The following is a 57,671-nucleotide window of genomic DNA, read 5'->3' as shown; positions in this document are numbered from 1 at the left end:
TCTTCCTCTCAGTCAGTCAATCTCTACAGACACAGTTCAACTGTATTGTGCGGGTTCAGTTAACTGTTTAGAGAGACTGTTTTGTTCGTTATTGGGGCAACTGTATCGGTAAGCACCTTTGTGGTGCAAATTGTGCGCTATTTGGGTGAAAAGCTGCTTTTCACCCCCAAAAACTACCAGTACAGAAGTACAGTTTTTCGGCTTGCAACACTGCTTGTTCGCTACGAGGCAGAAAATTGTATCGCTGCCTCGCAACTGTTTACCTCAAACCGGCAACATGCTTCCCGTCTCATCCAGCCTGATGTGCCAACTCAGTGCCTCACGGAGGACGTGTGGCGTGTGTCCACCCTTGGCGCACGCAGCGGCAAAGTAGGTATTCAATGCATCTTGATAAGCAGGGTGCACACAGTTGTCGATAATGACTCGAGCGCGCTCTCGTGGTGCCAGGCCGCGCAGATCCGCAAGCCCCTGCTCAGTCACCAGAATGTCCACATCGTGCTCTGTGTGGTCCACGTGGCTGACCATCGGCACCACGCTGGAAATCGCGCCACCTTTGGCGATGGACTTGGTGACGAAGATGGCCAGGTGAGCATTGCGGGAAAAGTCTCCCGAGCCGCCAATGCCATTCATCATGCGCGTGCCGCACACGTGAGTGGAGTTGACGTTGCCGTACAGGTCGAACTCAAGCGCGGTGTTGATACCGATGATGCCCAGACGGCGGATGATTTCCGGGTGATTGGAAATCTCCTGTGGGCGCAGCACCAGGCGCGATTTATAGCGGCTGAAGTCGGCAAAGACTTCAGCATGTTTGCTGGCCGATAGGGTCATGGAGCTGCCGGAAGCGAAGCTCAGCTTGCCAGCATCGAACAGCTCGAAGGTCGAGTCCTGCAACACTTCGGAATACATCGTCATGTCGTGGAACGGCGAGTCCACCAGCCCGTGCATCACGGCGTTGGCGATGGTGCCAATCCCGGCCTGCAAGGGCATGAGCTTGTTGGTCAGCCGGTCTTCGCGCACTTCCTTCTTGAAGAACTCCACCAGATGATTGGCGATGGCCTGGGTGTCCATATCGGGCGGCAGCACGGTTGACGGCGAATCTGCCTGATTGCTGATGACGATACCGACGATCTTGGCGGGATCAATCTGTACCGCCGGGTTGCCGATGCGGGTGTCGGCTTGCAGCACCGGAATGGGCAGCCGGGTTGGGCGATAGCTCGGGATATAGATGTCATGCAGACCTTCCAGCTCCAGCGGCTGAGCCAGGTTGATCTCGACGATCACCTGTTTGGCGAGGATGGCGAAGCTGGCCGAGTTGCCTACCGAGGTGCTGAGGACCAAATGGCCGTCTTCAGTGATCGCGACGCACTCGATAACTGCCAAGTCCACGGCCTTGATCTGCCGGTTGCGCAGTTGCTCGACCGTGTCGGAAAGGTGGCTGTCGATGAACATCACCGAGCCGTCGTTAATGGCTTTGCGCAAGGTGCTGTCGACCTGAAACGGCGAGCGACGCGACAACACGCCGGCTTCTGTCAGTTGCTTGTCCAGATCGTTGCCCAGGCTGGCGCCGGTCATCAGGCTGATCTTGAGCGGCGACAGTTTGGCTCGTTCGGCCAGTGCGTGGGGCACGGCCTTGGCTTCACCGGCACGGGTGAAACCACTCATGCCGACGGTCATGCCATCTTCAATCAAGGCAGCGGCATCAGCCGCGCTCATTACCTTGCTCATGAGCGAAGGCAAGCGGATACGATCACGGTACATTGGATTCTTATCTCGGGGGTGGAAGCGAAGCCCAAGTCTAGAGATTTGGACGGTGTTCGTCCCGCTACCAAGGTCGCATTGGGAGGCTCTAATTAGCGGGTTTCAGCGCAAAACACTGTTACGCGAAATGTAAAAAGCCCCGGCGTTTTTCACGCCGGGGCCCGGTTTAGACGCGCGGGAAGGCTACGCGTTGTCGACCGCCTTCACCATGTCCTCGATCACCTTTTTGGCGTCGCCGAACACCATCATGGTTTTATCCAGATAGAACAATTCGTTATCCAGGCCGGCATAACCGCTGGCCATGGAGCGCTTGTTGACGATGATGGTCTTGGCTTTGAACGCCTCTAGAATCGGCATGCCGGCAATTGGCGATTTCGGATCGTTTTTCGCCGCCGGGTTGACCACGTCATTAGCGCCCAACACCAGCACCACGTCGGCCTGACCGAATTCAGAGTTGATGTCCTCCATCTCGAACACCTGATCGTAAGGCACTTCCGCCTCAGCGAGCAGTACGTTCATGTGCCCCGGCATGCGCCCGGCAACCGGGTGGATCGCATACTTCACGGTTACGCCATGGTGGGTCAGCTTCTCGGTCAGCTCTTTGAGCGCATGCTGGGCCCGGGCCACTGCCAGACCGTAGCCAGGCACGATGATCACGGTGTCAGCGTTGGTCAGCAGGAAGGTGGCATCGTCGGCGGAGCCGGATTTCACCGGACGCGCCTCTTTGCTGCCAGCCGGGCCAGCTGTATCCGTTGCACCACCAAAGCCGCCGCCAATCACGTTGAAAAACGAGCGGTTCATCGCCTTGCACATGATGTACGACAGAATCGCGCCGGACGAACCCACCAGGGAGCCCGCAATGATCAGCATCGAGTTGTTCAGCGAGAAACCGATACCCGCCGCAGCCCAACCTGAATAGCTATTAAGCATCGAGACCACGACCGGCATGTCGGCACCGCCAATCGGGATGATCAGCAGCACGCCGATCACGAAAGCCAAAGCCAGCATGATGGCGAATGCGGTCAGGTCGCCGGTAAACATGAAGAACAGACCGAACGCGAGTGTCGCCAGGCCGAGCACCAGATTCAGCTTGTGCTGACCGGCGAACTTTACGGGTGCGCCCTGAAAGAGGCGGAACTTGTACTTACCGGACAGCTTGCCGAAAGCGATAACCGAGCCGGAGAACGTGATCGCACCAATCGCAGCGCCCAGAAACAGCTCCAGACGGTTACCCGTTGGGATCGCGTCGCCCAGGTTCTTCACGATGTTCAGCGATTGCGGTTCAACCACGGCGGCAATGGCGATGAATACCGCAGCCAGGCCAATCATGCTGTGCATGAAGGCGACCAGTTCCGGCATCTTGGTCATCTCCACACGCCTGGCCATGATCGAGCCAGCAGTACCACCGACCAGCAGGCCGATGACGATGTAGCCGATGCCCGCCGCGGTGTCGGACAACGCCGCCAGCTTGTAGACCAGACCAATCGTCGTGACGACAGCCAGCCCCATGCCGAGCATGCCAAACAGATTGCCGCGACGCGAAGTGGTCGGGTGAGAAAGGCCCTTAAGTGCCTGGATGAAGCAAACCGCCGACACGAGGTACAGCAAAGTAACCAGATTCATGCTCATTACTTGCGCACCTCTTCTTTCGCTTTAGGCGCTTTTTTCTTGAACATCTCCAGCATGCGCCGGGTCACCAGGAAGCCACCGAATACGTTCACGGCCGCCAGGGCTACCGCCAGGGTGCCCATGGTTTTGCCCAGCGGGGTCACGGTCAGCGCAGCAGCCAGCATGGCGCCGACGATCACGATGGCGGAGATGGCGTTGGTGACGGCCATCAGTGGGGTGTGCAGCGCCGGGGTAACGTTCCAGACCACGTGATAACCGACGTAGATCGCCAACACGAAAATGATCAGGTTGTAGACACCTGGGGAGATCAGCTCTTCCATTGTTCTATCCTCAGCCGTTCTTGCGGATGACTTGGCCGTCGCGGCACATCAGGCACGCGACAACAATGTCGTCTTCGAGATTGATGTGTAGCTGGCCGTCCTTGTCGAACAACAGCTTCATGAAATCCAGCAGGTTGCGGGCATACAGCGCCGAAGCATCAGCGGCGACCAGCGCGGGCAGATTGGTGTGGCCGACGATGGTGACACCGTGCGCGACTACCACTTCATCAGCGACCGTCAGCGGGCAGTTGCCACCCTGAGCCGCCGCCAGATCGATCACCACCGAGCCAGGCTTCATCTCTGCCACGGTCTCGGCACTGAGCAATACCGGCGCCTTGCGGCCAGGGATCAAAGCTGTGGTGATGACAATGTCCGACTGTTTGGCGCGCTCATGCACGGCAACCGCCTGACGATGCATCCAACTGGCAGGCATCGGGCGAGCATAGCCACCGACACCGACGGCGCATTCGCGCTCTTCATCGGTTTCGTACGGCACGTCGATAAACTTGGCACCCAAGGATTCGATCTGCTCTTTTACCGCAGGGCGCACATCGGAGGCTTCGACCACGGCACCCAGACGCTTGGCCGTCGCGATGGCCTGCAAGCCCGCCACACCAGCGCCCAGCACCAGCACGCGTGCGGCCTTCACCGTACCGGCTGCCGTCATCAGCATCGGCATGAAGCGCGGATAGTGATGAGCCCCCAGCAACACCGCCTTGTAGCCGGCAATATTGGCCTGTGAAGACAGCACGTCGAGGCTTTGAGCACGGGAGGTGCGCGGCGCAGCTTCCAGCGCAAAGGCGGTAATGCCCTGCCCCGCCATCTTGGCGATGGTTTCGTTGTTGAAGGGGTTGAGCATCCCCACAACGATGGTGCCGCTCTTGATCTGGGCCAGTTCGCTGTCGTCAGGTGCAGTGACTTTGAGCACCAGATCAGCAGCAAATGCTTCGGTACCGGTGCCGATTGCAGCGCCTGCGTCTGCATAAGCGCTGTCCGGAACGCTGGCGCTGACGCCTGCTCCGCTTTGCACCGTGACCCGATGGCCCTGGCCGATCAGCTTCTTGATGGTTTCAGGGGTTGCAGCAACCCGCTTTTCGCCCGTGTGGGTCTCGAGAGGAACGCCAATGTGCACGTGTAATCTCCTGCGTGATCTTCTTGTTTTCTTCAAATAGGCCAGGGCACTTCAAGCGAGCGCGACTGGGGCTGCCGATCAGCATGATCCCGCCATTTCCGGGCGGGGCGCGGCATTTTGCAGGCGAAGTTTGGTGCCTTCAATGGATTTTGTAACGAGACGATAAATTAACTACAAGTCATACCGTGACCAAATGTCGCAGGCATAGCGTTCCAGCCCTTGATTTCAGGCTGCCAAAGGCAAAGTAGTCGATTTTTCACGAAACGTGGAATTCGTGAGATGGAATATGCATATAACCGGAATAAACGCCTGAAGCACTCGGAAACAGGGGCTCATAAGCCGTATCTATAGTGCGGATATCTAGCTTTCGATATGCGACAAAAACGTACATCTGTAGGTGAATTTGCGACATGACTACATAATTCAGCCACAAAAAACGGGCACCCAATCTTCGTTGGTGTGCCCGCTTGTTCACTGCTCGCCTCCCGCCAAGGCGTCCAGCCAATTTATCTAGGGATTGACGCTGTCTTTCAGGGATTTACCCGGTTTGAAGGCCACGGTGTTGCTCGCCTTGATTTTTACCGGCTCGCCGGTCTGGGGGTTTTTACCGGTGCGGGCGCCGCGGTGGCGTTGCAGGAAGGTACCGAAGCCGACGAGGGTCACGCTGTCTTTGCGGTGCAGGGCACCGGTAATTTCTTCGAGGACGGCGTTGAGGACACGATTGGCTTGTTCTTTGGTGAGGTCCGCCTTTTCAGCAATGGCGGCTGCAAGTTCTGGTTTACGCATATGAAGCCTCTTTCTACGGTTTATTGTTTTTATGTCCCGTGCCGCTCATCCAGAGCAGCGACCGAGTGCCGCGACGGCTCTACGTAGCGGCAGACGGGAATGAGGATGGCATGCCGTTCTGGCCCGCGCCAGTACGTGCGGCACGTTTATGGGATCAATAACGTGGCTTATCCGACAGAACGACCAGTATTTAAGCCAACAGCGCCGGCAGTGCTTTGTTCAAGGCCAGTTTTTCCATCACCGCAGCACCGGTCAGGGCGTAACCCAAAAGGTTGCCGGACGGGTCATGGCACAGCGCTTTGATGTCTGCGCCCTGCCCTTCAACACTCCAGGTGCCTTCGACACCGCGCGGTGGCGGGGAAACCACCAGTGGGCAGACCGGGGTTTTGACGGTGATCGGCATCGGTCCGTACTTGACCGCTGTCGGGGTGCCCGCCAGGGTTTGCGCCAGCGCACGAGCGCAACTCATCAGCGGCATGACATACAGCAGATTCAAACCATCGACCTCGGCGCAATCCCCCAAGGCGTAGATATTGGCGTGAGAGGTTTTAAGCTCGCGGTCGACGATGATACCGCGCCCGATCTGCAGCCCGGCCGCAGCAGCCAGATCAACCCGAGGCCGCAGGCCTATCGCCGAGACGACCACATCACAGGCAATCACCTGACCATCGGACAGATGCGCTTCTAGACCATCAGCGCCGCGCACAAGACGGGTCATCAGCGGCCCGAGATGAAAGCGCGCCCCGAGGCTCTCCAGACCACTGCGCACAGCCGCTGCAGCAGCCGGATGCAACAAGGTCGGCATCACATGCTCACACGGCGCCACCAGATCGACTTCATAGCCGCCGAGTATCAGGTCATTGGCGAATTCGCAGCCGATCAGGCCGACCCCGAGGATAAGCACCCGGCGCTTGCCCGCTGCTGCAGCGCGAAAGCGTGCGTAGTCTTCCAGATCATTGATGGGGAAGATGGCGTCGCTGGCATCACCCTCAACCGGCACGCGGATGGTTTCCGCGCCCCAGGCCAGAATCAGGTCACGGTAGTACACCGCTTCGTCACCGATCCACAGGCGCTTATGGCCAGGATCGATGCCGCTGATTCGGGTATGGGTGCGGACTTCGGCCTTGAGCTGGATGGCCATTGCGCCCGCCTCCGCCATGCTCAAGCCGTCGGCTTCCTTGTTTTTGCCAAAGCCGGTGGAAAGCATCGGCTTGGAATAGGAACGCCCGTCATCGGCGGTGATCAGCAGCAGCGGCGTTTCGCCATCGAGCTTGCGAAATTCCCGGGCCAGGTTGTAGCCCGCCAGGCCAGTGCCAACAATCACAACAGGTGCGTTCATGCGTCACTCCAAGCCAAAGAACTAAACGAGATAAAGCCTGAAAGGCCGTATCAACCGATTTCGATCATTTCGAAATCCATTTTGCCTACGCCGCAATCCGGGCATAGCCAATCTTCAGGGACGTCTTGCCAAAGGGTGCCCGGCGCAATGCCGTCATCAGGCCAACCCATGGCTTCGTCGTAGATCAGGCCACAGACAATGCATTGCCACTTTTTCATTACTCATCTCTCATTTTTCAGGCTATTTCGACGTCATGGAAAAGCTACGCGGTCGTTAACTGCCGCGCTTGCGCCAAACTCAAGGGGTTTGTACTGATCGCGACGCCGACATGCAAGCCCGGCGATCACCACACCCTGTTACCGGCCGTCGGTGCTCGGGGGCAATCATGCTAAGCTCGCGGCCTCGATTGATGCCAAATAATGCTGACCGTGACCGAGCAAAACTCCCCGTTTACCACGCCGCGCTGGCTTGAGCGTGCAGCCCTTGAAGGCGCCGCCGAAGCTCTGGTGCTTGAGTGGCTGTTTCATCAAGATTCACTGACCCGCCGACTGACCGCGCTATCTGCGGGGCACTTCAGTGTCACGCCGCTGTTCGAAGGCTGGCAAGCGCTGCGCGACGATGAGTGTGCGGCACTGGAGCTGCCCGCAGCGAGCATCGGCTGGGTGCGCGAAGTCTACCTGCGCGGCCACGACCAGAAGTGGGTGTTCGCCCGCAGTGTCGCAGCCCGTGACGCGCTGCTGGAAAGCGGGCTGCACATGGAAGAGCTGGGCACACGCTCGCTCGGGGAGTTGCTGTTTTGCGACCCGGCATTCGAGCGCGGTGCGCTGCAGGTCTGCAGTTATCCCGCTGCCTGGTTGCCAACGGCTGATGCCGCAGAAGACTTATGGGGTCGCCGCTCGTGCTTTAGCCGTGGCTCCTTGAAAATACTGGTCGCCGAAGTATTCCTGCCGACGCTCTGGCAGGCGATTCGTACCGCGGAGCAATGTTGATGTACCTGACGCTACTCAAATCCCTGAATCGTCTGAACCCGCGCAGCTGGGATTTCATTCAGCTGATGCGGATCGACAAGCCTATTGGCATTTATCTGCTGTTGTGGCCGACCCTTTGGGCGCTCTGGATCGCGAGTGAAGGCTCGCCATCGCTGCTCAATGTGGTGATTTTCGTGGTCGGTGTCTTTCTGATGCGTGCCGCAGGTTGCGTGATCAACGACTTCGCCGATCGCAAGGTGGACGGCCACGTCAAACGCACTGAACAGCGGCCGCTGGTGAGCGGTAAAGTCAGCTCCGAAGAAGCACTGGTGTTGTTTGCCGTGCTGGTGGTGGCGAGCTTTGGGCTGGTGCTGCTGACCAACCCCACCACGATCTGGTTGTCCTTCGGTGGCCTTGCGCTGGCAGCCTGCTACCCATTCATGAAGCGCTACACCTATTACCCGCAGGTGGTCCTGGGCGCGGCGTTTTCCTGGGGTATGCCCATGGCGTTCACCGCAGAGACCGGACATTTGCCCGCGGCTGCGTGGCTGCTGTACATCGCCAATCTGCTGTGGACGGTGGCCTATGACACGTATTACGCGATGGTCGACCGGGAAGACGATCTGAAGATCGGCGTGAAATCTACCGCTGTGCTGTTTGGCGATGCGGACCGGATCATCATTCTGACCCTGCAATGTCTGGCGCTGGGCTGCTTGGTGCTTGCCGGAGCGCGTTTTGAGTTGGGCGTGTATTTCTACCTTGGCCTGCTGGTGGCTGCGGTGTGCTTTGCCTGGGAGTTCTGGTCAACCCGTGAGCGTGACCGCGATGCCTGCTTCAAGGCATTCCTGCATAACCATTGGGCGGGGCTGGCGATCTTTGTCGGGATTGTTGCGGATTATGCGCTGCGCTGAGGTTCCAGGTTCCAGGTTCCAGGTTCCAGTGGGAGCGAGCTTGCTCGCGAATCGGGCATTGGATCCTGCAAATATCTTGATCAGGAAAACAGCCTTCGCGAGCAAGCTCGCTCCCACAGGTTTACATCCCTACTGAGAGATCAGTGGATTACGGTTTAACCACGTGCCAGGCGCCGCCTTTACCGTCACCGGTCTTGTCGCCCGCCTTCTTGTCATCCTTGTAGCCATACACCGGCTTGCCGTCATACGCCCACTGCATCTTGCCGTCGTCACGCTTGATGGTTGTCCACTTGCCTGATGGCTTGTCGGTCGCTTCAGCGAAAAGCGGCGGCCAGTTAACCGCACACTGGTCGTTACAGGCGGACTTGCCGCCACTGTCCTTGTCGAAGGTGTAAAGCGTGAGGCCGCTGTGCTGGGTCAAAATGCCGTCCTGCGCCATGCCCGGCTCGGCAGCAAAAGCCAGACCCGAAGACGCCAGCGCCGCAGCGGTCAAAAGGGCCTTGAGTGTCGATGAAATCTTGAGCATCGGTTAATCCTCTTCTTTGTTGAAATTGTTATCGGATGAGACTGCACATTAGCCCCTTGAAGCGACGCTACGCCAGCCCTCAGACTAAGCTGTCACACGACTGCAATAATTCCGTTATCTAATGCGCCCCAAGACAGTTAAATGACAAGAGGTTCGAGCATGGTTGGCAGGAGCATTCTGATCGTTGACGACGAAGCGCCTATTCGCGAAATGATCGCCGTTGCGTTGGAAATGGCCGGCTATGACTGCATGGAAGCAGAGAACTCTCAGCAAGCCCACGCAATCATCGTAGACCGTAAACCGGATCTGATCCTGCTCGACTGGATGTTGCCCGGTACATCGGGCATTGAGCTGGCTCGGCGCCTCAAGCGTGATGAGCTGACCGGAGACATTCCGATCATCATGCTCACGGCCAAGGGTGAAGAGGACAACAAGATCCAGGGCCTTGAAGTCGGCGCTGACGATTACATCACCAAGCCGTTTTCACCTCGCGAACTGGTTGCACGCCTCAAGGCAGTGCTGCGTCGCGCTGGCCCGACCGATGGCGAAGCGCCCATTGAAGTCGGCGGTCTGTTGCTCGACCCCATCAGCCACCGCGTAACCATCGACGGCAAGCCTGCTGAAATGGGCCCCACCGAATACCGTCTGCTGCAATTCTTCATGACTCACCAAGAGCGCGCCTACACCCGCGGGCAATTGCTGGATCAGGTCTGGGGAGGCAATGTTTATGTCGAAGAACGTACCGTCGATGTGCATATCCGTCGCCTGCGCAAAGCCCTCGGCGATGCTTACGAAAATCTGGTACAAACCGTGCGCGGCACGGGCTATCGCTTTTCTACCAAGAGCTGAAAGCCGATTTTCTGTAAACAGACAGCGCAGCCACAGAGCTCGCGCTAGACATGGATGTGCTCTTAATTGAACCAAAACTGGCATGGCACCCTGATCCGCCACATGTTGCTGCTGGTCACGGCCTGCCTCTTGGTCGGGCTCATCAGTGGGCAATACGGCTGGAGCCTGGCCATCGGCCTGGGACTTTACCTGGCCTGGACCCTCAAACAACTTCTGCGTCTTCATCACTGGCTCAGCAGCCATAAAGCCGACGAGCCGCCGCCCGATGGCTATGGTCTGTGGGGCGAAGTCTTCGACAGCATCTACCACCTGCAACGCCGTGACCAACGGGTGCGTGGGCGCCTGCAAGCGGTGATTGACCGGGTGCAGGAATCCACCGCTGCGCTCAAAGACGCAGTGATCATGCTCGACAGCGAAGGTAACCTTGAATGGTGGAACCGCGCCGCTGAAACCCTCATGGGCCTTAAAACCCCTCAGGACAGCGGTCAGCCGGTGACCAACCTGGTTCGTCACCCGCGCTTCAAAGAGTATTTCGAGCAGGAGAGCTACGCCGAGCCGCTGGAAATCCCGTCGCCCACCAATGACCGGATGCGGATTCAGCTGCTGATCACCCGTTACGGCAACAACGAACATTTGATGCTGGTGCGCGATGTCACGCGGATTCACCAGCTCGAACAAATGCGCAAAGACTTCATCGCCAACGTCTCCCACGAGCTACGCACGCCGTTGACGGTGATCTTCGGCTATCTGGAAACCCTGCTGGATAACGTCGAAGAGGTGAACCCGCGCTGGGTTCGCGCTCTGCAGCAGATGCACCAGCAAGGCGGGCGCATGCAGACGCTGCTCAACGATTTGCTGCTGCTGGCCAAGCTTGAAGCGACGGACTACCCCTCGGACAACCATCCGCTGCCCGTCACGACGCTGCTGGAAACCATCACCCACGATGCGCAGGAATTGTCGGGCAGTAAAAACCAGCAGATCAGCCTGGAGCTGGACAGCGACATACAGCTCAAAGGCAGTGAGACCGAGTTGCGCAGCGCGTTCTCCAACTTGATCTTCAATGCCGTCAAATACACCCCGGCCGAAGGCAAGATCCGCATTCGCTGGTGGTCCGACGAGCGTGGCGCGCACTTGAGCGTGCAGGATTCCGGCATCGGTATCGAAACCAAACATTTGCCGCGCCTGACCGAACGCTTCTACCGCGTCGATTCCAGCCGCGCCTCCAATACCGGCGGCACCGGGCTGGGTCTGGCGATCGTCAAACACGTGCTGTTGCGCCACCGGGGTACCCTTGAGATCAACAGCGTACCGGGCAAAGGCAGCGTGTTTACCTGCCATTTCCCGCCTGTTCAGTTGGCCAAAGCCTGGGATGAGTCGCTCTGACCACTAGGCAAGCAGGCATTGAGCCGCTACATTGCCGCACTTATGCCCCCGATTTCGGTGCGGCCATTACCTCCTCACGCTAAAACGGAACCCGTAAAACTCCATCATGGACCCTTCCCCTGGTTTTAACCTCGCTTCACTGTTCGCCGATTTCGGCATGATTCTCTTCGCAATGCTTCTGGTCCTGCTCAACGGCTTTTTCGTTGCGGCAGAGTTCGCCATGGTCAAGCTGCGCTCGACCAAGGTTGAAGCCATTGCCGAAAAAAACGGCTGGCGCGGACATATCCTGCGCACCGTTCACAACCAGCTGGACGCCTACCTTTCGGCCTGCCAATTGGGTATCACCCTCGCCTCTCTGGGCCTTGGCTGGGTCGGTGAACCGGCGTTCGCGCACTTGCTGGAGCCGCTGCTCGCCGCCGTGGGCGTGGATTCTCCTGAAGTAATCAAAGGCGTTTCGTTCTTCACCGCGTTCTTCATCATCTCTTACCTGCACATCGTGGTCGGCGAGCTGGCCCCAAAATCCTGGGCGATCCGCAAGCCGGAACTGTTGTCGCTGTGGACGGCCGTGCCGCTGTACCTGTTCTACTGGGCGATGTACCCGGCGATTTACCTGCTCAACGCCAGCGCCAACGGCATCCTGCGCATTGCCGGCCAGGGCGAACCCGGCCCACATCATGAACACAGCTACAGCCGTGAAGAACTGAAACTGATCCTGCACTCCAGCCGTGGGCAGGATCCCAGCGATCAGGGCATGCGGGTACTGGCGTCAGCGGTAGAGATGGGCGAGCTGGAAGTGGTCGACTGGGCCAACTCCCGAGAAGACCTGGTCACTCTGGACTTCAACGCGCCGCTCAAGGAAATCCTCGCCCTGTTCCGCCGCCACAAATTCAGCCGCTATCCGGTGTACGACGCCGAGCGCGGCGAGTTTGTCGGCCTGCTGCACATCAAGGACCTGCTGCTGGAGCTGGCAGCCCTGGATCACATCCCGGAATCGTTCAACCTGGCAGAGCTGACCCGCCCACTGGAGCGGGTTTCCAAGCACATGCCGCTGTCGCGCCTGCTGGAGCAGTTCCGTCAGGGCGGCGCGCACTTTGCCCTGGTTGAAGAAGCCGACGGCAAGATCATCGGCTACCTGACCATGGAAGACGTGCTCGAAGTGCTGGTCGGCGACATCCAGGACGAACACCGCAAGGTTGAACGCGGCATCCTCGCCTACCAGCCGGGCAAACTGCTGGTACGTGGCGACACCCCGCTGTTCAAGGTCGAACGTCTGCTCGGCATCGATCTGGACCACGTAGAAGCCGAAACCCTGGCAGGCCTGATCTACGAAACCCTGAAACGGGTGCCGGAAGTCGAGGAAGTCATGGAGTTCGAAGGGCTGCGGATCATCATCAAAAAGATGAAAGGCCCGAAAATCGTGTTGGCCAAGGTGGTCAAGATTGATTGATGTTGTATCAGGCTGATGGTTGATATCACCCTGTAGGAGCTGCCGCAGGCTGCGAAAAGCGGATATCCCTGTAACACCGCCTTCGCAGCCTTCGGCAGCTCCTACAGATAGCCGTAATCTGTGGGAGCGAATTCATTCGCGAAGGGGCGAGGCCAGATAAACATCTCTGACTGACACTCCGCTTTCGCGAATGAATTCGCTCCCACAGGATTCACCCGCGGTAAGCCTGTTCGCGCCTCTCAATTCCCACCCACGGCGAAATTGGGCAGGCTCTGCACCGGCTGGGCAAATTCGTAGGGGATGGATTCGAGCGCCAGGCCTACGTTGCGCTGTATCGCGAAGTGCAGGTGCGGGCCGGTGCTGTTGCCGGTGTTGCCGGAGCGCGCCAGGGCGGTGCCGACAACGACGTGCTGGCCTTCCTTTACACTCACCGAGCCGCGCATCAGATGCAGGTAAACGCCCATGGTGCCGTCGTCGTGCAGGATCCGCACAAAGTTGCCTGACGGGTTCGACCCCTTGCCTGTCTGTTCATTCTCGACTTTGACCACCACCCCGCCACGGGCCGCGATGATGGGCGTGCCTTCGGGCATGGCGATGTCCATGGCGTAGCGGCCCTTGGCGCCAAAGTGGCTGTACCTGCCGTTGGGGCCCTGGCTCAAGCGAAACGGGCCACCGATCCAGGGCAACGGATAGCGATACGCCAGAGTCGACCGTTGCGGATCACCGACGATAGAGCGCAGGTTGGTTTTATAGCTCATGGCCTTGCCGATTATCTTCGGGCTCAACACCGTTACCCGCTCATTGCTGCGAGCGGCGATGGTGCGCCGGATGGTCTGGTCAGCGACACCCAGAACGTTCTTCACCCCCGAGATCTTCAGCTCGATTTCCACTGGCGCATACAGGTCGTTGCGCACGTAGAGACTGTCGACGCCTTTGTCTCGCTTGGTGCTCAAATGCACCTGGCGATCAATGCGCTCGACCATCCGATCCTTGAACACCATTACCGATGCACCGGGCGTAGGACGGTCAGTAAACGAGACCACGCCGTTAGCATCCGTGAATCGATAGATGGTCACCGCCCCGGCTGATTGCGCAGCCAGCAACAGAGCACACAGGATCAATAAGCGCTCAAGCATGGGATTGGTCTGGGTTGTAAAAAAGGTGAGGCCAGCCTAACAGCGATTTCTCCGAATGAGGACTCAGCTGTATCAATCGGCAACAGACCAGGCGTCAAGGAAATCGCGCCAGAGGTGATTAGGCAGCGTGTCGTGGGACCGGCTTGAGCCGGGAAGGCGGCGATTCTATCGATACATGTCGAGAGGATGTACCGGCCCCTTCCCGGCTAAAGCCGGTCCCACGGATATAACCAACTATCAAGCACCCGGCGAGAAGTGCTTCTGCGCGGTGCCTCGGGCGATCAGGCGGGAGATGTAGTCCAGCTTCTGCGCGTCCTGATCGGTAAAACGGAAGGTGACTTGCAACCAGTCGCTGTCGGGCTTGGGCTCGAAGGCAGTGATGGTGTGCAGGTAGCCATTTAGCCGCGCCACTTCATTGGTCTCGCCCTGCTCCAGATCAAGCACAGCCTGCTCGAGGATCTGAGGGAGTGTTTCGCTGCGACGTATCACCAGCGACGCTTCCTTGAGAGTCAGGGCCTTGATCACGCAGCTCTGATTGCCACTGGACAGGCGCAACTGACCCTGGCCGCGACCAGCTGGCTCTTTCGCTGCAGCTGTCTGCTGCTGCACGGGCGGTGCCTTGGCGATGCCACCCGCTGAAGGGGCAGCGGCAGGCCTGACCACTTCAGCCTTGCCACCGGTGAGCGCGCTCAGCGACTCATTGAGCCCGGAGCTGACCCGTGCCGGACCGCTGGACATGACCGCTTCGAGCTTGCCGACCTTGGCAAATGCCTTTTTAACCTTGGTGAGTAGCTGTTCATTGGTGAACGGCTTGCCGACGAAATCGCTCACGCCGGCCTGAATGGCCTGCACCACGTTTTCCTTGTCGCCACGGCTGGTCACCATGATGAACGGCACAGTTTTCAGATAGCTATCTTGCTGACGGCACCAGGCCAACAGCTCAAGGCCGGACATCTCCGGCATTTCCCAGTCGCATAGGATCAGGTCAAAGGTCTCACGGCTCAGCAATATTTGAGCCTTGCGGCCATTGACGGCGTCTTCGGTGTGAATACCGGGAAAATAGTTACGCAGACCTTTCTTAACCAAATCGCGAATGAAAGTCGCGTCATCCACGATCAAAACACTGACTTTACTCATCGACGCTCCTGCGGGCGTGTCCGCCTTGATCGGCGAACTGCGTTGCTGCCTGACACACCCTATATTTCGGCAAGCATAGCGTTGACTACTAGCCAACTGCCATCCTGATTGACGACGCCAGGACATTTAATTCGCGGGCGGCTGAAAATTCAAAAGCCCGTGAACGAAAACGCCCAGCTGCGAGCTGGGCGTTTTTTCGCAGGCAATCTTACTTATCGTCAGGTTGGCCCGGAACATTAGGGCTTTCGGTCGATATACCTTGAACCTCTTCTTTCATGCGCTTGAGGCCCATATGCCGCACGTCGGTGCCGCGCACCAGGTAGATGACCAGTTCGGAAATGTTGCGAGCATGGTCGCCGATCCGCTCCAGTGAGCGCAGTACCCAGATCACGTTGAGAACACGGGAAATGGATCGCGGATCTTCCATCATGTAAGTCGCCAGCTCGCGCAGGGCGGTCTTGTATTCGCGGTCGATGATCTTGTCGTACTGAGCCACCGACAGCGCCAACTCCGGGTCAAAGCGAGCGAACGAGTCCAGTGCATCGCGGACCATGTTGCGCACCTGATCGCCGATGTGGCGCACTTCAACGTAACCGCGCGGCGATTCACCCTCTTCGCACAACTGAATGGCACGACGGGCGATCTTGGTCGCTTCGTCACCGATGCGCTCAAGGTCGATGACCGACTTGGAGATGCTGATGATCAAACGCAGGTCCGAAGCAGCAGGCTGACGACGAGCGAGGATGCGCAGGCACTCTTCGTCGATATTGCGCTCCATCTGGTTGATGCGGTCGTCAACTTCCCGAACTCGCTGGGCCAGACCGGAATCGGCTTCGATCAAGGCAGTCACGGCATCGTTGACCTGCTTTTCGACCAAACCGCCCATCTCGAGCAAATGGCTGCGTACTTCTTCGAGTTCAGCGTTGAACTGTTGCGAGATGTGATGCGTGAGACTGTCTTTATGAATCATGCTTGGTGTCCTTGGAACGTCCGATTAAGTGCGAAAACACAGCGGTGCTTCAGGGTTTGAGCAAGTCCTAGCCATAACGACCGGTGATGTAATCTTCCGTCTGTTTTTTAGCCGGGTTGGTGAACATCGTGTCCGTGTCACCGAACTCGACCAGTTTGCCCATGTACATAAATGCGGTGTAATCCGACACCCGTGCCGCCTGCTGCATGTTGTGCGTAACGATCACAATGGTGTATTTGGATTTCAGTTCGTAGATCAGCTCTTCGACTTTCAGTGTCGAAATCGGATCAAGTGCAGAACAAGGTTCATCGAGCAGCAGAAACTCTGGCTCGACGGCAATCGTGCGGGCAATCACCAGTCGCTGCTGCTGACCGCCGGACAGACCCAGCGCCGACTCATGCAGGCGATCCTTGACCTCCTCCCATAGCGCCGCGCCTTTGAGGGCCCACTCGACAGCTTCGTCGAGCACACGTTTTTTATTGATGCCCTGGATTCGCAGGCCGTAAACCACGTTTTCGTAGATGGTCTTGGGAAACGGGTTGGGCTTCTGGAACACCATGCCGACCCGACGGCGCAATTCCGCAACGTCTTCGCCTTTGGTGTAAATATCGTGACCGTAAAGATTGATGGCGCCTTCAACGCGGCAGCCATCGACGAGATCGTTCATGCGATTGAAGGTGCGCAGCAGCGTGGATTTTCCGCAGCCAGACGGGCCGATAAACGCCGTCACGCGCTGTTTCGGGATATTCAGGCTGACATCGAACAGCGCCTGCTTGTCACCATAAAACAGGTTCAGGCCCGGCACTTCGATAGCCACGGTTTCGTCGGCCAGGTGCAGACCAGACTTGTTGCGCCCCAGGGCTGACATATTGATACCTCGTGCCGGGTTTGGCGGTTGCATGGATTGCTCCTTACGCTAACCAATTCGTTTGAACTTCTATTTCTGTAGTAGCGACCAGTGTGGCGCTCCACCTTGCCCGCGATAGCGTCTGTTCAGACGGCAATTTATCGACGGACAAACCGCATCGCGAGCAAGCTCGCTCCTACAGGGCCCAGTTTGCTGCGTGACAGCGTGGCTGCCTCCTACAGTTCACTAGCTATCCAGCGCTTTGTATTTTTCCCGCAAGTGGTTACGAATCGCCACCGCAGACAGATTGAGCAAGGCGATCACCAGCACCAGCAACAGCGCCGTGGCATACACCAGTGGCCGCGCCGCCTCGACATTGGGGCTCTGAAAGCCCACGTCATAAATATGGAAACCCAGGTGCATGATCTTCTGATCCAGGTGCAGGTACGGGTAATTGCCGTCCACTGGCAGCGACGGCGCCAGTTTCACCACGCCCACCAGCATCAACGGGGCCACCTCACCGGCGGCGCGAGCCACGGCCAGGATCAAGCCGGTCATCATTGCCGGGCTGGCCATGGGCAGAACGATCTTCCACAGGGTTTCGGCCTTGGTCGCGCCCAATGCCAGCGAGCCCTCACGCAGGCTAAGCGGAATGCGCGCAAGGCCTTCTTCAGTGGCGACAATCACTACCGGCACGGCCAGCAACGCCAGGGTCAGTGAAGCCCAAAGCAAGCCCGGCGTACCGAACGTCGGTGCGGGCAGCGCCTCGGGGAAGAACAGCCGATCCAGCGAACCGCCCAGCACATAAACAAAGAAACCCAACCCGAACACGCCATAAACGATGGCTGGCACGCCCGCCAGGTTGTTCACGGCGATGCGGATCAACCGGGTCACCGGGCCTTGTCGAGCGTATTCACGCAGGTAAACCGCTGCCAGCACACCGAACGGCGTGACGATCACGGCCATGATCAGGGTCATCATCACGGTGCCGAAAATCGCCGGGAAGATGCCGCCTTCAGTGTTTGCTTCCCGTGGGTCTTCACTGAGGAATTCCCAGAGCTTCTTGAAATAGAAACCAAGCTTGGTGAACGTGCCCATCGCGTTTGGCTGATAGGCATGGACGATTTTGCCCAGGCTGATTTCGACTTCCTTACCGTTGGCATCCCGAGCGGTGAGGCTGTCCCGATCAAAGGCTTGGTGCAGCGCGCTCAATTGGGTTTCGATCACTTTGTAGCGGCTATCCAGCTCGGCCCGCTCGCTGGCCATGTCGGCTTGAGCCTCAGCGTTCAGCGTGCCTTCAAGTTCCAGCTTGCGCGCTTGCAGACGCAGGCGCTCGATACCGTGGTTGATAGCGCCGATGTCTTTCTTTTCGAGCTGATAAAGCTCGTCGGCCAGACCTTCGACGCGCTTGATACGTTCTTGCAGTGTCGGCCAGGCCGCTTCGCCTTCAGCCACTACCTTGCCGCTTTCCTTCACATTGACCAGGTAGCCATAGAAATTGCCCCACTCACGCCGCTCAAGGGTCATCAGCTCGGCGGGCATGCTTTGTTCGGACAGCCATTCGCCGACGATCCAGGTGAAATCGCTGGGGCCGATATCACGGTTGCCGATTTTGAACAGCTCCCGGGTCATGAACTCCGGGCCTTCATTAGGCACCGGCAGCCCTGAGCCTTTCAGGCGCTCGCGGGGGACCTGTTCTTGCTCCACCACTTCGCCAATGAGAACGTGCTTTTCCTGATTCGGTACGTCGTACTGCGCATACACCAGATCGGCCGGCCAGAAATGACCCAGTCCGCGCACAGCGATGACCGAGAGCAAACCCAGCGTCATGATGACGGCGATGGACACTGCGCCCGCACTCATCCAGACGCCTGGGGCGCCTGTCTTGAACCAGCTCTTGAGGGAGTTCCGTTTCACGAACTGCTACCTTCCTTAAAGAGACGAGTATTGCTTGCGCAGGCGCTGACGAATCAGCTCTGCGAGGGTGTTCATCACAAAGGTGAAGATCAGCAGCACCAGCGCCGCCAGGAACAACACCCGATAGTGACTGCCACCCACTTCCGACTCAGGCATCTCCACGGCCACGTTGGCCGCCAGCGTGCGCATCCCCTCAAACAGATTCATGTTCATGATCGGCGTGTTACCAGTCGCCATCAGCACGATCATGGTCTCGCCAACCGCGCGGCCCATGCCGATCATCAACGCCGAGAAAATCCCCGGGCTGGCGGTCAGGATTACCACCCGGGTCAGGGTCTGCCAAGGCGTGGCGCCCAGGGCCAGCGAGCCCAGGGTCAGGCCGCGCGGCACGCTGAATACGGCGTCTTCGGCAATCGAGTAAATATTGGGAATCACCGCGAAGCCCATGGCTATACCCACCACCAGCGCATTGCGTTGATCGTAAGTGATACCCAGATCGTGGGAGATCCACATGCGCATGTCGCCACCGAAGAACCAATTCTCCAGATGCGGGCTCATGCTCAGGGCGAACCAGCCCACCAGCAGCACTACCGGTAGCAGGATCGCTGCCTCCCAACCATCCGGCACACGCAGACGAATATTGTCAGGCATGCGGCTCCAGCCGAAACCGGCCAGCAGGATGCCAATCGGGGTCAGCAGCAACAGACTGAAGACACCCGGCAAATGGCCTTCCAGATACGGTGCCAGGAACAGCCCGGCAAAGAATCCGAGGATGACCGTGGGCATGGCCTCCATTAACTCGATCACCGGCTTGACCTTGCGACGCATCGCCGGAGCCATGAAGTAAGCGGTGTAAACCGCAGCGGCGATAGCCAGTGGTGCGGCGAGCAGCATGGCGTAGAAAGCCGCCTTCAAGGTGCCGTAAGTCAGCGGTGCCAAGCTCAGTTTGGGCTCGAAATCACTGTTGGACGCGGTGGACTGCCAGACGTACTGCGGCGAATCGTAGTTTTCGTACCAGACCTTGCCCCACAGCGCGCTCCAGGACACTTCCGGGTGCGGATTCTTGAGCGTCAGTGGCAATAGCGCGCCACCCTGCTCGACCAGCAATTGGTCAGCCCGAGGCGACAGGGCGAGGATCCCGGAACCCTGAGCAATCTGCTCGACCAGCAGCTTACGATGTGCAGTGCTGTGGAATACACCGAGCTGACCTGACGCATCCAGTGCCACGAAGCCTTTGCGGCGCTGCTCGGCGGTGATCTGGGTAATCGGCGACTTGCCCATATGGAAATCGCGGATGTGCATGAAGCGCATCTCTTGATCCACATCCCGCGCCATGAACCACTGGGCCATCGAGCCTTTGGAGTTACCAATGATCAGCGAAATCCCACCGACCAATTGGGTGCTGGCCGTGATTTCGGCATTTGCATCTTCCAGCAGTTTATAGCGGCCGTTAAGCGTGCGATCCCGCAGGCTGAATACATCGGCCTGAGCGCGACCGTTGATCACATACAACCATTGCTGGCGTGGATCGATGTAAATCGCTTTGACCATCGCCGAGGTTTGCGGCAGCTCGACACGCTCCTGCTCGCTGCTGACCTCGCCGGTCATCATGTTCTCTTTCTTTACCAGGGAAAAAACGTGCAGCTGGGTGCCGGTGGAACCCGCAATCACCAGGGTTTCACCGTTGGCATTAAGGCTGACGTGCTCCAGCGCGCGACCCTGATCGTCCAACACCAACGGCGTTTCACCATAGGGCCAGGTGATGCTCGGGGTGATGGTTTTCTTGTTGTTCGGGTACGTCACCAGATAGTTGTGGCGGAAGGCGAGCACCTGACCATTGGACAACCCCAGCGCCACGAGCGGCGTACCAGGCTGGTCCTGGCCAATGGAAGTCACGCTCACGCCGGGCTCAAGCGGCAGGCCAACGCGCTTGAGTTCGGCACCGTCCTCAATACTGAAAAATATCGCTTCACCCTTGTCGGAGATGCGCATGCCGACCTGATTCTGCTCTTCGATGGCGAGCATCAGCGGCTTGCCAGCGTCATTGATCCAGGCAGGCTGGAGGGGGTTTTCTGTGTTCAGGCTGGCACCCTGAAACAAAGGTGCGACTACATATGCCAGATAAAAGAAGATCAGGGTGATAGCTGCGAGCACAGCAAGCCCGCCGACAGCCACGTACCAGCGGGTCAGCCGATCCTTGAAGGCGCGAACGCGACGTTTGCGCTGCAACTCCGGCGTATTGAAATCAATGCGCTGGGAGGGTGAATTTTCAGTCATCGGAGAATTGGCCAGTTCAACATGCGCACACCCTAGCGGACCTGTATGACAAAAACATTACAGTATGGTGACGCAGAAAAGCCCGCCACCGGTATTCATGGCAGCGGACTGAAGAGTGATGGTGGCCATTTGCAAAACAGAAACCGAAAAACAGAGCCACCGAGACGCTGATTATTTGCCCGCTGCAGCACCTTCCTGCAAGCCCAGGTCAGCCAAGGCCTTGCTCACCACTCGCGATGGCAACGGAATGTAGCCGTCTTTCATGACCACTTCCTGACCCTGACGAGACAGCACCAGTTTCACAAACTCTGCTTCCAGAGGGGCCAAAGGCTTGTTCGGTGCTTTGTTGACGTAAACGTAAAGGAAACGGGACAGCGGGTAAGTCCCGTTCAAGGCGTTGGTTTCGTTGTCTTCGACGAACTCGCCGCCATCCTTCTTGGCCAGCGGTACGGTGCGCACGCTGGACGTTTTATAACCAATACCGGAGTAACCGATGCCGTTGAGCGAGCTGCTGATGGAGCTGACCACCGAAGCCGAGCCAGGCTGTTCATTGACGTTGGCCTTGAAGTCGCCTTTGCACAGGGCTTCTTCCTTGAAGTAACCGTAAGTGCCGGACACCGAATTGCGACCGAACAGCTGAATCGGCTTGTTGGCCAGATCGCCGGTTACGCCGACGTCAGCCCAGGTCTTGGCGTCAGCCTTGGCACCACACAGCCGGGTGACGGAGAAAATCGCATCCACCTGAGCCATGGTCAGGCCCTTGATCGGGTTGTCCTTGTGTACGAACACCGCCAGCGCATCCACCGCCACAGGAATCGCGGTTGGCTTGTAACCATGTTTCTGCTCGAAAGCCGACAATTCGCCGTCTTTCATCTTGCGGCTCATCGGCCCGAGGTTGGCGGTGCCTTCGGTAAGGGCTGGCGGTGCAGTGGAAGAACCCGCCGCCTGAATCTGGATGTTTACGCTTGGGTATTCTTTCTTGTAGGCCTCGGCCCACAGAGTCATGAGATTCGCCAGAGTGTCGGAACCCACGCTGGAGAGGTTGCCCGAAACGCCCGATGTCTTCACGTACGGCTTGATCGCGGGGTCAACAGCGGCCAGTGCGTTAGCAGCCGCGACGCCAGCGGCAACGAAGGTCAGTGCAGTCATCAAACGTTTGAGTTTCATACCTTGCTCCGAGCGAGGTCAAAAAATAGGTCCGTTGGCCCCAAGTATTGGCAGCCCATGTGACGACTCTATGAATTGATTGTGACAATTGAATGAAAGGCCACGACCCTTTTACGGGGCGTGGCCTTCAAATGCTGCGAAGTATGAAACGGGGTGTTTCGAGCTATGGGAGGCTCAGCGCTTTTTAGCGATCAGGTAGCCACCAATGACCATGCCCAACACACACAGAATCGCCACGTACCAGGCGGGTGCCATCGGGCTGGATTTGAGCATGAGCGTCACCACCATCGGCGTCAGGCCACCGAAGATCGCGTAGGCCAGGTTGTACGAGAACGACAACCCCGAGAAACGCACCACTGCCGGGAAGGCCTTGACCATCACATACGGCACCGCGCCGATGACGCCAACGAACAGGCCGGTCACTGCGTACAACGGAAACAGCCAGTCAGGATTGGCGGCCAGCGTGTGATAGAGGGTCCATGAGCTGATCAGCAAACCCAGGCTACCAAACAGGAATACCCGGCCAGCGCCAATACGGTCGGCCAGCGCGCCAGAAGCAACGCAACCGATACTCAGGAATACGATCGCCAGACTATTGGCCTTCAGGGCGACAGCGGCCGGGAACCCGAAAGTGGCGCCCTGCAGAATGGTCGGTGTCATCAGGATGACCACGATGATCCCGGCCGACAGCAGCCAGGTCAGCAACATCGAAATAGCGACGGCGCCGCGATGGTCGCGCAGCACCGACTTGAGCGGTACTTCTTCGGCCAGCGCTTTGCGCAATTGCAGTTCAGCGAACACTGGCGTTTCGTGCAACCAGCGACGCAGATACACCGACAGCAGGCCGAACACACCACCCACCAGGAACGGGATACGCCATGCGAAGTCGGAGACCTCGACCGGGGTGTAGATGGTATTGATGAAGGTTGCCATCAGGGAACCCAGCAAGATGCCAGCCGTCAGACCACAGGTCAGCGTGCCACAGGCATAGCCAATATGGCGGGCAGGCACGTGCTCGGAAACAAACACCCAGGCACCCGGGACTTCACCGCCAATGGCTGCGCCTTGGATAACGCGCATCAACAGAAGCAGGATCGGCGCGAAAATGCCGATCTGGGCGTAAGTGGGCAGTAGCCCCATAATCAGTGTCGGAACCGCCATCATGAAAATGCTCAGGGTGAACATTTTCTTGCGCCCCAGCAGGTCGCCAAAGTGCGCCATGATGATGCCGCCCAGAGGCCGCGCCAGATAACCGGCAGCGAAAATCCCGAAGGTCTGCATCATCCGCAGCCATTCAGGCATATCCACAGGGAAAAACAGTTTGCCGACCACCGCCGCAAAGAACACGAAAATGATGAAGTCGTAAAACTCCAGCGCGCCACCCAGTGCCGAAAGCGACAGGGTTTTATAATCGTTGCGGGTCAGCGGGCGCGCAGGCTGCGCGGTACTCAAAGGCACAGTGGACATGAATTACTTCTCTAAGGGGACTTCTCTTAATTGGGTTAGCGACAGTAAAGCAGGTTGCGGCGGGGTGGCCTGCAACAGCAATTGTCCGGAGCAAAGGTGCGGATAGGCACCAAAATTGCGTGATACAGGCAGTCATGCCGCCGCATCGGGTTCGGCACGATAGCAAATTGTTTCAAAAAGCACACAGCCTGATGCGTAAATCGTCGAAATCAGTACCCAATGGTCGTTTCATGACGCACCGCCCGATATACTCGCTGGCCGCAGAATGATTGCTGCCTGTGTCGAAATGTAGCGCACAGCCGTCAGTCAGGGGCTGCTGTGCGAAAGCAGCTGAGTTTCAGCCAGCCGCTTTCGCAGAGTTTCCCCTACAGGCGCCTCGTATCACGCTGAACATCGAATGTTCACGCTGTTGGTTTTGAATGGTGCCTGTCAACCGCGGCAAAAATACCAAGAGTCATGGGTCAGAGGCACCCTAGGCATGATCGAGCTCGAACAAGAAGATCCAATCCCGCAAGGCGACTTGGCCTTGCAAATCACTGCATTACCTCGCGAAACCAATGGCTTCGGGGACATTTTCGGCGGCTGGCTGGTTTCCCAGATGGATTTGGCCGGCACCGCCATGGCCAGCAAGATCGCCGGTGGCCGCGTCGCGACTGTCGCCATCGACCGCATGGCGTTCCTGGTACCTGTGGCCGTTGGCGCACAGCTGTCCTTCTATACCCAGGCACTGGAAATCGGCCGCAGCTCCATCCAGATGATGGTTGAAGTCTGGAGCGACGACCCGCTGTCCAGTGAATGGCGCAAAGTGACTGAAGCAGTGTTTGTCTTCGTCGCCATCGATGGCAGTGGCCGTACCCGTTCCGTTCCTGCACGCCGGTAAAATGGCGAAATGATGAACCCGTGGGAGCGACCGGGGTGGCGCTCCACCTTGCTCGCGAATGGGCCAGTACAGCCGATACATTTCTGTTGCTTGAAAGGTCTTCGCGAGCAAGCTCGCTCCCACAGGGACCGCGCCCCGGCGTCGATAACAGGTAAACTCACCGGCTTGGACACTGTCCATTTTGTCTTAGTCTTTGTTTGAGAGTTTATTTATGCCAACGCCCCAAGTTGAATCCGTCACCATCGATGAGCTGAACTGCTGGCGCATCAGCCACGGCGATGCCGAACTGGTGGTTGCCCAGCAAGGTGCGCACATCGTCAGTTACCAGCGGGCCGGGCATAAGCCGCTGATCTGGTCCAACCCGGACGCAGCGTTTAAAAAGGGCAAGGCGATTCGTGGCGGTATGCCGATTTGCTGGCCGTGGTTTGGCAATCTGGAGCGTAACCCTTCCAGCGTGCAGGCCATGCGCGATAGCAGCGAGCCAGCAAAAGCCCACGGCGAAGTCCGCGCGATCGACTGGGAATTGATGGGCATGGGTGAAGACGACGACGCCCTGATCGTTGAATTCATTCAGCCCAAAGCAGAAGGCGGCTTGCCAGGCTGGCCGCACAACGTGGCGTTGAAGCTGAGCATTCGTCTGGATGAAGCGCTGAATGTCAGCCTGATCAGCTACAACTCCGGCAGCGAGACGGTGAGCTTCAGCCAGGCGCTGCACAGCTATTTCGCGGTCAGCGATGTGCGCGAAATCAGCATCAAAGGCCTCGACGGCCTGCGCTACATCGAGACCCTGGAAAACTGGGAGGAGCGCGAGCAATCCGGTGAGCTGCAATTTGCCGGCGAGACCGACCGTATCTACCTCGATACTCCTGACATGCTGAGCATTGTCGACCCGCAATGGCAGCGCAAGATCCACATCTGCACCAGCGGCTCCAAGTCTGCGATCGTGTGGAATCCATGGACCGAGAAGACCAAAACCTTCAACGACATGGCCGCCGATGGCTGGCAGGGCATGGTCTGCGTAGAAACCGCCAACGTGCTGGACGACGTGGTGACACTGGCGCCAGACGAGATGCATGTGCTGGCGTTGAGTGTGTGGGCTGAGGCGATCTAGCCTTGCTTTTTGTAGGAGCGCGCTTGCCCGCGATAAACGATGACCCGGTCTGTCTGACAAACCGCGTTATCGTTTATCGCGGGCAAGCGCGCTCCTACGGGTTTGCGTAAGGCCCTACAAATCCGCCTCCACCACCACCCGCGCCTTCTCGGCATCCATGGCATAGGCCGCATCGGCCAGGTCATTGCTGACTTTCTCGACCTTCAATTTGCCCACCACCCACAGCGGTGTGTAGATGTCTTCGATCTTCAAACCTTTGGGGAAGCGCACCAGGACCAGCTGGTTCGGCGGCGGTGGTGGCACGTGGATGCAAGCGCCCGGATAGGGCACGAGGAAAAACAACGTGCTACGGCCCTTGGCGTCGGTCTCCAGCGGCACAGGGTAGCCACCCAGGCGCACTTCCTTGCCGTTCATAGCCGGAACGGTTTTGGCCGAATACATCACAGCGGGCAAGCCTTTGCTCTGTTTCAAGCCGCCTTTGCTATCGAACGTCCCTTGAGCTTCCGGAGAGTTGTGGTCGATGTCGGGCATGGCTTCGAGGGCTTTCTGGTCTGATTTTGGCATCAGGTCCAGCCAGTCGGTTTCGGGAATCTCAGCGTGGGCAAGGCCGCAGGTTAGCAGCAGGGTTAGAACTAGAAGGCGACGCATCGACAGGCTCGGCAGAAAATGGAGGGAGTTGAACAACAGCTCGGCATTCTAGCCCTCTGCGCACCGAGAACGCAGAGGGCTGACGAACATCAGTCGTTCTTTTTGATCAGGCCGTAGATGACCAGCAGCACGACGGCGCCAACCAGTGCACCCAGGAAGCCCGCGCCTTCGCCCGCCTGATAGATACCCAGCGCCTGACCGCCGTAGGTGGCCGCCAGCGAACCGCCGATGCCCAACAGGATGGTCATGATCCAGCCCATGCTGTCGTCGCCCGGCTTGAGGAAACGCGCCAGCAGGCCAACGATCAAGCCAATGAAAATGGTTCCGATAATACCCATGCCGTTTTCCTCTTTAAGAATTGATATGCCGAAGCCTAGCCAGCTATAGGCAACACGCTATCAGAGGGGTTTGAGGTTGGAATGGTTCAATGCGGAACGACTTGGAAACGACGTGGGACCGGCTTTAGCCGGGAAGACTGTACTCCTGGCGCAAGAGATGCGGCGGATGTATCGGCCTCTTCCCGGCTAAAGCCGGTCCCACGTCGTCTTAACCGTTGATCAACGCCTCAACCAGCTTGACCTGGCGATCCAGCGTCTCGCGATCTGCGCTGCGCACCGTGGCATGCCCCACTTTACGGCCTGCCTTGAAGGCTTTGCCGTAGTGATGCAAATGGCAGTCATCAACGGCGACGACCTTGGCCACCGCAGGCACTTCGCCGATGAAGTTGAGCATGGCGCTCTCGCCGACCTTGGCCGTGGAACCCAATGGCAAGCCCGCAACCGCCCGCAGGTGGTTTTCGAACTGACTGCATTCGGCGCCTTCGGTGGTCCAGTGCCCGGAGTTGTGCACGCGAGGCGCGATTTCGTTGGCTTTCAGGCCGCCATCGACTTCAAAGAACTCGAACGCCAGCACACCGACATAATCCAGTTGCTTGAGGACACGGCCTGCGTAATCTTCAGCCAAGGCCTGCAACGGGTGATCGGTGCTGGCGATGGAAATGCGCAGGATGCCGTTGTCGTGGGTGTTGTGCACAAGCGGATAGAAACGGGTTTCACCGTCACGGGCACGCACAGCGATCAACGACACTTCACCGGTGAATGGCACGAAGCCTTCCAGCAGGCAGGCCACGCTACCGAGTTCAGCAAAGGTACCTTCAACATCAGCCGCAGTGCGCAGCACTTTCTGACCCTTGCCGTCGTAACCCAGGGTGCGGGTCTTGAGTACCGCAGGCAGGCCGATCGCAGCGACTGCCGCGTCCAGATCGGCTTGCGACTGGATGTCAGCGAACTCAGGCGTCGGAATGCCCAGATCCTTGAACATGCTTTTTTCGAACCAGCGATCACGAGCGATGCGCAAGGCTTCGGCGCTCGGATAGACCGGCACGAATTGAGACAGGAAGGCCACGGTTTCCGCTGGCACGCTTTCGAACTCGAAGGTCACCAGATCGACATCGTCGGCCAACTGGCGCAGATGAGCCTGATCGCTGTAATCGCCCAGCAAATGCTCGCCCAAAGCGGCGGCGCAAGCGTCTGGCGCGGGGTCTAGAAAGGCGAAGCTCATCCCCAGCGGAGTTCCTGCCAGGGCCAACATGCGACCCAATTGGCCGCCACCGATTACACCGATCTTCATGCGAAAAACCTCAGGCGTCGCGCGGGTCTGGATTGTCCAGGACGCTGTCTGTCTGCTCAGCGCGGAATTTCTTCAGCACTGTGTGGAATTGTGGGTGCTTGGCGCCCAGGATGCTGGCCGACAACAGAGCTGCGTTGATCGCGCCGGCCTTGCCGATGGCCAGAGTTGCCACCGGAATGCCCGCTGGCATCTGCACGATGGACAGCAGGGAATCGACACCCGAGAGCATGGAAGACTGCACCGGAACGCCCAGCACCGGCAGATGGGTCTTGGCCGCGCACATGCCTGGCAAGTGAGCCGCACCGCCAGCACCGGCGATGATGACTTCGATACCGCGTGCTTCGGCCTCTTCGGCATACTGGAACAGCAAATCCGGCGTGCGGTGTGCAGACACCACTTTGACTTCAAACGGAATGCCTAGCTTTTCCAGCATATCGGCGGTGTGGCTAAGGGTGGACCAATCGGACTTGGAGCCCATGATCACGCCAACCAGTGCGCTCATCGTCGTGCCTCTCATCGGGCGCCCGCAGGCGCATCAATAAACAAACAAGCCACGCGGGAGGACCGGCGTGGCTTGCTGTACGAAAAATGACCGGTCGAGCCGGCCAAAGGCCGCGCAGTATACCTTAAAGATCTGGGTTTAACGCCCCTCTGTCGACCATCTGTCTTGTGGGAAGATTCTGCCCTGCAAACCACGGTTTTACTGACCTGCCGGTCAAACATTATCCGGTGTTGCAGCCCCCTCGAGCTTGCGCCAGAGCAGGCGTACGTTAGCCTTGCGCACCAGGGCGCAGCGATACAGGCGGATTTCCAGCGGAACATGCCATTGCTGGCCGCCACACACTACCAACTCACCGCGGGCCAGTTCCGCACGTACGCTCAATCGCGGCACCCAGGCGATGCCCAATCCTTCCAGTGCCATGCTTTTCAGGCTATCGGCCATGGCGGTTTCATAGACGGTGGTGAAGCGTAGATTCCGCTGACGCAGCAGCAGGTTCACCGAGCGCCCGAGAAAAGCACCCGCGCTATACGCCAGAAGCGGCACGCTGCCGCCATCTTCCAGGCCGAACAACGGCTGACCGTGTTCGTCTGCAGCGCAGACCGGGAGCATTTCAGTGTGCGCAAGGTGCAGGGACGGGAAGATTTCCGGGTCCATTTGCAGGGCTGCGTCAGGATCGTAGAACGCCAGCATCAGATCACATCCGCCTTCACGCAGGGCATGCACCGCCTCGCCGACGTTGGTAGCGACCAATCGAGTGGCGATATTCAGGCCTTCGTTGCGCAACTGTGCGATCCAGCGCGGAAAGAAGCCCAGGGCCAGGGAATGCGCCGCTGCGACCTGCATGACCTCGCCCTGCCCGCCTTCCAGGTGGTGCAAGTGGCGCAGCACTTCGCCCAACTGGTCGACCACGGTACGCGCCGTCACCAGAAACAACTGCCCCGCCGCCGTAAGCTCGATGGGCGTGCGCGAGCGATTGACCAGAGTCAGCCCCAGCGCGGCTTCGAGGCTGCGAATACGCCGGCTGAATGCGGGCTGCGTTACAAACCGCCGCTCCGCCGCCTGGGAAAAACTGCGGGTGGCGGCCAGAGCGCTGAAGTCTTCCAGCCATTTGCTTTCCAGATTCATTTTTCACCTCTGCAACCCTGTGGGAGCTTCTAGGCTTACCCGCAAGCTGAAGTACGACGTGGGACCGGCTTTAGCCGGGAAAGCGGTATTTCTGACGGCCAATTATCAGGGACCGTCACGACCTCTTCCCGGCTAAAGCCGGTCCCACGACACCGCTCCCACATGAGTCACGCTTCTGAATCAATTCAAGTCACAGAGACATTATGCCGTTTGTGCATGGGCCAGTGTGTAACAGCATTAGTCAAATATTGCCGGAAAGGCCAGTATCCGCAGCGTTCCGGCATTATCCGTGCCTTCTTGAGATTATCTCTATCATGTCCTCGCCTGCATCATCGCGCATCGAAAAAGACTTGCTTGGTGTTCTGGAAGTACCCGCTGACGCGTACTACGGTATCCAGACCCTGCGAGCGGTGAACAACTTTCACCTTTCCGGCGTTCCGCTCTCTCACTACCCGAAGCTGGTTGTCGGGCTGGCGATGGTCAAGCAAGCGGCCGCTGATGCCAACCATCAGCTGGGTCACCTCAATGCGACCAAACATGCAGCCATCAGCGAAGCCTGTGCACGTCTGATTCGCGGCGATTTCCACGAGCATTTCGTGGTGGACATGATTCAAGGCGGCGCTGGCACTTCAACCAACATGAATGCCAACGAAGTCATCGCCAACATTGCCCTTGAAGCAATGGGTCTGGAAAAAGGCGATTACAACCAGCTGCACCCGAACAACGACGTCAACATGGCACAGTCCACCAACGACGCTTACCCGACGGCCATCCGCCTGGGCTTGCTGCTGGGTCACGACGCTCTGTTGGCCAGCCTCGACAGCCTGATTCAGGCGTTCTCAGCGAAGGGCCAGGAATTCAATCACGTTCTGAAAATGGGCCGTACCCAGTTGCAGGACGCTGTGCCGATGACCCTCGGCCAGGAATTCCGCGCTTTCGCCACGACCCTGACTGAAGACCTGAACCGTCTGCGCACCCTTGCACCGGAATTGCTCACCGAAGTGAACCTGGGCGGTACGGCCATCGGCACCGGCATCAACGCCGACCCTGGCTATCAGAAGCTGGCGGTGGATCGGCTGGCGATCATCAGCGGTCAACCGCTGGTGCCGGCCGCCGACCTGATCGAAGCCACTTCCGACATGGGCGCCTTCGTGCTGTTCTCCGGCATGCTCAAGCGTACTGCGGTCAAGCTGTCGAAGATCTGCAACGACCTGCGCCTGCTTTCCAGCGGCCCACGCACTGGCATCAACGAAATCAACCTGCCAGCGCGTCAGCCCGGCAGCTCGATCATGCCCGGCAAGGTCAATCCGGTGATCCCGGAAGCAGTCAACATGGTTGCCTTCGAAATCATCGGCAATGACCTGGCACTGACCATGGCGGCCGAAGGCGGTCAATTGCAGCTCAACGTGATGGAGCCGCTGATCGCTTACAAGATCTTCGACTCGATCCGCCTGCTGCAGCGCGCCATGGACATGCTGCGCGAGCACTGCATCGTCGGCATTACCGCCAACGAAGCCCGCTGCCGCGAACTGGTGGAACATTCCATCGGTTTGGTTACCGCGCTGAACCCGTACATCGGTTATGAAAACGCCACCCGTATTGCCCGCATCGCCTTGGAAACAGGCCGCGGCGTACTGGAACTGGTGCGCGAAGAAGGCCTGCTCAACGACGCTATGCTCGACGACATCCTGCGTCCGGAAAACATGATTGCTCCGCGTCTGGTCCCGTTGAAGGCCTGATGCAAATGCTCCATAGCAACACGCTCACCAGGTTGGGGGCCTAGACACCTCCCACCCTTTTGGGGGTCCAGAGACGATTCTCTCCGGGCCCTTTTTTTTACCTGCAAAACGAGTAAAGCCACACCCCACACGGACGTATCCCATTAATAACAAGGGAAAAGTATTGCAGACGCAAGACAAGCGCACCGGTATAGTGCGCGCCCCCTAAAAACAACAGCGAGGATTCTCCAATGCTTGAAGTCATCAACGACTTCCTCTCGGGCAAAGTGCTGATCGTACTGATCGTAGGGCTCGGCGGTTACTTCACGATTCGTTCGCGTTTCGTCCAGTTTCGCCATTTTTTCCATATGTTCGCTGTTTTCAGGGATAGTTTACGTAACAGCACCGGCCAGCTCAGTTCCTTCCAGGCATTGATGCTCAGCCTTGCCGGACGTGTCGGCGCAGGGAATATCGCCGGTGTCGGCATCGCCGTAACCCTGGGTGGTCCGGGTGCCGTGTTCTGGATGTGGGTCACCGCATTGGTGGGCATGGCCAGCAGCTTCATCGAGTGCTCGCTCGCTCAGCTCTACAAACGCAAAGACTCCGAAGGCCAGTTCCGCGGCGGTCCGGCGTATTACATCCAGCATGGTCTGGGTAAGCGCTGGCTCGGTATGGTCATGGCAGTGTTGCTGCTGGTGACCTTCGGTTTCGCCTTCAACGGCTTGCAATCCCACGCGGTGACCGACTCCCTGAAGGGCGCGTTCGGCATCGACACCACGACCACCGGTATCTGCCTCGTAGTCCTGCTGGGTCTGGCGTTCATCGGTGGCATCAAACGTATCGCCGCGATCTCCGATCTGCTGGTGCCAGTCAAAACCCTGATCTACATCGCCGTGACCATCTACGTCATCGTGCTGCAGATCGACCAGGTTCCAGCCATGCTGGCGACCATCGTCAGAAGTGCTTTCGGTCTGGACCCGGTATTTGGCGGTCTGATCGGTAGCGCCATCGTCATGGGCGTGAAACGTGGCGTGTTCGCCAACGAAGCCGGTCTGGGCAGTGCGCCAAACGTGGCCGCCGTTGCTCAGGTCGAGCACCCGATTTCCCAAGGTGTGGTTCAGGCGTTCAGCGTGTTCCTCGATACCTTCGTGATCTGCACCTGTACCGCGTTGCTTATCCTGCTGTCGGGTATTTATGACGTGGGTTACAGCGGCAACGGTATCGTTCTGGCACAGAACTCGCTGGCAGCCGTGGTAGGCGACTGGGGTCGAATCTTCATCAGTGTTGCCTTGGCACTGTTTGTATTCACCTCGATTCTCTACAACTACTACCTGGGCGAAAACAGCCTGCGGTTCCTGGTTGGCGAGAGCAAGAAAGCCATCGTCGGCTATCGGATTTTCGTGTTGGTGCTGATCCTCTGGGGCGCCGTTGTTGATCTCAACACCGTGTTCGCCTTCGCTGACATCACCATGACGCTGCTGGCCTTCGTTAACTTGATCGCCCTGGCAATGTTGTTCAAAGTCGCCATGCGCATCCTGCGTGACTACGATGCGCAACGTAAGGCGGGCGTCAAAACCCCAGTGTTTGATTCGAGCCAGTTCCCGGATCTGGATCTGGACCGCACCGCATGGCCTGCCAACCCGAGCCACACACCGGTCAATCCGGTAGAGGCAACGGCAAAGCCTGCTACTCAAGCCTGATAGTTATTGAGCTACAACCACTGTCATACCGGAGAAGAACCATGACTCTTGAACAGCCTAAACCCGCTCAGCGAGTCATGGTTCTTTATACCGGCGGCACCATTGGCATGCAGGCCAGCGCCAACGGCCTGGCTCCCGCTTCGGGTTTCGAGGCGCGCATGGCCAGGCAACTGGCCGAGCAGCCTGAATTGGTCGTTCCTGAATGGTGCTTTCGCGAGATGGCACCGCTGATCGACAGTGCCAACATGACACCCGCCTACTGGCTGCGTCTGCGTGAAGCGGTGATCCAGGCTGTTGAAATTGATGGCTGCGATGCAGTGCTGATTCTGCACGGCACAGACACTTTGGCGTACAGCGCCGCAGCGATGAGTTTCCAGCTGCTGGGGCTCAGCGCACCGGTGCTGTTCACCGGTTCAATGCTCCCTGCTGGCGTCCCGGACAGCGATGCCTGGGAAAACGTCAACGGCTCGCTGCTGGCGTTGGGTAACGGTTTGCCCTCTGGCGTGCACCTGTACTTCCACGGCGAACTGTTGGCGCCGACCCGCTGCGCGAAAATCCGCAGCTTTGGTCGTCATCCGTTCGCCGCACTGAACCGTGCCCACACTGGTGAAACCCCGGTTACGCGCCCTGCGCAGCTGGATTATCGCCAGCCTAAAGCGTTGTCAGCGGTGGCCGTGCTGCCGTTGTTTCCCGGTATCGGTGCAGCTCAGGTGAACGCGATGATCGCCAGCGGCATCCAGGGTCTGGTACTCGAATGCTTCGGCAGCGGCACCGGCCCCAGCGATGACCCGGCCTTCCTCGCCAGCCTCGAATGCGCCCGCCAGCAAGGCATGTGCGTGGTTGCAATTACGCAGTGCCATGAAGGTGGCGTTGAACTGGACGTCTACGAAGCAGGCAGCCGTTTGCGTGGCGCAGGCGTCCTGTCCGGCGGCGGCATGACCCGGGAAGCTGCGCTGGGCAAACTGCACATGCTGTTCGGTGCAGGTCTGCCACTGGATGAAGTGCGCCGGTTGGTGGAAGTGGATTTGTGTGGGGAGCTGCGCTAAGTCGCGAAGCTCTTGCTGGATGATTTCCTGTGGGAGCGGTGCTTGCCCGCGATAAGGTTTACGCGATCTAAAGTGAACCGCGTCTATCCTTATCGCAGGCAAGCGCCGCACGAGAGTGATCTCAATATTGGCGCGACGACGTGGGACCGGCTTTAGCCGGGAAGAGGCCAGTACAGTCACTACACTTTCATCGTCAGAAATGCCGCCTTCCCGGCTAAAGCCGGTCCCACGTCAGCTTGCGAGCAAACATAGAATCTCCCACAGGCCACACTCAGGCTGGATGAACCCGATCATCCGCTGCATAAATCGCCGTATGCAAACCACCCTGCTCATCCCGCCATGCGCGATACATGCCCGGGGTGTTGAAGCTCAGCGCAGTTTCGCCGGTTGGAGAAACGGCAATTACCCCGCCGTTGCCGCCCATGGCTTTCAATTCGCCTGACACAACCGTGTCGCACGCCGTATTCAGCGTTTCGCCAGCCAGCAAGACTCGGGACGCGATGTTGTGCGCCACTACCGTGCGGATGAAGTATTCGCCGTGGCCCGTCGCAGAAATCGCCGCACTGCGATCATCTGCCCAGGTGCCTGTGCCAATCAGTGGCGAGTCGCCTACACGGCCGTAACGCTTGTTGGTAATCCCGCCCGTTGAAGTGGCAGCTGCCACATGACCATGACGATCCAGCGCCACTGCGCCCACGGTGCCAAATTTCTTGTCCACGCCGCCTGGTTCCAGGGAGACACTATTGGGCTGCTGCAGCTGGGTTTGCCATTGGCGACGACGCAGGTCGGTGTCGTACCAGTCGTTAGGCACTCGCTCCAGATCCTGAGTCTCCAGGAAAGCATCCGCACCGACGCCCGCGAGCAATACGTGCTCGCTATGCTCCATCACGGCCCGCGCTGCGAGGATCGGGTTGCGGACAAAGTGAATCCCTGCCACGGCGCCCGCTTCCCGGTTGGCGCCGTGCATGATTGCCGCGTCCAGTTCGTGATCGCCGGTGTGGGTGAACACCGCGCCTTTACCGGCGTTGAACCAAGGGCATTCTTCCAGCTCAACGACGGCCGCCTGCACGGCGTCGAGGCTACTACCATCCTGTTCGAGCAGCGTCAGGCCAGCTTTCAACGCGCGCAACAAGGCGTCATGAATAGTGGTTTCGTCTTCCGGGGTCAGCAGACCAGGAGTCAAAACGCCTGCGCCACCGTGCAGCGCTATAGCAATAGGATTGGCCATCACGCGTGGACTCCATGGTCGAGGATCTGATTAAGGAAGCGGCGGGTGCGCTCGGATTCCGGCGCCGAGAAGAAACGATCAGGCGTCGCTTGCTCGACGATTTCGCCTTGATCCATGAACACCACCCGATCTGCCACTTTGCGGGCAAAGCCCATTTCGTGGGTCACGCAGATCATGGTCATGCCGTCCTGCGCCAGGCCGGTCATGACTTCCAGGACTTCGGCGATCATTTCCGGGTCCAGTGCCGAGGTCGGCTCGTCAAACAGCATGACTTTGGGCTGCATGCACAACGCACGTGCAATCGCGATGCGCTGCTGCTGACCACCGGACAACTGCGACGGAAACTTGTTGGCGTGGTCGCGCATGCGCACCTTGTCGAGCAGCGCCAGAGCACGCTCGATGGCCTCTTTCTCCGGCACACCCAGGTTGGAGGTCTGCGGCAAGGTGCAGTTCTTCAATACCGTCAGGTGCGGGAACAGGTTGAAATGCTGGAAGCACATGCCGACCTGACGGCGAATCCGCTCCAGGCGTTTCACGTTGCCATCCAGCACTTCGCCCAACACCTCGATGGTGCCTTGCTGATGCTGCTCCAGTTGATTGATGCAACGAATCAGAGTGGATTTCCCCGAGCCGGACGGGCCGCAAATCACCACTTTCTCGCCGGGTTTGACCGACAGCGAAATGTCGCGCAGGACATGGGATTTGCCATACCACTTGTTCAGTTGCTCGATACGCACGATAGGGGCTGCGTCAGCCTCGCGATGATCAGTCATGAGCGGTTCTGTTCCAGTTTCTTTTCAAGGTGTCGGGCATAGCGCGACAGTGCGAAGCAGATGACGAAGAAATAAATCGCCAGGAAAATATAGATTTCGTGGCCATAGCCCACCCATTCCGGCGCGGCGGCGGTGCTCATGGCGATGCCGACGATGTCCAGCACGCCGACGATCATCACCAGCGTGGTTTCCTTGAACAGGCCGATGAACTGGGTCAGCAAGGGCGCGATGGACTGTTTCAACACCTGAGGCAGCACGATCTGGCCCATGGTTTTCCAGTAGCCGAAGCCCAGGGCCTGAGCCGCTTCGTATTGGCCTTTGGGCAGGTTCTGCAGCCCGCCGCGCAAGGTTTCAGCCATATAGGCGGCGGTGAACAGGATCAGCACCAGTTGCACCCGCAACAGGATGTCGAACGCCGAACCCGGTGGCAGGAACAGCTGGATCATCAGCGAGGCCATGAACAGCAGCGAAATGACCGGCACCGAACGCACCAGCTCGATGTAGGTGACGCTGAGCATGCGGATCACCGGCTTCTTCGAGCGACGCCCGAGCGCCAGCAGAATCCCGATAGGCAAGGCGAAGATCATGCCTACCGTGCCAAGAAACACCGTCACCATCATCCCGGCGAACTTGGTCGACGAGATCTCCGGCAAACCCGCGCCGCCTTTGAGCAGCCACCACATGACCACCGGCAACAGCGCCAGATAGCCAATCAGCAGACGACGGTCCAGTCGCTTGAAGAACAGCAGAACGAAGGCGAACACCGCCAGAAACAGCGCCAAGTTGACGCGCCAGCGTTCGGCTTCCGGATAGAAGCCGTACACGAACAGGTTCCAGCGCTGAGTAATCGGCAGCCAGCACGCGCCGTGGGGGTTGCACTCGGTGCGAGCGGTGCCGACAAAAGTGGCGTCGAACACCAGCCAGTTCAGCGCTGCCGGGATGGTCCACAGCAGCAGTGCCAGCACGGCGATGGTCAGCAGACCATGACCGACACTGGGGAACAGATGCTCGCGCGTCCATTCACGTATCTGCACCGGCAACGGCTTGCTGGGCGGCAGGCGCTCGGCGGTGGGTTGATTGATCATGTTCACCGTCAATGGCCTCGCTGGCTGATGCGATGGTTGTAAATGTTCATCGCGATGGAAATCAGCAGGCTGATCACGCAGTAAGTGCCCATCACCAGCGCGATGCACTCAATGGCCTGCCCGGTCTGGTTCAAGGTGGTCCCGCCGGTGGACGAGACCATTTCCATGAAACCGATGACCACGCCAAGGGAGGAGTTCTTGACGATGTTCAAGTAGGTGTTGGTGACCTGCGGAATCATCGGATAAACCGCTTGCGGCACGATCAGCTGGCGCATGGTCGGGCCATATTCGAAACCCAAAGCCTTGGCCGCTTCGTACTGCCCGCGCTGCACTGACTGGATCGCGCCACGCACGATTTCGGCAATGTAACTGGCGCTGTAGAAGGACAAAGCCAACCACAAGGCAAGCAGTTCCGGCACCAGCGCCACGCCACCCTTGAAGCCGAAACCTTTGGCGGCCGGGACTTCCCAGGCCCAGTGCGCGTCACTCAAGGCATAAGCCAGCAACGGCAACAGCAGCGCCCCTGCCAAGAGCAGCGGCCAGCGGCGAGGGGTGAAGCTGCGCCACTGGGATTTGGCGTCGCGAAAGCGGCAGGCGATCAAGCCCAACAGCGCGCCAAGGACCATCAATGCCACGCCCCAGCCCACCAGTGAACCCTTGGCAGGCCACGGCAACATCAAGCCGCTGTTGCTCAGATACGCCACGTCGAACAGTGAAATAGCCTGTTTAACCCCAGGCAGTGCCAACGCCAGCCCGTACCACCAGACCAGATGCACCACCAACGGCACGTTACGCAAAAATTCGATGCTGGCGCCGGCCAGGCGACTGATCAGCCAGTTCTCGGAAACCTTGCACAGGCCCAACGCCACGCCCAGCACAGTCGCGGTCACGATACTCATCACCGAGACCAGCAACGTATTGAGCAACCCCACCAGATACGCACGGCCGTAGCTGTCGTTCGGGGTGAAGTCGATCAGTTTGAAGCTGATGTCATAGCCAGCCCGCTGCGACAGAAAGTCAAAGCCGGAGGCGATGTTCAGCGCCTTCAAATTGAGGCTGGCGTTATGCGCCAGCACGTAAAACACAGCTGCAACAATGGCCAGAACCAGGCCTTGCTGCAGCACGCTCAGCACTCGAGCGTTCTGCAAGCGTTGGGTCCACATGAAAGTATTTCCGTTGGGTTATAACGCGATCAGCGGATTGGCGGCGCGTACAGCAGACCCTGATCTTTCCAGGTGCGGTTAAGCCCGCGCGGGAAGTTCAGGATGGTTTTTTCGCCAAGGTTGCGATCGTAGACTTCAGCGTAATTGCCCACCTGTTTGATGGCCCGGTACGCCCAGTCATTGTCCAGGCCGAATGCCTTGCCGACCGAACCGTCAGTGCCGAGCAGACGTGCAACGTCCGCCGAACCGCCCTTCTTGCTGTGCATTTCGTCGACGTTGGCTGAGGTGATGCCGAATTCCTCGGCGGTCATCAGCGCGTACGCAGTCCAAGTCACGATGTTGCGCCACACGGTATCGCCTTGAGCCACGAATGCACCCAGCGGCTCTTTGGAAATGATCTCAGGGAGCAGCGCGTAGTCTTGCGGGTTGTTCATGACCGCACGACGCGAGGCCAGGCCCGACAGGTCGTTGGAAATCGCGTTGCAGCGACCGCTCTGGAAGGCTGCGAACAGCTCCGGGCTTTTTTCGATGATCACGGTTTTGTAGGTCAGGCCGCGCTGGCTGAAGTAGTCATCCAGGTTCTGTTCCGAGGTAGTGCCCGGTGAAAGACAGAACGTCGCGCCGTCCAGATCAGTCAATTTCTGGATGCCGTCTTTGGCATGGGTCATGAAACCCTGGCCGTCGTAGAACCAAACCGTGGTGAAATCCACACCGAGGCTGGCGATACGGTCGGCCGTCCATGAGGTCGCACGAGACAACACGTCAATTTCGCCGGAAGCCAATGCTGTAAAACGGTTCTTGCCGGTGGTGGCGATGTACTCAACCTTGGTCGAGTCGCCTAACACTGCTGCGGCAACCGCGCGGCAGAGGTCAACGTCCATGCCGGTCCATTGGCCCTTGTCATCAATCAGCGAAAACCCCGGTTTGTCACTGGCCACACCGCAACGTACGGCGCCGTGAGCCTTGACCTTTTCGAGGACGCCAGCCTGAGCGGCAGCAGCGCCTGCCAGACTCAGCAGCAGCATTGATGATGTGAGTAACGTCTTAAGGCCATTCCGTTTTTGCATAGCATTGCCCCTTCTACGACATATTCTTGTAATGATTGATGGACCACGATAGACCGGCAGGTGGCGATTACCTGCACAATAGCCATACAAAACCTGCATGCGTTAGTAAGAGTTGATCCACTATGCTGGTTGAGCTATCGAATTTTGGAATAGTGTATGGATATTGATTGGTACGAGGATTTTCTTGCGCTGGCTGACACCGGCAAATTCACCGCCGCCGCCAGTATGCGAGGCTCATCGCAGTCAGCTCTCAGCCGCCGCATTCAGTTGCTGGAAGCGCGCCTGGGCACCACGCTGATTGACCGCAGCAAGAATCCGATCCGCCTGACCGCTGCCGGCGAGGCGCTGCTGCCCAACGCCTCGGAACTGGTGCGACTGGCTCGGGATTGCGAGCAAAGCGTGAAGATCATTGATCGGGCGCTGACGTTTGCATCGCTGCATACCTTGGGCTGCAACTTCTTCCCGGATTGGATCAGCCAGTTCTCCTCCGTCGACGCGCCGATGTTTACCCGGATCGACACGGGCTATCGCAGTACCGATGACTACTACATGGCGTTAATGTCGGGGCGCTGCGATTTCATTCTGTTTTATCGGGATGCGCAGACCGAGCCGTATTCGCGGCAAAGCGAGTTCGAAGTGTTGTCCTTGGGTCATGACGAGCTGTACTGGGTGGCGACGCCAGAACTGGCGGCACGTTGCACTGATCCTGAGGTGTCGATTCCATGGCTGACTTACGCCCGCAGTGCGCAATTGCATGACTTGTCGCGCAAGCAGATCAAACGCCACCCGGAGCCGCACCGGTTACGCCGGGTGTTCGAGGCCACTGTCTCGGAAGCCCTCAAGCCCATGGCCGCAGCGGGACACGGCGTAGCCTGCATGCCCCACACCATGGTGGCAGCGATGATCGAGCGCAAAGAGCTGGTGCGGTTGTACCCGGACATGGAATCCGATCACCTGGAAGTCATTCTGGTGCGCTGGCGCGGCAACCGTAACCCCGACGCGGATGCGTTCTGGAAAAAGATTTCCTGATTGCTCCCGAAGATTGCGGCTTCCCCTGTGGGAGCGGTGCTTGCCCGCGATAAAGGCGACGCGGTGTATCTGATAAATCGCAGCGTCTCTATTGCGGGCAAGCACCGCTCCCACAGGCACAGCGTTTCAATTCAAGCAGTTGATCAGACGGTACTTTCAACCCGTGCATCTCGCAGCATCGAATCCAGGTTGCGCTCGATGTTGTCGCACAGCGCGGTCATCTGGATTTCGTGTTCGCTGGCGCTGAACGGGCTCTGCAGGTCGGTGCCGATTTTCTCGATGGCCAGCAGCATGAAGCCCACCACCGTTGAAGCCAGCGGGGTGAACCAGCCCAGGGTATCCACCAAGCCAATTGGCACGATCAGGCAGAACAGGCTGATGAACAATCGCGGAAACGCCACGTACGGGTAAGGCAGCGGCGTGTTGGCGATTCGTTCCATGCCGCCCTGGCAGTTGGAAATTTCCACCAGTGTCGACTCGATGCGCGCCAGACGAATGCTGTCCAGGCGACCGGCTTCGTATTCCTTGGCCAGCAAGGCAGCCGAGGCGTTGAGCACGTCATTGGGGAAGTTGTTGGTGTCATGTCTGCGTGAATACTCCTCGCGAGTAATCAGCGACCGCACGTCTTCGCCACAGGAATTGCCCTTCAAATGCGCCGACAGGCACTTCACGTAGGCCACATGCCTTCTCAACAGAATGGCTTTGGTGGGGTTGATATCGCCGTCATCCTCGATGAGGGTCAGCACCTGGCGAGCGAAGCTACGGGAGTTGTTGACTAGCGCGCCCCATAGGGTGCGGGCTTCCCACCAGCGGTTGTAGGCGCTGGAGTTGCGAAAGCTGGTCAATACCACCAAAGCAGAACCCAGCAAGGTCAGCGGCATGGACGGCAGACTGATCTTGCGATCGAGAAACAGCATGAAATCGGCGGTGACGATGATGTCCCAGATCAGCAGCCAGAACAGCGACCAGCCTACATAACCCACGGTTTTGATCAGAAATCGGTACTTCTGGATGATGGCTTGTTTCATGGGATGACCTCAGGGCGACTGCGTAATGCACGCCACTCCCCTGCTTCGAATCCCTTTCCCGCATATGGTTCGCGTCAGGCCGCACAAAAGCTGAATCGATTAATGTTCACTTAAGGTTTCGACCAGAAATAAAGCGGGCAGCGATCTGACATCACAAAATCCGCAGGAACAAACCAGCCCCGACTACGCTCAACCCTTCTCTGCTGTTAAGCAACACGTCACCGAGGGTTAATTCAATGGGCTCGTCTTTTTCCAGCGAACAAAGCACCGCACGCGACCAACTCTGCATCAACACCATCCGCACTCTGGCCATGGATGCCGTACAGAAGGCCAACTCCGGCCATCCCGGTACGCCCATGGCCCTCGCGCCGGTGGGCTACACCCTGTGGAATCAATTCCTGCGCTATCACCCCGAGCACCCGGACTGGCCGAATCGTGACCGCTTCGTGCTGTCGGTAGGCCATGCGTCCATGTTGCTGTACTCGCTGCTGCACCTGGCGGGCGTTGTAGAAATCGACGAGCACGGCAAACCGTCGGGCAAACCCGCTGTAAGCCTTGAAGACATCAAGCAGTTCCGCCAGCTCGACTCCAAAACCCCAGGCCATCCGGAATACCGCATGACCACTGGCGTAGAGACCACCACCGGCCCGCTGGGTCAGGGCTGCGCCAACAGCGTCGGCATGGCCATGGCGGAGCGCTGGCTGGGCGAGCGCTTCAATGGGCCGGACCGCACGCTGTTCGACTACAGCGTTTACGTGCTGTGTGGCGACGGCGACATGATGGAGGGCGTGACCAGCGAGGCAGCGTCCATGGCCGGGCATTTGAAGCTCGCCAATCTTTGCTGGATCTACGACAACAACACCATCAGCATCGAAGGCCACACCGAGCTGGCGTTCAGCGAGGATGTGCAGACCCGTTTCGAAGGCTATGGCTGGAACACTCTGCATGTGGCGGATGCCAACGACACCGAGGCACTGGCCCGTGCCCTGGAAGTGTTCAAGCGTACTAATGACGCCCCGACGTTGATCGTGGTCGACAGCGTGATCGGCTATGGCTCACCCCATAAGCACAACACTGCGGCGGCCCACGGTGAGCCGTTGGGTGAAGACGAAATCAAGCTGACCAAGAAGGCTTACGGCTGGGATGAAAACTCCAGCTTCCTGGTGCCCGATGACGCTCGCACCTGGTTGCGTGATGCCCTGGTTGAACGCAACGCCAGCGACTATGAAGCCTGGCAGGCTGCCCTGAGTGCGCTGGAAGATCAGCAACCCGATCTGGCCGACGAGCTGCGACGTATGCGCGCCGGGGAAATGCCCGCGCAGTGGCAGGACAATCTGGAAGCCTTTGATGCGGACGCCAAAGGCATCGCGTCTCGTGCCTCCGGTGGCAAGGTCCTCAACGCTTTCGCGGCCAAAATCCCTTGGCTGTTGGGCGGCTCGGCGGACTTATCACCTTCCACCAAAACCAACCTGACCTTCGAGGGTGCGGGCAGTTTTTCAGCGGATAACTACAGCGGTCGCAACCTGCACTTCGGCATCCGCGAACACGCCATGGGCTCCATTGCCAACGGCATGGCGCTGTCCTATGTGCGGCCTTATACCTCGACCTTCCTGGTATTCAGCGATTACATGAAGCCGCCGATTCGTCTGGCGTCGATCATGGAGTTGCCGGTGGTCTTCGTGTTCACCCACGACTCCATCGGTGTGGGCGAAGACGGTCCGACTCACCAGCCCATCGAACAACTGACCCAATTGCGGGCCACGCCGGGCTTGCTCACCCTGCGCCCCGGCGATGCCAATGAAACAGCTCAGGCCTGGAAAATAGCTCTGGCGCAGACCAATCGACCTTCTTGCATCGTGCTGTCGCGTCAACCGCTGCCGACGCTGGATCGCACGCAGTATTCATCCGCCGAAGGGCTTTCAAAAGGCGCCTATGTGCTGGCCGATGCCAAAGACGGCGAGCCGGAGGTGATTTTGATGGCGACGGGTAGCGAAGTCAGCCTGGTAGTCGAGGCTTTCGAACAACTGAAGGCACAGGGCGTTGCCGCACGTGTGGTGTCGATGCCGAGTTGGGAGCTGTTCGAGGATCAGGATCAGGCCTATCGCGACAGCGTATTCCCGCCGGCGGTTACCGCTCGGGTCGCCGTGGAACAGGCTGGGCCCCTGGGTTGGGACCGTTACGTGGGCAACACGGGCGCCAAGGTCATGATGACCACCTTCGGCGCCTCGGCCCCTATCGATAAGCTGCAGGCCAAGTTTGGCTTCACTGTGGAGAACATCGTGAAGCTGGCGAAGGAGCAGATGGGTAAATAAACAATCTTCCGTAGGAGCGCGCTTGCCCGCGATAGCGTCAGGTCAGCCAGTGACAATGTGACTGATACACCGCCATCGCGGGCAAGCGCGCTCCTACGAGATTTGGGGTTCTGTTACATCAACAGCCGCTCAACGCCACCTGCGGTTTCTCACCGGCGAAGAAGAACGGCCGGAACTTCACGCCAACTACGTTCCCGACGTACGCAGCCACCAGCCACAACCAGCCATGCAGACTGCCAGAGGCGATTCCGCTGAAGTACGCGCCGATGTTGCAGCCATAAGCCAGACGCGAACCGTAACCCAGCAGCAAGCCACCAATCACCGCCGCCACGATGGAGCGAGCCGGGATGTTCAGGTTCGGGGCGAAACGTCCTGCAAGGCCAGCAGCCAGCAACGCACCGAGCATGATGCCAATGTCCATCACACTGGTGATGTCTTCCCACACCGGAGCGGCCAGCGCCTTGGCGTTTGCCGGCATCTGCCAGAACGCCCAACTGCCCACATCCACGCCCAGCGAACCCGCCACCTTCGCGCCCCACAAGGCGAACGCCGAGGTGATGCCCCATGGACGGCCGGCCAGGGCCAGGGTCGCGTAGTTGAGCAAAGCCAAGCCAATCGCACCCCACACCAGAGGCCATGGCCCGCGCAGGAATCGGCGCAAGCCAACGTGCTCGCTGGTCACCGCAGCTTCCAGCTGACCATGACGCCGCTTCTCCAGACGTACCGTGACAAAGGCGATGACGGCAAATACCGCCAGGCTCAGGACCAGCGCCGGGATCACGCCGAAACTTTGACGATGGAGGTGGCCGGGAACGACGGCAGTGCAAACCACCAGTCCACGTGATGGGTCGCAATCAGCGAGCCGAGGATGAAGAACAGCAAGGTCACCAGCATCCGCGCGTTGCCGCCGCCCGCCGTGAACAGCGTACCGGACGCACAACCACCGCCCAGCTGCATGCCGATACCGAAGATAAAGGCACCGAACACCACGGACACACCGGCTGGCGCTACCAGACCATTTACCGGCTGGCCAAACAACGTGCCCGCCCCTAGCGCCGGGAAAAACAGCACGACGGCAATGGCCAGCATCACCATCTGCGCCCGCAGCCCAGCACCACGGCGTTCACGAATGAATACGCGCCATGCCGAAGTAAAGCCAAAAGCGGCGTGGTAAAGGGTCAGGCCCAGCGCTGCGCCGACGATCAGCAACAGCACCTGGCGCACGCCAACGCTGCTCAGCAGGAACATCGCAATGAACAACAGAATAAACGCAGCAATCAGCGGCGCACCGGGCTTGCGAGCGGGTGCCGCAGCAAGAGAAGTACTCATGGATGGTCTCGGTTGAAAGGGGAATGGCGGGGAGTATATCGCGCGCAAGCTTTCATGATCCTGCCGAAGTACCCTTGAGCTGTGAACCATCCTGTGGGAGCGAATTCATTCGCGAATACGGTATTTCAGCCGACAAATCTATATGGGATGTACCGCCCCCTTCGCGAATGAATTCGCTCCCACAAATGCTGGGCCGACTACAAGTCCCGGTAGGAGCCTAATTGTTGGCGAGGCGATTAACAGGCCATGCTGATCCATTGTCCGCACTGACGCCTCGCCAGCGGTGCATATCAATCCCGCCAAACCGACTTCAATCTCTCCAACGCACTGGCAATATCCACTTCCGGTACCGCCGCAAATCCCAGCACCAGCCCTGCCCGCTCATCCGCAGGCTCACTGGATTCGGACAGCCAATAGCTGCTCAACGGAGTGATTTCGACGCCCACGCTTTCAGCCTTGTCGATGAGTTCCTTTTCTCGCTGGACGCTGTCGACACTTACCGCCACATGCAGCCCCGCAACCACCTTGGGCAGGGTTGCACAGCCGCGAATGTCATCAGGCCAACCGCTCAGCAAGGCATTGCGACGGCTCAGGGCTGCACGCCGCATGCGGCGAATATGGCGCTGGAAATGCCCTGCGGCGATGAATTCAGCCATGACCGCCTGAGTGCTGATCTCCGAGTGGCGCATGTCCACGGCGCGGCGCTGGCTGAACGGTTCGACCAACTCGACCGGTAACACCAGATAGCCCAGACGCAAACCCGGATAAGCGATCTTGCCGAAGGTCCCGACATACAAGACCCGCCCCGCCCGATCCAATGCCGCCAGAGGTGCCAACGGGGCACCGCTGTAACGGTATTCGCCGTCATAGTCGTCTTCGACGATCCAGCCTTGAGTCTTCTGCGCCCAGGCGAGCAGTTCCAGACGGCGGGCCAGGCTCATGACGACCCCCATCGGGTATTGATGGGAGGGCGTGACATAAGCCAATTTGCAGTCACTTTGCTCAACCTGCGCGACGCGCATGCCCTCCTCGTCTACGGCAACGCCCTGCAATTTCGCGCCGGCCACGGCGAACGCATGACCCGCGGCCCGATAGCCCGGATTTTCGATCGCCACACCGTCGCCAGGCTCTAACAACAGCTGTGCACAAAGACTTATGGCTTGCTGTGCGCCACTGGTGATTACTATTTGCTCAGCACTGCACTGCAAACCTCGCGAGGTACGCAGATAAACTGCGATGAGTTCACGCAGCCGTCTAAAGCCTGCCGCTTCGCCATAACCCAGCACAGCCAGATCAGGTTTGCGCCAGAAAGCCGCGTACAGCTTGCCCCACACTTCAAACGGGAACAGATCGAACGCCGGAACACCGACGCGAAAAGCACGAGGCCCGCTGGATGAAGGCCGACTTAAATGATGCTGTTTAAGCAGCTCTATCGCCGAGCTGTGGATAACTTCGTCAGTGGAAAATCCAGCTGATTCAGCGATATTTGTGGATAAGCCTGTGGGTAAGCTTGTTGATAAGCCTGTGGACACTTTTGTGGATAGTTTTTTGACTGCCGATACCTGGCCGGTCAATCGCGCTACGTAAGTGCCGTCACCAATGCGCCCCTCCGTGAAGCCTTCAGCGTAGAGCTGGTCATAGGCACGCATCACGCTGTTACGCGAAATGCCAAGCGACGCAGCGAGATCACGGCTGGCAGGCAATCGCGTGCCGCTACCCACGCGTCCGTCGAGTATTCGTACACGCAAGGCCTGATACAGCTGGCGGCTTAAACCCTGACGGCGGTCCAGTTCGATACCGGCCAGGCTGAACGGGAAAGACGGCGGCAGTTCGGACATGTATTGGCCCTATCGAATTGAGCTTAAATGGCTCTTACAACAAACCAATAGGCTGCCTAGGATTGATCCCGTCGCCAAGGAGAATTTTATGTATACCCCTGCCGCCTTCAGAGATGACGATATCGCGAGCCTTCACGGGCTGATCGAACACACCCGCCTGGCGATCCTGGTCACTCACAATGAAACCGGCATGCAGGCCAGCCATCTGCCGTTGCTGCTGCGTCGCGAACAAGGTCCGAATGGCACCCTTTACGGCCATCTCGCCCGGGCGAACCCTCAATGCCGAGCGCTGCGAGATGGCGCAGAAGTGATGATTATTTTTCCCGGCGCTGATGCATATGTGAGCCCGGCGTTTTATCCGGCAAAGGCCGAGCACGGCAAGGTCGTGCCTACGTGGAATTATGTGGCGGTTCATGCCTACGGCATCGCAGACGTGTTCAGCGATGCGCAGCGCCTACTGGAGGTGGTTAGCGCCCTGACCGACAAGCATGAAGCCGGTCGCGCGAGCCCTTGGGCCGTGGCCGATGCGCCTGCCGAGTACATCGAGAAAATGCTCGGCGCCATCGTTGGCTTTGCGTTACCCATCGAACGCCTTGAAGGCAAGCGCAAACTCAGCCAGAACCGCTCGGCCGAAGACGTCAATGGTGTACATGAGGGCCTGGCAGCCAGCGCAGATGGCAAAGACCGGGAGCTGGCGCAGTTGATGAGCTGAATGTAGATGGCTCTATGTTTCAAAGAATTCGTAGGAGCGCGCTTGCCCGCGATAGCGTCAGGTCAGTCAACAATGACGTTATTGATCCATCGCTATCGCGGGCAAGCGCGCTCCTACGGAAACGTATTCCAACTCAATCGTTGTGCTTAGGAGACTCCTGTGACCGCTATCCAGATTCGCCCCGTCAGCCAACAGGATCACGCCGCATGGCTGCCGCTTTGGCATGCCTACCTGACCTTCTACAAAACCGAGTTGCCTGACGCGGTGAGCGCCAGCACCTGGCAACGCTTTCTCGATCCGGCCGAACCCACCAACGCCGCGCTGGCCTGGCTGGACGGCAAGGCGGTGGGCATGGTCCATTTCATCTACCATCGCTCGAACTGGAGTGTTGCCAATGCCTGTTATCTACAGGATTTGTTGGTCGATCCCGGACAACGGGGCACAGGTATTGGCCGACTGTTGATCGAGCACGTTTACGCCACCGCCAGAGCCAACAACTGCGACAAGGTCCACTGGCTGACCCACGAAACCAATGCCACGGCGATCCAGCTTTACGAGCGCATCGCCGAGCGCCCGGGTTACATTCAATTTCGCAAAATGATCTAGGAAATGCGCCCATGTCGACATGTGTTACCGATTGGCAGCCAGCCAGGCTGCCGGATAGCCACACCCTTGAAGGTCGTTTTATCCGCCTGGAGAAACTCGATGTCGCGCGCCATGCCGATGGTTTGTGGACGGCACTGGAAGGCCCGAACTCGGACCGCAAGCTCTGGGATTACCTGCCTTACGGGCCTTTTTCAGAGCGTACTGAGTTCAACGCCTGGCTCACCCGTCATGCCGCCGACACTGACCCTTGGTTCTACGCGGTGGTCGATCAGGCAACCGGCGCAGTCGAAGGCTGCCTGAGTCTGATGTCCATCGTGCCGGCCCACGGCCGTATCGAGATCGGCCACGTGACCTTCGGCGCCGCCATGCAGCGCACGCCCAAAGGCACCGAGGCGGTTTATCTGCTGGCCAAAGAGTCCTTCGCGCTGGGCAACCGCCGTCTGGAATGGAAATGCAACGGCGACAACGCTCGCTCTAAACGCGCCGCCGACCGCTTCGGTTTCACCTACGAAGGCACGTTCCGCCAACATATGGTGGTCAAGGGCATGAACCGCAACACCGCCTGGTATTCGATCATCGACAGCGAATGGCCTGAACTGCAAAAAGCATTCGAAGGCTGGCTGGCGGCGGATAACTTTGAAGGCGGGCAGCAAATTAAAGGGCTGGAAGCGTTTCGCAGCCTGTAGGAGCTGCCGGTGGCCGCGAACCGCAGTGTGCCTGACACACCGCCATCGCGGCCTCGCAGTGCTCGTGCGCTCCTACAAAGCAATCAAACAAGCTGTTACATATCAGATAGTTAAGATTTTATCGCTTACACGTATGGTTCTGTTCGTGCCAAACAGGCATGCACTTATTAACCCGCAAGAAACAACAAGGATGTTGTGAACATGGCTACAGAACACACTCTTTCCATGCAGGACATAAACACCAAGGCAGCGCCGGCAAACCCATGGCGCGTACCCGCTCCGATTTTGCATAACGGCAAATATGGCAGTGTCATGATTGATCGCGGCGAACTGAAGAAGGCCGTGGCAGGTAGTAAAAACTACTATCTGTTTTCGGAAACTGGCGCAGGCGTTCAATCCCTGATCATCGTTGGCACCCCGCTCCAGATCATGGAGTTTCTGCTTTCCCATGAAACACATGGTATCGAGAGCCAGATCAAGACTCTGCCGGACATCTACATGGGCATTGCGCCGTTCAAAGCCCAGGAGCGCTTCAGCGGAGTTTTCCCCATCGGGAATACGCTGGTTGACGTCGTAAAGTATTTCGCCAGCGTCATTCCTGTACCGGACTGGGTAACGCTTGCAGCCAGCCCGACCAGTTTGAATGACATGAGGAAATCGATCGCGGGCTTGAACGACGCGCAGAAACATAAAGGCCAACTCCTGTACGTGAAGTTCAGCTACCTGAAAGAAGACGGTATGGAGAAGATCGCATCCAAAAGTATCAACTTCCGGCAGATCGCTGAGGCGATCCAGAAGCGTTATAAAAAGCCATAAAAAAAGGGAGCCACGAGGGCTCCCCAGAGGAAATCTAACCGGTATTTCTCTGTAGGAGCTCATGAGCAGTGCGAGGCAGCGATAGCGATCTGCCTGATCCACCGCCATCGCAGCCTTGCGCTGCTCGTGCGCTCCTACAGAAAATCGTTTGAATCAATCGACCTCAACCCTCGATCTCAACCAGGATCTCTCCCGGATTGACCCGATCACCCTTGGCGACGTGGATGGCAACCACCTTGCCGGCGATGGCGGCTTGAACTTCGGTCTCCATTTTCATGGCTTCGGTGATCAACACGGCCTGACCGGCTTTGACCATGTCGCCTTCCTTTACCAGTACATCGACGATGTTGCCGGGCATGCTGGTGCTGACATGGCCAGGACCGCTGGCCTGGGTGCGCTTGCTGGCGCCGCCGCTGACGAATTCGTTGAGCGGCTCAAACACCACTTCTTCCGGCATGCCATCGATGGACAGGTAAAAGTGGCGCTTGCCTTCAGCCTTGACGCCGACGCCCGTGATATCCACACGGTAGCTTTCGCCGTGGACATCAATGACAAACTCGGTCGGCACGCCTTCGCCGCCTGCCTTGCTCACACCGCCCGCTTCCGGGATGGGTAGCAATACTTCGGGCTTCAATGTGCCTGCAGCCCGTTCTTCGAGGAACTTGCGACCAATGTCCGGGAACATGGCGTAAGTCAGAACGTCTTCTTCCGAGGTCGCCAACGCCCCGATGTCGTCGCGCAGCTTGTTCATCTCAGGTTTGAGCAGGTCAGCGGGACGCACATCAATCAGCTCTTCGCTGCCAATCGCCTGGCGACGCAGTTTTTCATCCACCTCGCCAGGGGCTTTGCCGTAACCGCCTTGCAGGTACAGCTTCACTTCGTTGGTGATGGTCTTGTAGCGTTCACCAGCCAGCACGTTGAAGAACGCCTGAGTGCCCACGATTTGCGAAGTCGGCGTCACCAGCGGTGGATAACCCAGATCCTTGCGTACCCGTGGAATCTCGGCCAGCACTTCACCCATACGGTTGAGGGCGCCCTGCTCTTTGAGCTGGTTGGCGAGGTTGGAAATCATCCCACCCGGCACCTGGTTGACCTGCACCCGTGTATCCACGGCGGTGAATTCGCTTTCAAACTGGTGGTACTTCTTGCGCACTGCGTAGAAGTACAAGCCAATTTCCTGCAACAGCTCCAGGTTCAGGCCGGTGTCGAACTCGCTGCCTTTGAGGGCCGCAACCATCGATTCGGTGCCTGGATGGCTGGTACCCCAAGCGAAGCTGGAGATCGCCGTGTCGATGTGATCGGCGCCGTTTTCGATGGCTTTGAGCTGGCACATGGCAGCCAGGCCAGCCGTATCGTGGGAGTGGATGAACACCGGCAATGACTGCTCGGCTTTTAGCGCCTTGACCAGTTCGCCGGTGGCGTAAGGTGTCAGCAAGCCGGCCATGTCCTTGATCGCCACCGAGTCGCAACCCATGGCCTCCATCTGTTTGGCCTGTTCAACGAACGCGGCAATGGTGTGCACCGGGCTGGTGGTGTAAGCGATGGTGCCCTGAGCGTGCTTGCCCGATTCCTTCACGGCCTCGATGGCAACGCGCAGGTTACGCACGTCGTTCATGGCGTCGAAAATACGGAACACATCAATGCCGTTGGCGGCAGCCTTGGCGACGAAGGCTTTGACCACGTCATCGCTGTAGTGCCGATAGCCCAGCAGGTTCTGGCCGCGCAACAGCATTTGCAGGCGTGTGTTAGGCAATGCGGCACGCAACTGACGCAGGCGCTCCCACGGGTCTTCCTTGAGGAAGCGCACACAGGCATCGAACGTCGCGCCGCCCCAGCATTCCAGCGACCAATAGCCGACTTTGTCGAGCTTGTCGCAGATCGGCAGCATGTCTTCGGTGCGCATCCGGGTGGCCAGCAGCGACTGATGGGCGTCACGCAGGATGGTGTCGGTTACAAAGATCTTCTTGGACATTTGGATCTCCTCATAGCTGCAAGCTCCAAGCTACAAGCCGCAAGTAAAAGCAGATCTGCTTTTGCTTGAAGCTTGCGGCTTGAGGCTTGCCGCTGCTTATCTATAAGCCCGCATGCGCGGCAATGGCGGCGGCGATGGCCAGGGCAAGCTCTTCGGGTTTGCGCTTGATCGAGTAGTTGGTCAGTTCAGGATGGCTTTCGACAAAGCTGGTATTGAACTGACCGCTACGGAATTCGGGGTTACGCAGGATTTCCTGGTAATAGGCCGCCGTGGTTTTCACCCCTTGCAGGCGCATGTCATCCAGGGCCCGCAGGCCGCGGTCCATCGCCTCTTCCCAAGTCAGCGCCCAGACAATCAGCTTCAGACACATGGAGTCGTAGAACGGCGGAATCGTGTAACCGGTATAGATCGCCGTATCGGTACGCACGCCGGGACCGCCGGGCGCGTAGTAACGAGTGATCTTTCCGAAGCTGGGCAGGAAGTTGTTCTTCGGGTCTTCGGCGTTGATTCGGAACTGCAGGGCAAAACCGCGATGGATGATGTCTTCCTGCTTGACCGAAAGCGGCAAGCCCGAGGCAATACGAATCTGCTCACGGACGATATCGATGCCAGTGATTTCCTCGGTGATGGTGTGTTCCACTTGCACCCGGGTATTCATCTCCATGAAGTACACCTCGCCCTCGGCGAGCAGAAACTCCACGGTGCCAGCATTTTCGTAACCCACAGCCTTGGCAGCACGCACCGACAAGTCACCGATATAGGCGCGCTGTTCCGGCGTCAGCTGTGGGCTTGGGGCAATTTCGATCAGCTTCTGGTTACGCCGCTGGATCGAGCAGTCACGTTCGAACAAGTGCACGACGTTGCCAAAGCTGTCACCGAGGATCTGCGCCTCGATGTGCTTCGGGTTGACGATGCATTTTTCGAGGAAGACTTCTGCCGAACCAAAGGCCTTGGTGGCCTCGGAAATGACTCGCGGGAAAGCCTGCTCCAGTTCTTCACGGCTGTTGCACCGACGAATACCGCGCCCGCCGCCGCCGGAGGTGGCCTTGAGCATCACCGGGTAGCCAATGCGATCACCTTCGAGCAAGGCTTCGGCGATATCTGCAACATTGCCTTCAGTGCCCGGTGTCACCGGCACGCCAGCTTTGATCATGCTGCGCCGGGCTTCGGTCTTGTCACCCATACGGCGGATGACTTCCGCAGAAGGCCCAATGAATTTGATGCCACGTTCGGCACAGATGTCGGCCAGTTCGGCGTTTTCCGAGAGGAAGCCATAACCCGGATGTAACGCATCGCAGCCGGTTTCCACCGCCAGGTTAACCAACTTGCGCGGGTTCAGATAACCGGCCAGTGGCTCGGCGCCGATGCTGTGTGCTTCGTCCGCACGCTTCACATGAAGCGCATGGCGGTCAGCGTCGGAAAAGACCGCCACTGAGCGAATACCCATTTCGGCGCAAGCGCGCACGATTCGGACAGCAATTTCACCGCGGTTGGCGATCAGGATTTTTGTTATCACGAGTATTTCCTCGACCGTTGAACAGGCGGTTGGCAAACCGGGCTATTTGTAACAGCACGTGTGTTGATTGCCGCACCGACACCCTATGCCTGATCAGGGATTAACAAAAATGAGTAAAAGTTGGGATGTGTATAAGTAAAGACTTATAGTTGGAGCTTCAGCTATTGGCGGGAGGCTATAAAAGTGCGTAAGTCATTGATGCGCATGACATTGCGTCAGCTGCGGATTTTCAACGAAGTGTGTGATTTGCGTTCCTACAGCCGCGCAGCAGATGAAATGGCGCTTACACAACCGGCTGTCAGCCTGCAAATTCGGCAGCTGGAAGAACTGGTGGGTCAGCCACTGTTTGAATATGTCGGCAAAAAACTCTACCTCACCGAGGCCGCCGAGGCGCTGCAATCCGCCAGCCGGGACATTTTTGGTCGTCTGGAAAGCCTGGATATGCAGCTCACTGACATGCAGGGTTCGCTGCAAGGGCAGCTCAAGCTGGCGGTGGAATCCAGCTGCAAGTACTTCATCCCGCATCTATTCGCCGCCTTCAGGCGCAAGTATCCGGAGGTGATTCTCAGCCTGACGGTCGTCAATCGCGCTCAGGTGATCAGGCGACTGTCGGACAACCGGGATGATCTGGTGGTGATGTCCATGGTGCCTCAGGACATGGGGCTGGAGTTTCTGCCCTTTCTCAACAATCCGATTGTCGCGGTCGCCCCGCCCAACCATCCACTGTGCGACGGGCGCACGCTAAGCCTGAAAGATCTGGAACCCTACCCTCTGCTGATCCGGGAAAACGGCTCGGGAACGCGCAAAGCCTGCGAGGAGTATTTCAAGGACAAGCGCGTGCATTTCACCACGACGCTGGAGGTAGCGGCCCATGAAGCCCAGCGAGAAAGCGTGCTGGCTGGCCTGGGCATCGCCCTGCTGACACGTCATGCGGTCAGTCTGGAACTCGCCACCGGCCTGCTCAAAGAGTTGCCAGTGGCGGAGCTGCCGCTGTATCGCAGCTGGTGCGTGGTGCAGGCCAAAGACCGGCGGCTGTCACCGGTTGCTCATGCCTTTCTGGCGTTCATCCGCACCGAACGTGCGCAGATCAGCCAGCTTGTTGAACGTTTCGACGGTCGCCCGCTGGAGGTTTAGTCGCCTGCCAGTGCTGCGCAGAAAGACCATCGTCGTAATCGCACAGCTCCTGGTTCAGGCGGCGCTCTTCCGAATAGCTTTCAATCGCCCGGCGGAAAGCCATGCGGCGCTGGTCTTCCTGCTGGCGACGGGTTTTTACAGTGCTGTTCTGCTGCGAGTCATCGTAGTGCCGAGGCATATCCTGTCTCCCAAGTGCGTTTCGGGAGTATCAGGATGCCTATAGGTCGTGACGGTAAGGCGGCGGGTGCGTGACAAATTGGTGAACCTGTCATGGCTCAGCCGTCGTAACACACCGTTACAACGCGATAGATATGTACTGCATTTCAGCAGCAGGCCCTTGAGATAGTTGCCCTGCAGGACGCAAACACACTATTTATTAGCACGGAGCTAAACAATGAGCATTCAAACCAAAGACTGGTACGCGCAAGACGACAAAATGCCAGGTGTTAATACTTTTAAAGTCACCGGCATTGTTTCCCTACCCTACCGCCTTCAGGCCGTATTGGTTCGCAGCGCTTCTCCCGGTGCAGGCAACCAGTTGAGCCTGGATCTCATGGTCGAGAGCAGAAAAAACGCCATCACCAATCCAGTGGAGAGGGATGAATCGGCGATCCTCGAGACACCAGTGAGCTACACACAACCAAGCGGAGCAGATATCACCGGAGTGAGCATCTTTTACAAAGGCGCGCTGCTGGTGAATATCGACAACGTACAGATTACTCACTGAGGCGCTGCAGGACGCAGCTGACTTTATAACGCAAGGAGCGACACAATGAGCATTCAAAACAAAGACTGGTACGCCCGCATCAACAAAATGCCAGGCCTGTCGGGTCCGACTCTACTGGTCTCCGGGACTGTTACCGTACCAAACAGCAACACCGAAGCCACTCTGGTAGTCGCTGCCATTCAGGACAAATCTCTGGGTCTGCGGCTGGAGCTGCAACTTGAAAGCAAAGGTATCGGCCTGGCCGTTCTGACCGAAAAAGCGGTCTCGTTCTCGCAGCCGAGCACCTACGACGTACCTCACATCTCCATCTTCCACGATGGCAAAGAGCTGACCCGCATCGAAAACGTTGAAATTCTCAACTGATAAAAAGCCCGATAGCTTTTAGATCGGCAACTCTCGTCAGCTACCCATGCGGAAGCTGGCGGGAGTCTTATCGTTGGGGGTCAGATCATCAATCCTCGTGGGATTTGATCGACTTGGGTGACAGGCGAAGGCTGCGCAGGCTGCGCTTCACGCTCTTGAGGTGGTTGACCAGGCTCGGACCGCGCGCCATGGCAACGCCCATTGCCAACACATCAATGACCACCAGATGCGCGATGCGCGAGGTCAGCGGTGTATAAATTTCCGTATCTTCATGCACATCGATCGCCAGATTCACTGACGACAGCTCGGCCAATGGCGTCTGGCTCGGGCACAAGGTAATCAGCGTAGCGCCGGTCTCGCGCACCAGATTGGCGGTGATCAGCAAATCCTTCGAACGCCCGGACTGGGAAATACACACCGCAACGTCAGAAGGCACCAGCGTCACGGCTGACATGGCTTGCATGTGCGGATCCGAATACGCCGCAGCGCTAAGCAGCAGGCGGAAGAACTTGTGCTGGGCATCCGCCGCCACAGCGCCAGACGCACCGAAGCCGTAGAACTCGACGCGCTTGGCCGAGGCCATGGCGGTTACAGCCAACTGCAAGGCGTGAGGGTCAAGGTTCTCGCGCACTTCCATCAAGGTATGCAGGGTAGTGTCGAAGATCTTCAGGCTGTAATCGGCGACCGAGTCATCTTCATGAATAGCGAACTGCCCGAAACTCGCCCCCGCCGCGAGACTTTGCGCGAGCTTGAGTTTCAGATCCTGAAAACCGGTGCAACCAATGGCCCGGCAGAAACGCACGATAGTGGGTTCACTGATCCCGACATTGTGCGCCAGATCGGCCATGGAACTGTGCATCACAGCCGCAGGATCAAGCAGCACGTGGTCGGCGACTTTGAGCTCCGACTTGCGTAACAGATGGCGTGACTGGGCGATGTGCTGCAGCAGATTCAATGGATGGACTCGACAAAGGTGCATGGGACGGGATGTAGCTTTTTTGTAGTTATACTACATGACCTGCTGGACGCCCAGTTAAACGCGCCATGGACATTCTTACACCGGCAATTGAAGGCTAAATCCTGAGGCGACGTGGGATTATTCCGACATCCCCTTCAATAGCCTTCTCACCAAATACGAAATAACTAGCTGAATTCCAATCTGTAGGAGCGCGGTGTCAGAAAAAAAGAGTCACACCGCCATCGCGGCCTCGCGTTGCTCGTGCGCTCCTACAGAAATGTATGCCAATTCAATGACTGGTGAAGTCCTGAGTTAGCAAAGCTGCCAACGCCCCCGCCTCCAAAGGACGACTGATCAGATATCCCTGCACTTCATCACAGCCATTAGCCTTCAGGAAATCCAGTTGCACCTGATTCTCGACGCCTTCGGCCACCACTTTCAGGCCCAGGCTGTGGGCCATGGCGATGATTGCCTGGGTGATGGCTGCGTCTTCGGTACCTTCGCCCAGGCCGCGAATGAAGGCCTGATCGATTTTCACGTAGTCCACCGGGAAGCGTTTGAGGTAGCTCAGGGAAGAATAGCCGGTGCCAAAGTCGTCGATGGCCAACTTCACGCCCAACTCTCGCAGCTGCTGGAAAGTGCTGATGATGTGCTCAACGCTGTCGAGCAACTGGCTCTCGGTGAGTTCGAGCTCGAGATAGCCAGGTGCCAACCCGGTTTCTTCAAGTACCTGTCGCACCAGGCTGACCAGCTTGCCCTGACGCAGTTGATGCACCGACAGATTGACTGAAATCCGCAACGGCGCGATGCCCTGGCGTTGCCATTCACAGGCTTGTCGACAGGCCTCGCGCAACACTATTTCGCCTATGGAGCCAATCAGCCCGGTCTCTTCGGCCAGTCCGATGAAGTCTCCCGGCGGCACCATTCCTCGCGCAGGGTGGCGCCAGCGCACCAAGGCTTCCGCCGCATCGAGCCGGCCAGTTTCCAGGCTCAGTTTGGGTTGG

The 57,671-nt window shown here is 58.4% G+C and carries 52 protein-coding genes and 1 pseudogene (1 of these 53 running past the window's edge); 19 read left to right on the top strand and 34 right to left on the bottom strand.

Annotated features, from left to right (window positions below):
• Positions 1-264 precede the first annotated feature (264 nt).
• From IV01_RS12590 to IV01_RS12620, 7 genes are all read right to left on the bottom strand, one after another.
• A complete protein-coding gene (locus tag IV01_RS12590; protein ID WP_032628611.1) occupies positions 265-1,758 on the bottom strand; it encodes an acetyl-CoA hydrolase/transferase family protein in 1,494 nt (497 codons plus the stop codon).
• 183 nt (positions 1,759-1,941) lie between these two features.
• Positions 1,942-3,387: an NAD(P)(+) transhydrogenase (Re/Si-specific) subunit beta gene (locus IV01_RS12595; protein ID WP_032628610.1), complete on the bottom strand. Its 1,446-nt coding sequence runs from the start codon at positions 3,385-3,387 to the stop codon at positions 1,942-1,944.
• Entirely contained in the window at positions 3,387-3,707 is a 321-nt protein-coding gene (locus IV01_RS12600; protein ID WP_032628609.1) for an NAD(P) transhydrogenase subunit alpha, read from the bottom strand. Before IV01_RS12600 ends, IV01_RS12595 begins: the two co-directional genes overlap by 1 nt.
• 10 nt (positions 3,708-3,717) lie before the next feature.
• Positions 3,718-4,839: a Re/Si-specific NAD(P)(+) transhydrogenase subunit alpha gene (locus IV01_RS12605; RefSeq protein WP_032628608.1), complete on the bottom strand. Its 1,122-nt coding sequence runs from the start codon at positions 4,837-4,839 to the stop codon at positions 3,718-3,720.
• A 510-nt stretch (positions 4,840-5,349) separates the two neighbouring features.
• On the bottom strand, positions 5,350-5,625 hold the full coding sequence (locus IV01_RS12610) for an HU family DNA-binding protein (RefSeq protein WP_003213368.1): 276 nt from the start codon (positions 5,623-5,625) through the stop codon (positions 5,350-5,352).
• Between the two features lie 190 nt (positions 5,626-5,815).
• Positions 5,816-6,964 carry an NAD(P)/FAD-dependent oxidoreductase gene (locus IV01_RS12615; RefSeq protein ID WP_032628607.1) on the bottom strand — a complete coding sequence of 383 codons (1,149 nt, stop codon included), beginning with the start codon at positions 6,962-6,964 and terminating at the stop codon, positions 5,816-5,818.
• Positions 6,965-7,014: 50 nt separating this feature from the next.
• Positions 7,015-7,182, bottom strand: a complete 168-nt coding sequence (locus IV01_RS12620) for a rubredoxin (protein WP_032628606.1) — start codon at positions 7,180-7,182, stop codon at positions 7,015-7,017.
• A gap of 210 nt (positions 7,183-7,392) precedes the next feature.
• On the opposite strand from IV01_RS12620, the gene IV01_RS12625 reads away from it, so the two are divergent.
• Positions 7,393-7,953: a chorismate--pyruvate lyase family protein gene (locus tag IV01_RS12625; RefSeq protein ID WP_032628639.1), complete on the top strand. Its 561-nt coding sequence runs from the start codon at positions 7,393-7,395 to the stop codon at positions 7,951-7,953.
• Complete coding sequence (ubiA, locus tag IV01_RS12630) at positions 7,953-8,843, top strand: 4-hydroxybenzoate octaprenyltransferase (protein WP_032628605.1); 891 nt, start codon at positions 7,953-7,955, stop codon at positions 8,841-8,843. The genes IV01_RS12625 and ubiA overlap by 1 nt, the downstream gene beginning before the upstream one ends.
• Before the next feature lie 148 nt (positions 8,844-8,991).
• Here the strand turns inward: ubiA and IV01_RS12635 are convergent, their stop codons facing one another.
• The gene (locus IV01_RS12635; RefSeq protein ID WP_032628604.1) at positions 8,992-9,369 is read right to left on the bottom strand and encodes a hypothetical protein; all 378 of its coding nucleotides are present in this window, start codon (positions 9,367-9,369) and stop codon (positions 8,992-8,994) included.
• Positions 9,370-9,528: 159 nt separating this feature from the next.
• Between IV01_RS12635 and phoB the strand changes: the two genes are divergently transcribed.
• The 3 genes from phoB (at position 9,529) to IV01_RS12650 (ending at position 13,048) form a co-directional block, all read left to right on the top strand.
• Positions 9,529-10,218, top strand: coding sequence for a phosphate regulon transcriptional regulator PhoB (gene phoB, locus IV01_RS12640; protein ID WP_027901508.1), 690 nt, complete (start codon positions 9,529-9,531; stop codon positions 10,216-10,218).
• A 66-nt stretch (positions 10,219-10,284) separates the two neighbouring features.
• Positions 10,285-11,601, top strand: a complete 1,317-nt coding sequence (gene phoR, locus IV01_RS12645) for a phosphate regulon sensor histidine kinase PhoR (RefSeq protein ID WP_032628603.1) — start codon at positions 10,285-10,287, stop codon at positions 11,599-11,601.
• A 106-nt stretch (positions 11,602-11,707) separates the two neighbouring features.
• The gene (locus IV01_RS12650; RefSeq protein WP_032628602.1) at positions 11,708-13,048 is read left to right on the top strand and encodes a hemolysin family protein; all 1,341 of its coding nucleotides are present in this window, start codon (positions 11,708-11,710) and stop codon (positions 13,046-13,048) included.
• A 239-nt stretch (positions 13,049-13,287) separates the two neighbouring features.
• Here IV01_RS12650 and IV01_RS12655 read toward each other — a convergent pair whose 3' ends face one another.
• The 8 genes from IV01_RS12655 to IV01_RS12690 all read right to left on the bottom strand — a co-directional run bounded on the left by IV01_RS12655 (position 13,288) and on the right by IV01_RS12690 (position 23,966).
• Entirely contained in the window at positions 13,288-14,184 is an 897-nt protein-coding gene (locus IV01_RS12655; RefSeq protein WP_032628601.1) for a peptidoglycan DD-metalloendopeptidase family protein, read from the bottom strand.
• A 237-nt stretch (positions 14,185-14,421) separates the two neighbouring features.
• Positions 14,422-15,321, bottom strand: coding sequence for a response regulator (locus IV01_RS12660; protein WP_032628600.1), 900 nt, complete (start codon positions 15,319-15,321; stop codon positions 14,422-14,424).
• Positions 15,322-15,529: 208 nt separating this feature from the next.
• Positions 15,530-16,291: a phosphate signaling complex protein PhoU gene (gene phoU, locus IV01_RS12665; RefSeq protein ID WP_032628599.1), complete on the bottom strand. Its 762-nt coding sequence runs from the start codon at positions 16,289-16,291 to the stop codon at positions 15,530-15,532.
• A 67-nt stretch (positions 16,292-16,358) separates the two neighbouring features.
• Complete coding sequence (gene pstB, locus IV01_RS12670; RefSeq protein WP_032628598.1) at positions 16,359-17,192, bottom strand: phosphate ABC transporter ATP-binding protein PstB; 834 nt, start codon at positions 17,190-17,192, stop codon at positions 16,359-16,361.
• 192 nt (positions 17,193-17,384) lie between these two features.
• Positions 17,385-19,001: a phosphate ABC transporter permease PstA gene (pstA, locus tag IV01_RS12675; RefSeq protein WP_195758785.1), complete on the bottom strand. Its 1,617-nt coding sequence runs from the start codon at positions 18,999-19,001 to the stop codon at positions 17,385-17,387.
• A gap of 69 nt (positions 19,002-19,070) precedes the next feature.
• On the bottom strand, positions 19,071-21,104 hold the full coding sequence (locus tag IV01_RS12680) for an ABC transporter permease subunit (RefSeq protein ID WP_418903534.1): 2,034 nt from the start codon (positions 21,102-21,104) through the stop codon (positions 19,071-19,073).
• Between the two features lie 399 nt (positions 21,105-21,503).
• Positions 21,504-22,499 (bottom strand): phosphate ABC transporter substrate-binding protein PstS family protein, encoded by a 996-nt coding sequence (locus tag IV01_RS12685; protein ID WP_032628595.1) that lies wholly within the window; start codon positions 22,497-22,499, stop codon positions 21,504-21,506.
• Positions 22,500-22,673: 174 nt separating this feature from the next.
• Positions 22,674-23,966, bottom strand: a complete 1,293-nt coding sequence (locus IV01_RS12690) for an MFS transporter (RefSeq protein ID WP_032628594.1) — start codon at positions 23,964-23,966, stop codon at positions 22,674-22,676.
• A gap of 478 nt (positions 23,967-24,444) precedes the next feature.
• Between IV01_RS12690 and IV01_RS12695 the strand changes: the two genes are divergently transcribed.
• Positions 24,445-24,846, top strand: coding sequence for an acyl-CoA thioesterase (locus tag IV01_RS12695; RefSeq protein ID WP_032628638.1), 402 nt, complete (start codon positions 24,445-24,447; stop codon positions 24,844-24,846).
• Between the two features lie 211 nt (positions 24,847-25,057).
• Entirely contained in the window at positions 25,058-25,957 is a 900-nt protein-coding gene (locus tag IV01_RS12700; protein WP_032628593.1) for a D-hexose-6-phosphate mutarotase, read from the top strand.
• A 114-nt stretch (positions 25,958-26,071) separates the two neighbouring features.
• On the opposite strand, the gene IV01_RS12705 is transcribed toward IV01_RS12700, so the two are convergent.
• From IV01_RS12705 to IV01_RS12725, 5 genes are all read right to left on the bottom strand, one after another.
• On the bottom strand, positions 26,072-26,605 hold the full coding sequence (locus IV01_RS12705) for a DUF3299 domain-containing protein (protein WP_032628637.1): 534 nt from the start codon (positions 26,603-26,605) through the stop codon (positions 26,072-26,074).
• Positions 26,606-26,694: 89 nt separating this feature from the next.
• Positions 26,695-26,943, bottom strand: a complete 249-nt coding sequence (locus tag IV01_RS12710) for a GlsB/YeaQ/YmgE family stress response membrane protein (protein ID WP_032628592.1) — start codon at positions 26,941-26,943, stop codon at positions 26,695-26,697.
• Between the two features lie 208 nt (positions 26,944-27,151).
• Entirely contained in the window at positions 27,152-28,234 is a 1,083-nt protein-coding gene (locus IV01_RS12715) for a 5-(carboxyamino)imidazole ribonucleotide synthase (RefSeq protein ID WP_032628591.1), read from the bottom strand.
• 10 nt (positions 28,235-28,244) lie between these two features.
• Complete coding sequence (gene purE / locus IV01_RS12720; RefSeq protein WP_032628590.1) at positions 28,245-28,736, bottom strand: 5-(carboxyamino)imidazole ribonucleotide mutase; 492 nt, start codon at positions 28,734-28,736, stop codon at positions 28,245-28,247.
• Positions 28,737-28,949: 213 nt separating this feature from the next.
• Positions 28,950-29,861: a LysR substrate-binding domain-containing protein gene (locus tag IV01_RS12725; RefSeq protein ID WP_032628589.1), complete on the bottom strand. Its 912-nt coding sequence runs from the start codon at positions 29,859-29,861 to the stop codon at positions 28,950-28,952.
• A gap of 314 nt (positions 29,862-30,175) precedes the next feature.
• Between IV01_RS12725 and IV01_RS12730 the strand changes: the two genes are divergently transcribed.
• The 3 genes from IV01_RS12730 (at position 30,176) to IV01_RS12740 (ending at position 34,325) form a co-directional block, all read left to right on the top strand.
• On the top strand, positions 30,176-31,600 hold the full coding sequence (locus IV01_RS12730) for an aspartate ammonia-lyase (RefSeq protein ID WP_032628588.1): 1,425 nt from the start codon (positions 30,176-30,178) through the stop codon (positions 31,598-31,600).
• Between the two features lie 230 nt (positions 31,601-31,830).
• Positions 31,831-33,279: an alanine/glycine:cation symporter family protein gene (locus IV01_RS12735; RefSeq protein WP_032628587.1), complete on the top strand. Its 1,449-nt coding sequence runs from the start codon at positions 31,831-31,833 to the stop codon at positions 33,277-33,279.
• A 41-nt stretch (positions 33,280-33,320) separates the two neighbouring features.
• The gene (locus IV01_RS12740) at positions 33,321-34,325 is read left to right on the top strand and encodes an asparaginase (protein WP_032628586.1); all 1,005 of its coding nucleotides are present in this window, start codon (positions 33,321-33,323) and stop codon (positions 34,323-34,325) included.
• A 271-nt stretch (positions 34,326-34,596) separates the two neighbouring features.
• Here the strand turns inward: IV01_RS12740 and IV01_RS12745 are convergent, their stop codons facing one another.
• Genes IV01_RS12745 through IV01_RS12765 form a run of 5 tightly spaced genes read right to left on the bottom strand, consistent with a single transcriptional unit; the run spans position 34,597 to position 39,641 of the window.
• On the bottom strand, positions 34,597-35,553 hold the full coding sequence (locus IV01_RS12745; protein WP_032628585.1) for an isoaspartyl peptidase/L-asparaginase family protein: 957 nt from the start codon (positions 35,551-35,553) through the stop codon (positions 34,597-34,599).
• Complete coding sequence (locus tag IV01_RS12750; RefSeq protein WP_032628584.1) at positions 35,553-36,326, bottom strand: amino acid ABC transporter ATP-binding protein; 774 nt, start codon at positions 36,324-36,326, stop codon at positions 35,553-35,555. Before IV01_RS12750 ends, IV01_RS12745 begins: the two co-directional genes overlap by 1 nt.
• Entirely contained in the window at positions 36,323-37,411 is a 1,089-nt protein-coding gene (locus tag IV01_RS12755; RefSeq protein ID WP_032628583.1) for an amino acid ABC transporter permease, read from the bottom strand. Before IV01_RS12755 ends, IV01_RS12750 begins: the two co-directional genes overlap by 4 nt.
• 8 nt (positions 37,412-37,419) lie before the next feature.
• Positions 37,420-38,574 carry an amino acid ABC transporter permease gene (locus IV01_RS12760; protein WP_032628582.1) on the bottom strand — a complete coding sequence of 385 codons (1,155 nt, stop codon included), beginning with the start codon at positions 38,572-38,574 and terminating at the stop codon, positions 37,420-37,422.
• 29 nt (positions 38,575-38,603) lie between these two features.
• Positions 38,604-39,641, bottom strand: coding sequence for an amino acid ABC transporter substrate-binding protein (locus IV01_RS12765; RefSeq protein ID WP_032628581.1), 1,038 nt, complete (start codon positions 39,639-39,641; stop codon positions 38,604-38,606).
• Positions 39,642-39,797: 156 nt separating this feature from the next.
• On the opposite strand from IV01_RS12765, the gene IV01_RS12770 reads away from it, so the two are divergent.
• The gene (locus tag IV01_RS12770) at positions 39,798-40,670 is read left to right on the top strand and encodes a LysR family transcriptional regulator (protein WP_032628580.1); all 873 of its coding nucleotides are present in this window, start codon (positions 39,798-39,800) and stop codon (positions 40,668-40,670) included.
• A gap of 143 nt (positions 40,671-40,813) precedes the next feature.
• Here IV01_RS12770 and IV01_RS12775 read toward each other — a convergent pair whose 3' ends face one another.
• Positions 40,814-41,698 (bottom strand): bestrophin family protein, encoded by an 885-nt coding sequence (locus IV01_RS12775; RefSeq protein WP_032628579.1) that lies wholly within the window; start codon positions 41,696-41,698, stop codon positions 40,814-40,816.
• 236 nt (positions 41,699-41,934) lie between these two features.
• Here IV01_RS12775 and tkt point away from each other — a divergent pair, with 236 nt between their 5' ends.
• Complete coding sequence (tkt, locus tag IV01_RS12780) at positions 41,935-44,010, top strand: transketolase (RefSeq protein WP_032628578.1); 2,076 nt, start codon at positions 41,935-41,937, stop codon at positions 44,008-44,010.
• 118 nt (positions 44,011-44,128) lie between these two features.
• On the opposite strand, the pseudogene IV01_RS0125070 reads toward tkt, so the two are convergent.
• Positions 44,129-45,339: pseudogene (locus IV01_RS0125070) on the bottom strand (YeeE/YedE family protein).
• Between the two features lie 290 nt (positions 45,340-45,629).
• On the bottom strand, positions 45,630-47,177 hold the full coding sequence (locus IV01_RS12785) for a PLP-dependent aminotransferase family protein (protein ID WP_032628577.1): 1,548 nt from the start codon (positions 47,175-47,177) through the stop codon (positions 45,630-45,632).
• An 88-nt stretch (positions 47,178-47,265) separates the two neighbouring features.
• Between IV01_RS12785 and IV01_RS12790 the strand changes: the two genes are divergently transcribed.
• From IV01_RS12790 to IV01_RS12805, 4 genes are all read left to right on the top strand, one after another.
• Positions 47,266-47,889 carry an FMN-binding negative transcriptional regulator gene (locus IV01_RS12790; RefSeq protein ID WP_032628576.1) on the top strand — a complete coding sequence of 208 codons (624 nt, stop codon included), beginning with the start codon at positions 47,266-47,268 and terminating at the stop codon, positions 47,887-47,889.
• A gap of 159 nt (positions 47,890-48,048) precedes the next feature.
• On the top strand, positions 48,049-48,495 hold the full coding sequence (locus IV01_RS12795; RefSeq protein WP_032628575.1) for a GNAT family N-acetyltransferase: 447 nt from the start codon (positions 48,049-48,051) through the stop codon (positions 48,493-48,495).
• Positions 48,496-48,506: 11 nt separating this feature from the next.
• Positions 48,507-49,181 (top strand): GNAT family N-acetyltransferase, encoded by a 675-nt coding sequence (locus IV01_RS12800; RefSeq protein ID WP_032628574.1) that lies wholly within the window; start codon positions 48,507-48,509, stop codon positions 49,179-49,181.
• A 201-nt stretch (positions 49,182-49,382) separates the two neighbouring features.
• Positions 49,383-49,997 carry a hypothetical protein gene (locus IV01_RS12805; protein ID WP_032628573.1) on the top strand — a complete coding sequence of 205 codons (615 nt, stop codon included), beginning with the start codon at positions 49,383-49,385 and terminating at the stop codon, positions 49,995-49,997.
• Between the two features lie 163 nt (positions 49,998-50,160).
• Here the strand turns inward: IV01_RS12805 and oadA are convergent, their stop codons facing one another.
• Positions 50,161-51,969 carry a sodium-extruding oxaloacetate decarboxylase subunit alpha gene (gene oadA / locus IV01_RS12810; protein ID WP_032628572.1) on the bottom strand — a complete coding sequence of 603 codons (1,809 nt, stop codon included), beginning with the start codon at positions 51,967-51,969 and terminating at the stop codon, positions 50,161-50,163.
• Between the two features lie 100 nt (positions 51,970-52,069).
• Complete coding sequence (locus IV01_RS12815; RefSeq protein WP_032628571.1) at positions 52,070-53,485, bottom strand: acetyl-CoA carboxylase biotin carboxylase subunit; 1,416 nt, start codon at positions 53,483-53,485, stop codon at positions 52,070-52,072.
• 183 nt (positions 53,486-53,668) lie between these two features.
• Between IV01_RS12815 and IV01_RS12820 the strand changes: the two genes are divergently transcribed.
• On the top strand, positions 53,669-54,619 hold the full coding sequence (locus tag IV01_RS12820; protein WP_032628570.1) for a LysR family transcriptional regulator: 951 nt from the start codon (positions 53,669-53,671) through the stop codon (positions 54,617-54,619).
• Here the strand turns inward: IV01_RS12820 and IV01_RS12825 are convergent.
• Positions 54,573-54,797, bottom strand: coding sequence for a PA3496 family putative envelope integrity protein (locus tag IV01_RS12825; protein WP_032628569.1), 225 nt, complete (start codon positions 54,795-54,797; stop codon positions 54,573-54,575). The genes IV01_RS12820 and IV01_RS12825 overlap by 47 nt on opposite strands.
• Positions 54,798-55,013: 216 nt before the next feature.
• Between IV01_RS12825 and IV01_RS12830 the strand changes: the two genes are divergently transcribed.
• Entirely contained in the window at positions 55,014-55,346 is a 333-nt protein-coding gene (locus IV01_RS12830) for a hypothetical protein (RefSeq protein WP_032628568.1), read from the top strand.
• A gap of 45 nt (positions 55,347-55,391) precedes the next feature.
• Positions 55,392-55,709 (top strand): hypothetical protein, encoded by a 318-nt coding sequence (locus IV01_RS12835; protein WP_032628567.1) that lies wholly within the window; start codon positions 55,392-55,394, stop codon positions 55,707-55,709.
• A gap of 88 nt (positions 55,710-55,797) precedes the next feature.
• Here IV01_RS12835 and hexR read toward each other — a convergent pair whose 3' ends face one another.
• Both hexR and IV01_RS12845 read right to left on the bottom strand, forming a co-directional pair.
• Positions 55,798-56,664 (bottom strand): transcriptional regulator HexR, encoded by an 867-nt coding sequence (hexR, locus tag IV01_RS12840; RefSeq protein WP_032628566.1) that lies wholly within the window; start codon positions 56,662-56,664, stop codon positions 55,798-55,800.
• A gap of 292 nt (positions 56,665-56,956) precedes the next feature.
• A protein-coding gene (locus tag IV01_RS12845) for a putative bifunctional diguanylate cyclase/phosphodiesterase (protein WP_050507541.1) crosses the window boundary here: on the bottom strand, positions 56,957-57,671 show its end. It continues 1,787 nt past the right edge of the window; 715 of the gene's 2,502 nt are visible here — the last part of the coding sequence; its start codon lies off the right edge, out of view; it ends in the stop codon at positions 56,957-56,959.

Source organism: Pseudomonas syringae (genome assembly GCF_000737245.1).
Lineage (GTDB): Bacteria > Pseudomonadota > Gammaproteobacteria > Pseudomonadales > Pseudomonadaceae > Aquipseudomonas > Aquipseudomonas syringae_J.
The sequence above is the reverse complement of the archived record's forward strand: the minus strand, read 5'-3'. Positions and strand labels throughout refer to the sequence as shown.

What these genes read in the sequence shown, in the direction of transcription:
- IV01_RS12620 (WP_032628606.1), bottom strand. Translation starts at nt 7,182, where the DNA reads ATGAAAAAGTGGCAATGCATTGTCTGTGGCCTGATCTACGACGAAGCC.
- IV01_RS12595 (WP_032628610.1), bottom strand. Translation starts at nt 3,387, where the DNA reads ATGAGCATGAATCTGGTTACTTTGCTGTACCTCGTGTCGGCGGTTTGC.
- phoB (WP_027901508.1), top strand. Translation starts at nt 9,529, where the DNA reads ATGGTTGGCAGGAGCATTCTGATCGTTGACGACGAAGCGCCTATTCGC.
- IV01_RS12750 (WP_032628584.1), bottom strand. Translation starts at nt 36,326, where the DNA reads ATGACTGATCATCGCGAGGCTGACGCAGCCCCTATCGTGCGTATCGAG.
- IV01_RS12690 (WP_032628594.1), bottom strand. Translation starts at nt 23,966, where the DNA reads ATGTCCACTGTGCCTTTGAGTACCGCGCAGCCTGCGCGCCCGCTGACC.
- IV01_RS12700 (WP_032628593.1), top strand. Translation starts at nt 25,058, where the DNA reads ATGCCAACGCCCCAAGTTGAATCCGTCACCATCGATGAGCTGAACTGC.
- IV01_RS12590 (WP_032628611.1), bottom strand. Translation starts at nt 1,758, where the DNA reads ATGTACCGTGATCGTATCCGCTTGCCTTCGCTCATGAGCAAGGTAATG.
- IV01_RS12770 (WP_032628580.1), top strand. Translation starts at nt 39,798, where the DNA reads ATGGATATTGATTGGTACGAGGATTTTCTTGCGCTGGCTGACACCGGC.
- IV01_RS12830 (WP_032628568.1), top strand. Translation starts at nt 55,014, where the DNA reads ATGAGCATTCAAACCAAAGACTGGTACGCGCAAGACGACAAAATGCCA.
- IV01_RS12685 (WP_032628595.1), bottom strand. Translation starts at nt 22,499, where the DNA reads ATGAAACTCAAACGTTTGATGACTGCACTGACCTTCGTTGCCGCTGGC.
- IV01_RS12755 (WP_032628583.1), bottom strand. Translation starts at nt 37,411, where the DNA reads ATGATCAATCAACCCACCGCCGAGCGCCTGCCGCCCAGCAAGCCGTTG.
- IV01_RS12615 (WP_032628607.1), bottom strand. Translation starts at nt 6,964, where the DNA reads ATGAACGCACCTGTTGTGATTGTTGGCACTGGCCTGGCGGGCTACAAC.
- IV01_RS12825 (WP_032628569.1), bottom strand. Translation starts at nt 54,797, where the DNA reads ATGCCTCGGCACTACGATGACTCGCAGCAGAACAGCACTGTAAAAACC.
- IV01_RS12760 (WP_032628582.1), bottom strand. Translation starts at nt 38,574, where the DNA reads ATGTGGACCCAACGCTTGCAGAACGCTCGAGTGCTGAGCGTGCTGCAG.
- IV01_RS12655 (WP_032628601.1), bottom strand. Translation starts at nt 14,184, where the DNA reads ATGCTTGAGCGCTTATTGATCCTGTGTGCTCTGTTGCTGGCTGCGCAA.
- IV01_RS12735 (WP_032628587.1), top strand. Translation starts at nt 31,831, where the DNA reads ATGCTTGAAGTCATCAACGACTTCCTCTCGGGCAAAGTGCTGATCGTA.
- IV01_RS12745 (WP_032628585.1), bottom strand. Translation starts at nt 35,553, where the DNA reads ATGGCCAATCCTATTGCTATAGCGCTGCACGGTGGCGCAGGCGTTTTG.
- IV01_RS12705 (WP_032628637.1), bottom strand. Translation starts at nt 26,605, where the DNA reads ATGCGTCGCCTTCTAGTTCTAACCCTGCTGCTAACCTGCGGCCTTGCC.
- IV01_RS12610 (WP_003213368.1), bottom strand. Translation starts at nt 5,625, where the DNA reads ATGCGTAAACCAGAACTTGCAGCCGCCATTGCTGAAAAGGCGGACCTC.
- IV01_RS12730 (WP_032628588.1), top strand. Translation starts at nt 30,176, where the DNA reads ATGTCCTCGCCTGCATCATCGCGCATCGAAAAAGACTTGCTTGGTGTT.
- IV01_RS12835 (WP_032628567.1), top strand. Translation starts at nt 55,392, where the DNA reads ATGAGCATTCAAAACAAAGACTGGTACGCCCGCATCAACAAAATGCCA.
- IV01_RS12600 (WP_032628609.1), bottom strand. Translation starts at nt 3,707, where the DNA reads ATGGAAGAGCTGATCTCCCCAGGTGTCTACAACCTGATCATTTTCGTG.
- IV01_RS12790 (WP_032628576.1), top strand. Translation starts at nt 47,266, where the DNA reads ATGTATACCCCTGCCGCCTTCAGAGATGACGATATCGCGAGCCTTCAC.
- IV01_RS12800 (WP_032628574.1), top strand. Translation starts at nt 48,507, where the DNA reads ATGTCGACATGTGTTACCGATTGGCAGCCAGCCAGGCTGCCGGATAGC.
- IV01_RS12805 (WP_032628573.1), top strand. Translation starts at nt 49,383, where the DNA reads ATGGCTACAGAACACACTCTTTCCATGCAGGACATAAACACCAAGGCA.
- IV01_RS12635 (WP_032628604.1), bottom strand. Translation starts at nt 9,369, where the DNA reads ATGCTCAAGATTTCATCGACACTCAAGGCCCTTTTGACCGCTGCGGCG.
- pstB (WP_032628598.1), bottom strand. Translation starts at nt 17,192, where the DNA reads ATGCAACCGCCAAACCCGGCACGAGGTATCAATATGTCAGCCCTGGGG.
- phoU (WP_032628599.1), bottom strand. Translation starts at nt 16,291, where the DNA reads ATGATTCATAAAGACAGTCTCACGCATCACATCTCGCAACAGTTCAAC.
- tkt (WP_032628578.1), top strand. Translation starts at nt 41,935, where the DNA reads ATGGGCTCGTCTTTTTCCAGCGAACAAAGCACCGCACGCGACCAACTC.
- pstA (WP_195758785.1), bottom strand. Translation starts at nt 19,001, where the DNA reads ATGAGTGCGGGCGCAGTGTCCATCGCCGTCATCATGACGCTGGGTTTG.
- ubiA (WP_032628605.1), top strand. Translation starts at nt 7,953, where the DNA reads ATGTACCTGACGCTACTCAAATCCCTGAATCGTCTGAACCCGCGCAGC.
- purE (WP_032628590.1), bottom strand. Translation starts at nt 28,736, where the DNA reads ATGAGCGCACTGGTTGGCGTGATCATGGGCTCCAAGTCCGATTGGTCC.
- IV01_RS12695 (WP_032628638.1), top strand. Translation starts at nt 24,445, where the DNA reads ATGATCGAGCTCGAACAAGAAGATCCAATCCCGCAAGGCGACTTGGCC.
- IV01_RS12785 (WP_032628577.1), bottom strand. Translation starts at nt 47,177, where the DNA reads ATGTCCGAACTGCCGCCGTCTTTCCCGTTCAGCCTGGCCGGTATCGAA.
- IV01_RS12775 (WP_032628579.1), bottom strand. Translation starts at nt 41,698, where the DNA reads ATGAAACAAGCCATCATCCAGAAGTACCGATTTCTGATCAAAACCGTG.
- IV01_RS12725 (WP_032628589.1), bottom strand. Translation starts at nt 29,861, where the DNA reads ATGAATCTGGAAAGCAAATGGCTGGAAGACTTCAGCGCTCTGGCCGCC.
- IV01_RS12660 (WP_032628600.1), bottom strand. Translation starts at nt 15,321, where the DNA reads ATGAGTAAAGTCAGTGTTTTGATCGTGGATGACGCGACTTTCATTCGC.
- IV01_RS12715 (WP_032628591.1), bottom strand. Translation starts at nt 28,234, where the DNA reads ATGAAGATCGGTGTAATCGGTGGCGGCCAATTGGGTCGCATGTTGGCC.
- IV01_RS12650 (WP_032628602.1), top strand. Translation starts at nt 11,708, where the DNA reads ATGGACCCTTCCCCTGGTTTTAACCTCGCTTCACTGTTCGCCGATTTC.
- IV01_RS12740 (WP_032628586.1), top strand. Translation starts at nt 33,321, where the DNA reads ATGACTCTTGAACAGCCTAAACCCGCTCAGCGAGTCATGGTTCTTTAT.
- oadA (WP_032628572.1), bottom strand. Translation starts at nt 51,969, where the DNA reads ATGTCCAAGAAGATCTTTGTAACCGACACCATCCTGCGTGACGCCCAT.
- IV01_RS12765 (WP_032628581.1), bottom strand. Translation starts at nt 39,641, where the DNA reads ATGCAAAAACGGAATGGCCTTAAGACGTTACTCACATCATCAATGCTG.
- IV01_RS12710 (WP_032628592.1), bottom strand. Translation starts at nt 26,943, where the DNA reads ATGGGTATTATCGGAACCATTTTCATTGGCTTGATCGTTGGCCTGCTG.